Source organism: Nocardioides thalensis (assembly GCF_013410655.1).
In the GTDB taxonomy this organism is placed as follows: domain Bacteria; phylum Actinomycetota; class Actinomycetes; order Propionibacteriales; family Nocardioidaceae; genus Nocardioides; species Nocardioides thalensis.
Genome location: NZ_JACCFP010000001.1, coordinates 223,734 through 279,849, shown reverse-complemented (window position 1 = coordinate 279,849; position 56,116 = coordinate 223,734). Strand labels below are relative to the sequence as shown.

Below are 56,116 nucleotides of genomic sequence, written 5' to 3'. Positions count from 1 at the left end.
CAGCGGGAACGGCGTACCGGCCTGGCGGGCGAAGTGGTGCACGCGGAAGTAGGCACCGTCGACGCCGAGCTCTTCGGCCGCGACCGATAGGTCGATGGACTGGTGCAGGAAGTCCGAGGCCGACCGCGTCTGCGAGTGCGGCGACGGCGTCCAGTGGCCGAACGACAGGAACCCGATGCTCTTCACGGCTGGTTCAACCTTCAACCACTCCCGGGCATTCCGTCCCATTCCCCCTGGGGCTCCACGACGGCAGGATGCACCCGTGGCCAACCCCAGCGCGAGCATCGACATCGACGCCCCGATCGACCTCGTCTGGCAGGTCATGCTCGACACCGAGGCGTACGGCGAGTGGAACCCCTTCGTGGTGCGCGCGGAGACGCCGCAGCCCGCAGCCGTCGGCAACCCGATCGTGCTGCACGTGCGGTGGGCCAACGGCAAGGGAACCCGCTCCCCCGAGCGGGTCACCGCGGTCGAGCCGCCCACCACCTCCGCGGACGGTACGGCGACCGCGGTCCTCTCCTACCGCTACGAGGGATTGCCGTCCCGGCTCGGCCTGGTCCGCGGCGTGCGCCACCAGCGGCTGACCCAGCGCGCGGGCGGGCCCACGACGTACGACACGGTCGAAGAGTTCTCCGGCCCGCTGGTGAAGCTGGCCGGCCCGGGTCGCGTCGCCGACGGGTTCCGCCGGCACGCGGCGGCGCTCAAGGGGCGGGCCGAGGAGCTCGCCGCCCCCTGACCACTTGCTGACACCTTGCCAACAAGGGGTGATGCTGGGCTACGTTCCTTGCCATGCCTGATGCTCCCCAGGTCTCCGGGGTCTCCCGTCGCTCCGTCCTCGCCGGCTCCGCGGCGGCCGCAGCCGCGACCGCCGTCGCCGCTCCGGACGCGCTCGCTGCGCCGGCGCTGGTCACCGCACCGGGCCGCCGGGTCGCGGTGCTCGGTGGCGGCATGGCCGGCCTCACCGCCGCCCACGAGCTCGCCGAGCGCGGCTTCGAGGTCACCGTCTACGAGCCGAGCGCCTGGGGCGGCAAGGCCCGCAGCATCCCGGTGCCCGGCACCGGCACGGGCGGCCGCCGCGACCTCCCGGGCGAGCACGGCTTCCGGTTCTTCCCGGGCTTCTACCACCACGTGCCCGACTCGATGCGGCGGATCCCGTTCGGCAAGGGCACCGTCGGCGACCACCTCGTCGCCAACTGGGGTGCGAAGTTCCTGCGCGCGGGCGACCGCGCCGACGCGTTCGTGTTCGGCATCGGACCCGACCCCACGCAGCTGCTGACGGTCGACTACCTGCGCCGCTACCTTCTCGACACCCTCGGCGGGCACACGGTGCCGCCGCACGAGCTGGCCTACTTCGTCGAGCGACTCCTGGTCTTCCTCACCAGCTGCGACGAGCGGCGGTACGGCGAGTGGGAGCACACGAGCTGGTGGGACTTCGTGAAGGCCGACAAGTGGTCCGACGAGTACCAGCGCGTGCTCGCCTCCGGCCTGACGCGCAACCTGGTGGCCGCGAAGGAGACCATCGCCAGCACCCGCACCATCGGCAACATGGGCGAGGCGTTCGTCTACACGATGATGGGCCGCGGCGCCGACGGCGCACCCGACCGCGTGCTCGACCTGCCGACCAACGAGGCCTGGATCCAGCCGTGGATGCGGCACCTGAAGGATCTCGGCGTCAGGTTCGTCAAGGGCCAGAAGCTGGTGCGGTACGACGTCGGCGGCGGCCGCATCCGCGCCGCCTGGCTCGAGAGTGCCAGCGGCCGCCGTACCCGCGTCGAGGCGGACTGGTTCGTCTCCGCGATGCCGGTGGAGCGGGTGGTCCCGACCCTGACCCGCGACGTGCTCGACCTCGACCCGTCACTGCGTCGGATGCGCAACCTGGTGACCGACTGGATGGTCGGCATCCAGTACTTCCTGCGCGAGCCGGTCGACATCACGCACGGGCACATCTCGTTCCTCGACGGGCCGTGGGCGCTGACGGCGCTCACCCAGGGCCAGTTCTGGACATCTCGCGACATCGCCGAGGACTACGGCGACGGCCGGGTCAAGGACATCCTCTCCGTCGACATCTCCGACTGGTTCGCGCCCGGCATGCGCACCAAGAAGACCGCCAGCCGGTGCTCACCGCGCGAGGTCGCACGGGAGGTGCTGCACCAGATCCGCGAGCACCACACCGCCGGCGACAAGCTGCCCGACGGCATCGTGCACTCCTGGTTCCTCGACCCCGGTGTGAAGTGGCACCCCGAGCGGGGCCGCAACACCAACGCGACGCCGCTGCTGATCAACACCGCGGGGTCGTGGGAGGACCGGCCGAAGGCGCGCACCAAGATCCCCAACCTGCTGATGACCGGCGACTTCGTGCAGACCGACATCGACCTGGCGAGCATGGAGGGCGCCAACGAGTCCGCGCGCTACGCCGCCAACGCCATCCTCGACGAGGCCGGCTCCCCGGCGGGTCGCGCGGCGACGTACCGCCTCTACGACCCGCCGGAGTTCGCCGCCCTCAAGCTCGTCGACCAGCAGCTCTACCGGGCCGGCCTCAAGAACGCCCTCGACATCCTCTAGACCGCGACCATCGACGGCACCGTGGTGGCGCCGTCAGCGGCCGTGAGCCACACCCGCGTGCCGACGTCGATGCCGAGCGACCGCGCGTGCGTCCGGGTCAGTACGACGGACACCGGCTCGCCGGGCGAGCCCGGCTCGACCTCGGAACCGGGACGCGCCCAGCCGGCCGCTGTGGTGTCCGGCTCGACGGTGAGCCGCACCTCGAAGCCCACCCGGAGCGCCCGGGTCACCACACCGGGGAGGGCCCCCGCGTGCGCCGGGGCCACCGCGACCTCGATGTCGTGCGGACGCAGCCGGATCGGCCCGAGGTGCGTGACGTCGCCGAGGAAGCCCATGACGAAGTCGTTGGCCGGCTCGTCGTAGAGCTGGTCGGGCGTGCCGACCTGCTCCACGCGGCCACCGTTGATCACGACGATCTCGTCGGAGACCTCCATCGCCTCCTCCTGGTCGTGCGTGACGAACACCGTCGTCACGTGGACCTCGTCGTGCAGCCGGCGCAGCCAGTCGCGGAGCTCCTTGCGGACCTTCGCGTCGAGCGCGCCGAACGGCTCGTCGAGCAGCAGCACGGTCGGCTCCACCGCGAGCGCCCGGGCCAGCGCCATCCGCTGCCGCTGGCCTCCGGACAGCTGGGCCGGCAGCCGGTGCGCGAACTGCGAGAGGTGGACCAGGTCGAGGAGCTCCTCGACCCGTCGCTTCGTCTCCGGCTTGGGCGTCTTGCGGATCTCCAGGCCGAACGCGACGTTCTTGGCGACCGTCATGTGCTTGAACACGGCGTAGTGCTGGAACACGAAGCCGACGTTTCGCTTCTGGGGCGGCAGCTTGGTCGCATCCGTGCCCTCGATGGCGACCGATCCGCTGTCGGCGGTCTCGAGGCCGGCGATGATGCGGAGCAGGGTCGACTTGCCCCCACCGGAGGGGCCGAGCAGCGCCGTGAGCTGGCCGGTGGGCAACGACACGGTCACGTCGTCTAGGGCGACGAAGTCGCCGTACTTCTTGGTGACACCACTGACCTCGATGGACATCAGTGCTTCTCCTTCGGTCGGAGGATGGAAACGACGACGATGCAGAGCACGCTCACGAACGCGAGCACGAACGACACCGTGTAGGCGGACGACTGCTCGAAGCTCTGGTACTTCTCCTCGACGAGGAGGGTCGCCGTCTGGGTCTGGTTGAGGACGTTGCCGGAGACGATCTTCACCGCGCCGAACTCGCCGAGGCTGCGCGCCAGGCTGAGCACGACGCCGTAGACCACCGCCCACTTGATGCTGGGCAGCGTGATCCGCCAGAACGTCTGGCGCCAGCTCGCGCCGAGGCTGGTGGCGGCTTGCTCCTGCTCGTCGCCGATCTCCTGGAGCACCGGCACGACCTCGCGGATGACGAGCGGCAGGGCGACGAAGCAGGTCGCCATGATCATGCCGGGGCCGCTGAAGATGATCTTCAGGCCCCATTCCTCCAGGAACGTGCCGAACCAGCCGTCCCGGCCGTTGTAGACCAGCAGCAGCGAGAGACCGACGACGACCGGGGAGACGGACATCGGCAGGTCGATGAGCGCCGAGAGCACCCGCTTGCCCGGGAACTCGTAGCGGACGAGCAGGATCGAGATCGCGACGCCGAAGACCAGGTTGATGGCGACGGCCTGGAGTGCGATCTGGACGGTCAGCGCCAGTGCGCGCTGGACCTGCGGGTCGGAGAGTACGTCGCCCAGCGTGCCGGCGCCGTCCGCGAAGGCCTCGCGGATGATCGTGCTGACGGGCCAGGCGACGAGGAAGAAGACGTAGCCGATCGCGAGCACCCGCAGCAGCCACTTCACGGGGAGAGAGACCTCAACCACGGCGCGACACCCACCTCTGCAGCACGTCGAGCAGCACGATCACGACCAACGCCACGGCGAGCATCAGGCTCGCGAGGGCGGCTGCGGACGCCGTGCTCCCGTTCTCCACGAACGACAGCACGCGCACCGAGACCACCTCGGTCTCGAACGGCTTGTTGCCGCTGAGCAACACCAGCGAGCCGTACTCCGCGATGGCACGCGCGAACGACAGGGCGGCACCGGCGCAGATGGCGGGCGTGAGGCTCGGCAGGATCACCCGGCGGAAGATGGTCAGCCGCCCCGCACCCAGGGAAGCTGCCGCCTCTTCGACGTCGTGGTCGAGCTCGCCGAGCACCGGCTGCACCGTGCGCACGATGAAGGGCAGGGTGACGAACGCAAGTGCGAGCATCACCGCCCGATCGGAGTACGCCCAGTCGAGGCCCAGCGGACTGTTCGGTCCGTAGAGCCCGAGCAGGACCAGGCCGGCCACGATGGTGGGCAGGGCGAACGGGATGTCGATGATGACGTCGAGAGCCGCCTTGCCGAAGAACCGGTCGCGGACGAGCACCCAGGCGATCAGGGTGCCCATCACGACGTTGATCAGCGTGACGAGCAGGGACTGGCCGACGGTGAGCCGGACGGCAGCCATGGTCTGCGGGTTCGTGATGGTCTCGATGTAGCCGGACCACCCGCGCTCACTGGCGGTGACGACGAGCGCGCTCAACGGGATCAGCACCAAGAGGCTGAACCAGGTGATCGCGATGCCGAGACCGAGCGACGAACCCGCGGTGAGTGTCGTGCCGGAGCCCGCCCGGCGCCGAGGCGCCGGGCGGGCTGCAGCGTCAACCGTCGCGGTTGCCATGGATGCCCGTCACTCCTGGGCGTCGGCGCCGGACTCTTCGATGAGGGTCGGGATGATGCCGAGCGGCTCACCGTCCTCACCGTCAGCGAAGAACTTCTCGGCAGCCTCTCCCCAGCCGCCGAAGTCACCGTCGATGGTCCACAGCTGCCCCGGCGCGGGGAACGGCGCGGCCGGGTCGTTCGCGCCCTCCACCTCGGGGATCTCGACGCCGTCGACACCGGCGACCGGACGGAAGCCGAACCCCGCGTAGATCTCCTGCGCCTCGGGCGAGGTCTGGAACTCGAGGAAGTCCTGGGCGCCGTCCTTGGCGTCGGTGGTCACGGCGGCGGGGTTCTCGATGAGGAGCGTGTCCTCCGGGACGATGTAGTCGATCGCCTCGCCGTTCTGCTTGGCCAGGATGGCCTCGTTCTCGTAGGAGAGCAGCACGTCCTGGTCGCCCTCGACGAAGGCCGAGGTCGCCTCACGGCCGCTCGGCGGCAGTGCAGGCGTGTTGGCGAGCAGGTCGGCGACGAACTGCTGCGCCTCCTTCTCCGTGCCACCGTTGCCGATCACGTGCGCCCAGGCGGCGAGGATGTTCCACCGGGCGGCACCGGACGAGCCGGGGTTGGGCGTCACGATCTCGACGTCCTCCTGCACCAGGTCGTCCCACGAGTCGATGCCGAGGGGGTTGCCCTCGCGCACGACGAAGACCACCACGGACGACGTGGCGATGCCGTTGGTCGGGTTGTCCTTCCAGTCCTCCGCCACCAGGCCCTCGTCGACGAGACGGGTCACGTCGGTCTCGAGGGAGAAGTGGACGACGTCGGCCTCCTTGCCGTCCACGACGGCACGCGACTGGTCACCGGAGGCGCCGTACGACGGCGCGAAGCCGATGCCGTCGCCGGCGTCGGACTCCTCGAACGCCTCGAAGACCGGCTCGTTGGCGGACTCCATCACCGAGAAGGCGACCACGCTGAGCGTGCTCTCGGAATCGGCCGCGCCCGTCGAGGTGCACGCCGTCAAGGCCAGCACCCCGGTCAGCCCTGCGACCGTGGCCTTGAAGGTTCTGTTCATGGTCACTCCTTGCTCTTCGCGCCTAGGGAGCGCGTTCTGACGAATCTCGGGTAGATTACTAGTCTTTAGATAGTCACGCATGCAAGTCCACGTGTCGGGCGCGTCACGCTCGACAGCGCGCCAGGGCGGGGCGTGACGGTGCTCTCGTTCTGTGGCGAGGAGTTCGGTCGGGCGCGGCCGACGACTATCGTGAGGAGGTGTTCCCGCGGCATCGACGCGCCTGAAACTGGAACACGTTCTATTATGGGAGCCGCCCCCGGCCGGGCGCCCACCCGCGAAGGAAGTAGACGTTGTGAGTCAGACCAAAGAGGTCAAGCAGCTCGACCGCGTGATCATCCGGTTCGCCGGCGACTCCGGCGACGGCATGCAGCTGACGGGTGACCGGTTCACCCAGGAGTCAGCGGTGTTCGGCAACGACCTGGTGACGCTGCCCAACTTCCCCGCAGAGATCCGCGCACCCCAGGGCACGATCCCCGGGGTGTCGTCGTTCCAGGTCCACTTCGCCGACCACGACATCCTCACCGCGGGCGACCGGCCCGACGTGCTCGTCGCGATGAACCCCGCGGCGCTCAAGGCCAACCTCGGCGACCTGCCCAAGGGCGCGACGATCATCGTCGACACCCACGACTTCACCAAGCGCAACCTCGACAAGGCCGGCTACGACGCCAACCCCCTCGACTCCCTCGGTGACGCCGGCTCCGAGCTCGGCGACTTCCAGGTGCAGCCGGTCGACCTGACCGGCATGACCGTCGAGGCGGTCAAGGAGTTCGGCCTCTCCCGCAAGGACGCCGCCCGCGCGAAGAACATGTTCGCCCTCGGCCTGCTGTCGTGGATGTACGGACGACCCGTCGACTCCACCATCGACTTCCTCACCAAGAAGTTCGCCAAGGCCCCCGCGATCCGCGACGCCAACATCACCGCGTTCAAGGCGGGCTGGAACTTCGGCGAGACCACCGAGACCTTCGTCGTCCAGTACGAGATCAAGCCGGCCAAGCTGCCCGAGGGCACCTACCGCAACATCACCGGCAACCTGGCCCTGTCCTACGGCCTGGTGGCCGCCGGCGTCCGCTCCGGACTGCCGATCCTGCTGGGCACCTACCCGATCACCCCGGCCTCCGACATCCTCCACGAGCTCAGCCGGCACAAGTCGTTCGGGATCACCACGTTCCAGGCCGAGGACGAGATCGCCGGCATCGGCGCCGCGATCGGCGCCTCGTTCGCCGGCTCCCTCGGCGTCACCACCACCTCCGGACCGGGCATCGCGCTGAAGTCCGAGGCCATCGGCCTGGCCGTGATGACCGAGCTGCCCCTGGTCGTCATCGACGTCCAGCGTGGCGGCCCCTCGACCGGCCTGCCGACCAAGACCGAGCAGGCCGACCTGCTCCAGGCCATGTACGGCCGCAACGGCGAGGCGCCGGTCCCGATCGTCGCCCCGCAGTCGCCCGGCGACTGCTTCGCCGCCGCGGTCGAGGCCGCGCGGATCGCCATCACCTACCGCACCCCGGTGATGCTGCTCTCCGACGGCTACCTCGCCAACGGCTCCGAGCCGTGGCAGATCCCCTCGGTCAACGACCTCCCGGAGATCGACCCCGGCTTCGCCACCGGCCCCAACCACGTCAGCAAGAAGGCTGCGGCCGAAGGAAGCACCGAGGCCGACGAGTTCTGGCCCTACCTGCGCGACGACGAGACCCTCGCCCGCCCGTGGGCGATCCCCGGCACCGCCGGCCTCGAGCACCGCATCGGCGGCCTGGAGAAGGCCGACGGCCACGGCAACATCTCCTACGACCCGGCCAACCACGACCTCATGGTCCGCACCCGGCAGGCCAAGATCGAACGGATCGCCGACTCCCTGCCGCCGCTGGAGGTCGACGACCCGTCAGGCCAGGCGAAGGTGCTCGTCATCGGGTGGGGCTCGACCTACGGCCCGATCGGCGCGGCCTGCCGTCGCGTACGCCGCGCCGGCTACCACGTGGCGCAGGTCCACCTCCGTCACCTCAACCCGTTCCCGAAGGACCTCGGCGCGATCCTCAAGGGCTACGACAAGGTCCTCGTGCCCGAGATGAACCTCGGCCAGCTGAGCAAGCTGCTGCGTGCCGAGTACCTCGTCGACGCCATCGGCTACAACCACGTCCGCGGACTGCCGCTCAAGGCCGCCGAGCTCGCCGAGGCCATCGGCAACCTCGTCGGCGAGGCCGAGGGACGCGACGTCGACCTCGGCGAGCACGGCCTCAACCCCCCGTCCGACCACGAAGAGGCACCCCTGTCATGACCTCGATCGACCTGCCCGTCCCGTCGCTCCGCTCCGGCACCGAGTCGGTGCCGACGACCGACGAGAAGCAGACGGCGAAGGAGTTCTCCAGCGACCAGGAGGTCCGTTGGTGCCCCGGCTGCGGTGACTACGCCGTCCTCAAGGCCGTCCAGTCGTTCCTGCCCGACCTCGGTCTGCGCCGCGAGAACATCGTGTTCGTCTCCGGCATCGGCTGCTCGTCGCGATTCCCCTACTACCTCGACACGTTCGGCATGCACTCGATCCACGGCCGGGCGCCGTCGATCGCCACCGGCATCGCCACGGCTCGCGAGGACCTCTCGGTGTGGGTCGTCACCGGCGACGGCGACGCGCTCTCGATCGGTGGCAACCACCTGATCCACGCCCTGCGCCGCAACGTCAACATGACGATCCTGCTGTTCAACAACCGGATCTACGGCCTGACCAAGGGCCAGTACTCCCCCACCTCCGAGGTCGGCAAGGTCACCAAGTCGACCCCGGTCGGCTCGGTCGACCACCCGTTCAACCCGGTCTCCCTCGCGCTCGGCGCCGAGGGCACCTTCGTGGCCCGGACCATCGACTCCGACCGTAAGCACCTCACCTCCGTGCTCGCCGCCGCAGCCGCCCACCGGGGCACCTCGTTCGTCGAGATCTACCAGAACTGCCCGATCTTCAACGACGGCGCGTTCGACGCGATCAAGGACAACGAGACCAAGGAGCACGCGATCATCCCGCTGACCCACGGCCAGCCGATCACGTTCGGCACCCGCGACGAGGCCACCGGCCTCGGCGACAAGGGCCTGGTCCGTGCCGCGAGCGGCGGGGTCGAGGTCGTCGAGACCGCAGCTGTCGACGCCGAGCAGCTGCTGGTCCACGACGCCCACAACCCCGACCCGTCGACCGCCTTCGCGATCTCGCGACTCACCGACGCCGGCTACCTCAACCGCTCCCCGATCGGCATCTTCCGCCAGGTCGAGCGCCCGACGTACGACGACGGCGCCCGCGCGCAGGTCACCGACGCCCAGGCGGCGGTGACCGGCACCCCCGAGGAGCGCCTGACCGCGCTCATCGGCGCCGGCGACACCTGGCAGGTCGGCTGACCCGCCGGTCAGGGATCCAGGCGGTAGGTGCGCCAGACGTCGGTGTCGGCGCCGGCCACCCGGGCCTGCCAGAAGAACGCCTTGCCGACGCCGGCCTTCTCCGGCACCTCGAGCGGTACGGCGAACCCGCCATCGCGCTCCTGCTCGACCTTCCGGTAGCGCTCGAAGTCGCACTCCACCGCGCCGGTGCGGGTGATCGTGCACTCGGACGCGCGGTAGACGACGACGTCGTCCTTGCTGCCGGCGACCGTGCCGACCAGGTGTAACTCACCCTGGACGGACGAGATCTCGGCATCGATGGCCACCGTCGTCGAGGGACCGGCGGCCGCCGTACTCGTGAGCACGGAGCCGAGAGCGACCGCGCCGGCGACGGCCACGAGGCGGCGTACGGCGGGCATGGCGCAGACGATAACCTGCTAGCCGGCACGCGTCCTGCTCGGGTGGATTGAACTGGTGGCCCCGGGGGAAGTGCTGGTTCGATCCAACTTTTTCTACGAAAGGCACCGATCATGCGAATGACCCGGACCCTCGCTGCGCTCGTCGCCCTTGTCGCGAGCCTCGCGCTCACGGTCACCCTGGCGCCGGCCAACGCCAGCGCACCTTCTACTCAGGCCGGCTTCGGCACCTTCATCGCGAAGGTCAACTCCGCCGGCACCCGCGTCATCGCGAAGGGCCAGGCGAACAACTGGCGGCGCAAGACCGTGCAGATCCAGCGCGCGCCGAAGGGCACCAGGAACTGGACCACCGTCGCGCAGCCCAAGACCGACGGCCGGGGCAACTTCAGCGTCAAGCTCGTCCCCGGCGCGGACATCCCCTGCACGGGCAAGCAGTTCCTCCTCCGTGCGAAGAAAAAGGGCCGCCCCTCGGCGAAGATCTACACGAAGAAGACCTTCTACTGCTGATCGACGACGGGTTCGTCCAGCCACGTCCCTCCGCTCCTCCGGGAGCGGGGGGACGTCGGCATTTCGGGGAGTCGATGGTGCCTCGTAGGCTCCGGTCGTGAGCGCGAAGCAGGACTCGTCCGGCCTCGCGCTCGGCGCTGCCGCCTACGTCATGTGGGGCGCGTTCCCGCTCTACTTCCCGCTGCTGGAGCCGAGCGGGGCCGTCGAGATCCTGGCGCACCGCATCGTCTGGTCGGCCGTCACGATGGGCCTGCTGCTGCTCGTCCTGCGCCGCACCGCGACCCTGCGCACGATCCTCGCCGATCGGCGCACCACACTGCTGCTGGTCGGAGCGGCCGTCGTCATCACGTTCAACTGGGGCACCTACATCTACGGCGTCACCACGGGTCGCGTCGTCGAGACGTCGCTCGGCTACTTCATCAACCCGCTGGTGACCGTACTGATGGGCGTGCTGATCCTGGGCGAGCGGCTGCGCCGGCTCCAGTGGGTCGCGCTCGGCATCGGCTTCGTGGCGTGCTCGGTGCTCACCTGGGACTACGGACGGCCGCCGTACGTCGCGCTGGTGCTGGCGTTCTCGTTCGGCACCTACGGCCTGCTCAAGAAGTCGGCCGGCGCCGGCGCGGTCGAGAGCCTGGCGCTCGAGACGGCGGTCCTCGCCCCGTTCGCACTGGTCTACCTGCTGGTGCTCGGGTCCGCGGGCCACTTCGTCGACCTCGGCGCCGGGCACACCGTGCTGCTGATGACCACGGGCCTGGTCACCGCCGTGCCCCTGCTCTGCTTCGGGGCCGCGGCCACCCGGGTGACGATGACGTCGCTCGGGCTGCTGCAGTACCTCGCGCCGGTGATCCAGTTCGCGCTCGGCGTCACCGTGCTCGGCGAGCACATGCCCGCCGGCCGCTGGATCGGCTTCGGTCTGGTGTGGGTCGCGCTGAGCATCTTCACGTTCGAGGCGCTGCGCGAGCGGCGACGGCGGCAGCTGGCGCTCGTGGCGGAGGCGAGCGCGGCGTAGATCCAGGGTCAACGGGCGTAGTCGCGCGCGGCGTTCGGGCGACGGGCCTGCTGCCCTGCCTGACGTCAGGCAACCTCAGCGTTGACTGACGTCAGGCAAGGAAGGATCCGGTCTGCCGGCAGCCGACCGCAGGGCGCAACCAGCTGCGGCGCTCCCTCGTGCCCAGCCGTACGAACCTCGACAACCGCGGCGCGCGACGTCACCCGCGCAGGCTGCTACCTACGCCGTGCGCGTCGCGACGACGTCGGCGAACGCCTCGAGCGCCGTGCGGACCGACCCCTCCGGCAGCGCGACGAGGAGCGCCTTCGCCTCCTGCGCGCGGGCCACGACGTAGGCACGGGCCTCGTCCATGGCCGGGTGCTTGCGCAGGAGGTCGAGCGCCTCGGCGTGCAGGGCGTCGTCGGCCGCCAGGTCGCTCTGCTCCGGGTCGAGCAGCTCGAGGAGCCGCGCGTCGGCGGGGTCGGTGGAGGCGCGCGCCATCAGCACCGGCAGCGTCGGGACGCCCTCGCGCAGGTCGGTGCCGGGGGTCTTGCCCGACTCCTCGGAGTCGGAGGCGATGTCGAGGATGTCGTCGGAAAGCTGGAAGGCGGTGCCGACGAGCTCGCCGTACTCGGTGAGCGCGGAGACGACCTCCGGCGACGCGCCGCCGAACATCGCGCCGTAGCGCGCGGACGTGGCGATGAGCGAGCCGGTCTTGCCCGCGACCACCTCGAGGTGGTGCGCGAGCGGGTCGTCGCCCGGCCCGGGCGGCACCGTCTCGAGGATCTGGCCCTCGACGAGGCGGCCGAACGTCTCGGCCTGGATCAGCACGGCCTCCGGGCCGAGTGCGGCGGTGAGCTCCGAGGACTTCGCGAAGAGCCAGTCGCCGGTGAGGATCGCGACCAGGTTGTCCCAGCGCGAGTTGGCGGAGTCGGCGCCGCGGCGCAGCGCGGCCTCGTCCATGACGTCGTCGTGGTAGAGCGAGCCAACGTGGGTGATCTCGACGACGCACGCCGCCTGGATGACCTCGTCGGCGTCGGGCCGGTCGCCGGTCTCGGCGGCGAGCAGCACCAGCAGCGGCCGGAACCGCTTGCCGCCGGCGCTGAGCAGGTGGCGGGCCGCCTCGGTGACGAACGGCGCGCGGCTCTGGGCGTGCTCGAACAGCGCTGTCTCGACCTTCGCCAGCCGGGCCCGCAACCGCTCCGCCAGCGCGGCGTCGTCGATGGGCAGCGCCAGGTCGCTCGCGGATGCAGCAGGTGGTCTCACCTGATGAAGTCTCCCGTACGGGTCACCAGGTCGAGCACCGGCCCCGGTACGACGCCCAGCACGACCGTGGCCGCGAGGCAGATCGCGACCGTGGCGGTCGTCAGGACCGACGGGTTGCTGACCGCTCCCACCTCGCCCGGCTCCGGGTCGGAGAAGAACATCAGCCGGATGTGCCGGACGTAGAAGAACACGGCCATGATGCTCGCCGCGATCGCCACCAGGACCACCGGCCAGGCTCCGGCGGACATCGCCGAGGTGAAGACCGCCCACTTGCCGATGAAGCCCGCGGTGAGCGGGATCCCGGCCATGGACAGCAGGAAGAACGCGAACGCCCCGGCGACCAGCGGCGAGCGCTTGCCGAGGCCCGCCCAGCGGGTGTAGCCCGTGGCCTCGCCGCCGGCGTCGCGCACGACGCTGACGATCGCGAACGCGCCGACCGTGGCGAACCCGTAGGTCGTCAGGTAGAAGAGCACGCCCTCCAGGGAGGTGTACTGCCCCTCGGCGAGGTCGCCGGCGCTCTGCACGCCCAGCACGCCGGTGAGCAGGAAACCGGTGTGGGCGACCGAGGAGTAGGCCAGCATCCGCTTGACGTCGGTCTGCACGACGGCCAGCACGGCGCCGACGATCATCGTCGCGATCGCGACCACCCACAGCATCGGCTGCCAGCTCCACCGCTCGGCCCCGAACGCGACGTACAGCAGCCGCAGAAGGGCACCGAACGCGGCGACCTTGGTGGCGGCGGACATGAACGCGGTCACCGCCGTGGGGGCGCCCTGGTAGACGTCCGGCGTCCACGACTGGAACGGGACCGCGCCGACCTTGAACAGCAGGCCGACCGAGAGCAGCGCGATGCCGGCGAGCAGCAGCGTGCGGTCGCCGGCGCTGTTGCGCACGGCCTCGTTGATGCCTGCGAAGGTGACCGAGCCGGCGTAGCCGTAGACCAGCGCGGCGCCGTACAGGAAGAAGCCGGAGGAGAAGGCGCCGACCAGGAAGTACTTGAGCGCGGACTCCTGGCTGAGGAGCCGGCGACGGCGCGCCAGCCCGCAGAGCAGGTAGAGCGGCAGCGAGAGCACCTCGAGCGCGACGAACATCATCAGCAGGTCGCCGGAGGCCGGGAAGAGCAGCATGCCGCTGACGGCGAAGAGCAGCAGCGGGTAGATCTCGGTGTGCTCGAGGCCCTGGGCCGACGACTCCCGCTCCGCCTCGGAGCCGGGCAGCGCGGCGGCCTGGCCCGCGAACGCGGAGACCCCGTGCTCGAGGCGGCGCTCCGCGAAGAGCGCGGTGCCGGCGAGCGCGAAGACGAGGATCAGGCCCCACAGGTAGAGGCTCGGGCCGTCGACGATGATGCTGCCCTCGGCGCCGACCAGGCCGCGGGCGGCGCCGTCCGCGCGCTCCTCGAGGTCGGTGGCGAGCCAGATGGTCGAACCGAGCGCTGCGCCGATGGTGACCAGGGTCAGCGCGACCTGCGGCAGCCAACGCTTCCCGCGGGGCAGGAACGCCTCGAGGATGATGCCGAGGCAGGCGCCGCCGAGGACGATCAGCAGCGGCAGCAGCTCGACGTACTCGATGGTGGGCTTGGTGAACTCGAGCATCAGTGGCCCTCCTCCGCGGGAACGGCTTCTTCGGCCGGGACCGTCGGCCCGTCGTCCTCGACCCCGACGTGGGCCAACAGCTCGTCGACCATCGGGTTGGCGGCGTCGAGCAGCGGCGCCGGGTAGAACCCGAACACCACCAGCGCCAGCACGAGCGGTGCGACCGCGCCGATCTCACGCCAGCCGAGGTCGGGGGTGGCCTCCACCTCGGGCGGTGTCGGACCGGTCATCGTGCGCTGGTAGAGCCAGAGCACGTAGATCGCGGCCAGCACGATGCCGGTGACGGCGATCGCGCCGACGTACCAGGCGTAGTCGAACGCCGAGGCCAGCACGAGGAACTCGGAGACGAACGGGCTGAGGCCCGGCAGGCCGAGCGTCGCCAAGCCGGCGACAAGGAACAGTCCGGCGAGCACCGGGGTGACCTTCTCGATGCCGCCCATCTCGCTGATCAACGTGGTGCCGCGCCGCTGGAGCAGGTAGCCGGCGACGAGGAACAGCACGGCCGTGCCGAGGCCGTGGTTGACCATGTAGAGCACCGCGCCCGAGCCGCCCTGCGGGGTCATCACGAAGATGCCGAGGGTGATGAAGCCGAAGTGGCTGAGCGAGGTGAGGCCGATCAGGCGGAGCACGTCGTCCTGCCCGATCGCCACGAACGCGCCGTAGACGATCGAGATCAGCGCCAGGGTGACGACGAGCGGGGTCGCCCACTCCGAGGCCTCGGGGAAGATGCCGAGGCAGAAGCGCAGCATGCCGAACGTGCCGATCTTGTCGAGCACGCAGACCAGCAGCACCGAGGTGCCGGGGGTCGCCTTCTCGGTGGTGTCGGCCAGCCAGGTGTGCAGCGGGAACAGCGGTGCCTTCACCGCGAACGCGAACAGGAAACCGGCGAACAGCCAGCGGCCGGCGGTCGTGTCGATGTCGAGCGCCATCAGGTCCGACAGGAGGTACGACGGCTCGCCGGACTCCGCGGAGACGACGTACAGGCCGATCACCGAGGCGAGGAGCACCAACCCACCGGCGAGCTGGAACATCAGGAACTTCACGGCCGCGGCCCCACGCCCCTCGCGGCCGAAGCCGCCGACGAGGAAGTAGGCCGGGATCAGCGTCGCCTCGAACACGACGTAGAAGAGGAAGACGTCGGTGGCGCAGAACACCGCGAGCGACAGGCCCTCGAGGGCGAGGGTCCAGGCGACGAACGCCCGCGCTCCGCCACCCGCGGCGTCGTCTGCCTTGGTCCACTCCGCCGCAAGCACCAGCGGGACGAGGACGACGGTGAGCAGCACCATCAGCAGGCCCAGCCCGTCGAGGCCGAGGGCGTAGTGCACCCCGAACGCCTCGATCCACGGCTGCTCCTCCTCGAGCTGCATGCCGCCGCCGACGTCGAAGCGGAAGGCCGCCACGACCGCGAGCACCAGCGTCGCCGCCGAGACCGCGAGGCCGAGCAGCTTGCTCAGGTGCCGCGGCAGGAACGCGACGGCGATCGCGCCGACCAGCGGCAGCAGGATCAGGACCGAGAGCATCAGAGGTTCACCGCCACGAGGGTCACGACCAGCAGCAGGGCGCCGCCGAGCACGGAGAGGGCATAGGAGCGGACGTAGCCGGTCTGCAGGCGCCGCACGCCCTGGCCGACGCCGCTCACGACGGTGCCGCCGCCCATGAAGGCGCCGTCGACGACCGCGCGGTCGCCCGCGACGAGGGCGCGGGTGAGGCCGGCGCCGGGGCGCACGACGAGAGTGTCGTTGATCGCGTCGCCGTAGAGGTCGGCGCGGGCGGCGCGGGTCGCGAACGACACGTCGGTGGGAGCCTCGCGCGGCACCTCGTTGCGCCCGACCAGGAACCAGGCCAGGGCCGCACCGCACGCGACCACCACCACGATGATCGCGGTGACCGCGAGCGCCGGGATCGGCGGGTCGTGGTGGGCGGCGTGGCCGACCACCGGCGTCAGCCACTCGGTGATCCAGTCACCGAGCAGCAGGAAGCCGCCGAGGACCGACAGCGCGGCGAGCACGATCAGCGGGATCGTCATCACCTTCGGCGACTCGTGCGGGTGCACGCCGTCCGCCCACCGCTTCTCGGTGAAGAAGGTCATCAGCATCATCCGGGTCATGTAGAAGCCGGTGATGCCGGCGCCGAGGATCGCGCAGACGCCGACCACCCAGTTCTCGACGAGGGCCGTCTCGATGATCTTGTCCTTGGACCAGAAGCCGGAGAAGCCCGGGAAGCCGATGATCGCGAGATAGCCCATCGCGAACGTCAGGAACGTGACGGGCAGCAGCTTCTGGAGGCCGCCGTAGTGGCGCATGTCGACGTCGTCGTCCATCGCGTGCATGACCGAGCCGGCGCCCAGGAACATGTTGGCCTTGAAGAACCCGTGGGTGAGCAGGTGGAAGATCGCAAACGCGTAGCCGGCGACACCGAGGCCGGCGCCGAGCATCATGTAGCCGATCTGGCTCATGGTCGACCCGGCGAGGCCCTTCTTGATGTCGTCCTTGGCGCACCCGATGATCGCACCCCACAGCAGCGTCACGGTGGCCACGACCACGACGGCGGTCTGCGCGTCGGGGGCGAGCTCGAAGACGAAGTTGGACCGGACGATCAGGTAGACGCCGGCCGTCACCATCGTGGCCGCGTGGATCAGCGCGGAGACGGGGGTCGGGCCCTCCATGGCGTCGAGGAGCCAGGACTGGAGCGGGACCTGCGCCGACTTGCCGCACGCGCCGATGAGGAGCAGCACCCCGAGCCAGGTCAGCGTGGCCTCGGACGCGCCGTGCACCTGGGCGCTGATGACCGTGAAGCTGGTCGAGCCGAACGTCGCGATGAACAGGAAGATCGCGAGCGACATGCCCATGTCGCCGACCCGGTTGATCACGAACGCCTTCTTGGCGGCAGCGGCCGCCGACGGCTTGTGCTGCCAGAAGCCGATCAGGAGGTACGACGCGAGGCCCACGCCCTCCCAGCCGAGGAACAGCCCCACGTAGTTCTCGGCGAGGACCAGCATCAGCATCGCCGCGACGAACAGGTTGAGGTAGGCGAAGAACCGCGGCCGACGCGGGTCGTGAGCCATGTAGCCCACGGAGTAGAGGTGGATCAGCGAGCCGACGCCGGTGATCAGCAGCAGGAAGAGCGCCGACAGCGGGTCGTAGAGCAGGTCCATCCCGATGTCGAGGCCACCGGTCTCGATCCAGGTCCAGAGGTGCTGGCCGACCTGGCGCTCGTGCTCGTCACGCCCGAGCAGCGTGAAGAACATGACCAGGCTCAGCACGAACGACCCTGAGATCGTCGCCAGGCCGAGCCAGTGGCCGAAGGCCTGGCTGCGCCGGTTGCCGACGAGCAGCAGGACCGCGGCGCCGAACGCCGGCAGCGCGATGATCAGCCACAGCAGCGAGAACACGCCGTCGGCGTCGACAGGGTGGACCACGGGAACCTCGTGCATTGCTACCTCAGAACTTCAGGAGGCTGGCGTCGTCGACCGAGGCCGAGCGACGGGTCCGGAAGATGGTCATGATGATCGCGAGCCCGACGACGACCTCGGCCGCGGCCACCACCATCACGAAGAAGGCGGCGATCTGGCCGTCGAGGTTGCCGTGCTGCTTGGCGAACGCGACGAACGCGAGGTTGCAGGCGTTGAGCATCAGCTCCACGCACATGAACACCACGATCGCGTTGCGGCGCGTGAGCACGCCGATGCTGCCGATGGTGAAGAGGATCGCGCTCAGGACGACGTACTCAGTCATCGGTCACTTCACATCCTCTTCGCTCGACGCCGTGGCGGAGTCCTTGCCACTGGTCTCGGGCATCCGGCTCGGGTCCTGCCCGAGCTCGCCGGTGACCTCGTCGATGTCGTCGGCGTAGCCCGCGGGGGCACGCATGTCGCCGCGCGCGGCCAGGACCCGCGAGACGGAGGCCGCTGCCGGCGTACCGTCGGGGAGCAGGGCGGGGGTGTCGACCGCGTTGTGGCGGGCGTAGACGCCCGGCGGCGGCAGCGGGCCGAGGTGGGCGCCCTTCTCGCTGAAGTCACGCACCCGGCGCGCCGCGATGTCGGCCTGCGACTCCTTGGGCGCGAGGCGCTCGCGGTGGGCGAGCACCATCGCCCCGACGGCCGCGGTGATCAGCAGGGCGCTGGTGACCTCGAACGCGAAGACGTAGCGGGAGAAGAGCACGTCGGCGAGCGCCTGCACGTTGCCGCCCGCGTTGACCTCCTCGAGCCCGGCCGAGCTGCCGAGGGTGATCTGGGTGAGCCCGACCAGGAGCACGACGGCGAACAGCACACCCGAGATCCAGGCCATCAGCCGCTGGCCGCGCAGCGTCTCGACGAGCGAGTCGGACGCGTCGACGCCGACCAGCATGAGCACGAAGAGGAACAGCATGAGGATCGCGCCGGTGTAGACGATGATCTGGACCGCGAACAGGAACGGCGCCTCGAGGACGGCGTAGAGCACGGCGAGGCTGATCATCACGACCGCCAGCAGCAGCGCGGCGTGCACGGCCTTGCGGACGAACAGGATGCCGAGCGCCGCGACCACCATCAGCGGGGCGAGGATCCAGAACGCGATCATGCGGTCTCCTCCTGGGAGGGCGCCTGGGCCGCGACGGAGGCCGCCGGTCGGTCGCCGGCGTCGACCGGGGTCGCCGCGTTCTCGCCCCGGTAGTAGGCCGTCTCGTCGCCCAGCCGCTGCGGGTGCGGCGGCTGCTCCATGCCGGGCAGCAGCGGCGCCAGCAGGTCGGACTTCTCGTAGATCAGGTCGGCGCGGTTGTCGTCGGCCAGCTCGTACTCGTTGGTCATCGTCAGCGCGCGGGTGGGGCACGCCTCGATGCAGAGCCCGCACAGGATGCAGCGAAGGTAGTTGATCTGGTAGACGCGGCCGTAGCGCTCGCCGGCGCTGTAGCGCTGGCTGTTGCCGTCGGCGTCGGGGGTGTCGTCGTTCTGCGCGCCCTCGACGTAGATCGCGTCGGCCGGGCAGGCCCAGGCGCAGAGCTCGCACCCGACGCACTTCTCGAGGCCGTCGGGCCACCGGTTGAGCTGGTGGCGGCCGTGGAACCGCGGCGCCGTCGGGAACTTCTCCTTGGGGTACTGCTCCGTGACGACCTTGCGGAACATCGTGCGGAACGTGACGCCGAAGCCGGCGACGGGGTCCCAGAACTGCTCCTTGAGGGACGGGCCCTTCTGCGACTGCTCAGCCATGCGTTGACTCCTCGGGCTCCCTCACGTCGGTCACCTTGGTCACGTTGCTCTCGAACACCAGCGGCTGCGCCGCGCCACGGACCGCGCCGCCGGCGGGCATCGGCGGCACGGGGAAGCCGCCCGTGCGGGCGGGGCCGTCCGTCGTCGCCGCGGCCTCGGCCTTGGCGCCCTTCTCCGGCAGCAGGAAGGTCGCCAGCAGCAGCACGACCATGGCACCCACGAGGATCGCGAGCGTGCGCGGCTCCTGCAGCGTGTCCTGGTCGAGCCAGCCCTCGTTGCGGGCGAGCCGCATGAACGCCACGGCCACGGTCCACACCAGCGCAAGCGGGATGAGGCGCTTCCAGCCGAACGCCATGAACTGGTCGTAGCGCAGCCGGGGCAGCGAGCCGCGGAGCCAGATGAAGATGAAGATGAAGAACATCACCTTGCCGAAGAACCACAGCACCGGCCAGTAGCCGGAGTTGGCGCCGGCCCAGACCTCGTCGATCCAGAACGGCGCGTGCCAGCCGCCCAGGAACAGAGTGGTCGCGAGCGCCGACACCGTCGCCATGTTGATGTACTCGGCGAGGAAGAACAGGGCGAACTTCAGCGAGGAGTACTCGGTGTGGAAGCCGCCGACCAGCTCGCCCTCGGCCTCGGGCAGGTCGAACGGCGCGCGGTTGGTCTCGCCGACCATCGCGATCGTGTAGATCACGAACGACGGCAGCAGGATCAGCCCGAACCACAGGTCGTCCTGGGCGGCGACGATCTCGCTGGTCGACATCGAGCCGGCGTAGAGGAACACCGAGACGAGCGCCAGGCCCATAGCGACTTCGTAGGAGATCATCTGCGCGCTGGAGCGTAGGCCGCCGAGGAGGGAGTACGTCGACCCGCTCGACCAGCCGGCGAGCACGATGCCGTAGATGCCGATCGACGCGATCGCCATCACGAACAGCACGGCGACCGGCATGTCGGTCAGCTGGAGCGGCGTGTGCTCGCCGAAGAAGTTCACCTCGGGCCCGAACGGGATGACCGCGAACGTCACGAAGGCAGGCACGGTGGCGATGACCGGCGCGAGGATGAAGACCACCTTGTCGGCGGCCTTCGGCGTCAGGTCCTCCTTGAGCGCCAGCTTCACGCCGTCGGCCAGCGACTGCAGCAGGCCGAACGGGCCGTGCACGTTGGGCCCGATGCGGTGCTGCATCCGGGCGACGACGCGGCGCTCCCACCAGATGTTGAAGAGCGTCAGCAGCACGAGGACGACGAAGATCAACAGCGTCTTGAGGCCGACGACCCACCAGGGGTCGTTGCCGAACGCGTCGAGGCTCATGCCTCACCTCCACTGATCGTGACGGTCGAGCCCGGCGAGGCCAAGTCGGCCAGCACGCCGTTGCCGAACGAGTTGGCGGGCACCCAGACGACGCCGTCGACCAGGTCGTCGGCGACCTCTGCGGGCAGCGTCACCGACCCGCGGTCGCCGGTCAGCGTGACGGTCGCGCCGTGCTGGTCGAACGTCGCCGTCGACACCAGCGCGACCGGCGGGCGAGCGGTGGCCTTGAGGTACTTGTCGCCGTCCTGCATCACGCCGTTGTCGACCGACTGCTTCCAGCTCGCCAGCCGCAACGCCTCGCCCAGGTTGGTCGAGTAGTCCGAGCCGCTAGGCGAGGGCGTATCGAGACCCGGTCGCTCGCCGTCCCACGGCCCGAGGCTCTCCATCTCCGCCCGCACCTCCTCGACGGTGCGGAACCCCAGCGGGGCACCCATCTCGGCGGCGATGCCGGAGAGCGAGCGCAGGTCGGGCAGCGAGGCCGGGTTGGCGAGCGCCTGCGCGAACGCACGCGGGCGGCCCTCCCAGGTCACGAACGTGCCGGCCTTGTCGGTCACCGGCGCGACGGGCAGGACGACGTCAGCGGCCTGCGTGACCTCGGTGGACCGGAGGTCGAGCGCGACGACGAAGCCCGCGGCCTCGATCGCGGCCCGGGTCGCGGCCGGGTCGGCCGTGTCGCGCGGGTCGACCCCGGCGACCACCAGGCCGCCGAGCTCGCCGGCAACCAGGGCGGCGACGATCGCGTCGCCGTCGCGACCCTCGGCCTCGGGCAGGTGGTCGACGCCCCACGCGGTCGCGACGTCGACCCGGGCACCGGCGTCGGCGACCGGGCGGCCGCCGGGCAGCAGGTTCGGCAGGCAGCCGGCCTCGACGGCACCGCGGTCGCCGGCGCGACGCGGCACCCACGCGAGCCGGGCGCCGGACTTGGCGGCCAGCTCGGCGGCCGCGGCGAGGGCGCCGGGCACGGTGGCGAGACGCTCGCCGACGAGAACCACGGCGGACGCGTCGACGCCGTACTCGCTCTGCTCGAGGAGCGACCGGATCGCGCCAGCCTCGTCGCCGGGCGCGGTGGGCACCACGCGGGCACCGAGCTTGCGCAGGCCGCGCGTGGTGTACGGCGCGAGCGCCACGACCTGCGTGCGGCGGGCACGCGTCGCCTTGCGCAGCCGCAGCCAGATCGCGCCGGCCTCGTCCTCGGGCTCCAGCCCGACGAGCACCACCCGCGACGCCGACTCGAGGTCGCCGTACGTGACCGCCGTCGACAGCGCGACGTGGCTGGCGAGGAACGCCGCCTCCTCGGCGGAGTGCGGGCGCGCGCGGAAGTCGATGTCGTTGGTGCCGAGCGCGACGCGGGCGAACTTGTTGTAGGCGTAGGCGTCCTCGGCGGTCAGCCGGCCACCGGTGAGGACGCCGACCCCGCCGGCCTCCTTCGCGGCGGCCAGGCCGCGCGCCGCGACCGCGAACGCCTCGGGCCACGACGCGGGACGGAGCGAACCGTCCTCGTCACGCACCTGGGGGTAGGTGATCCGGTCGTCGCCGTGCGCGTAGGCGAACGCGTAGCGGTCCTTGTCGGTGATCCACTCCTCGTTGACCTCTGGGTCGTTGCCCGCGAGGCGGCGCATCACCTTGCCGCGGCGGTGGTCGACGCGGATCGCGGATCCGCACGCGTCGTGCTCGGCGACACCCGGCGTGGAGACGAGGTCGAAGGGGCGGGAGCGGAAGCGGTACTCCTCCGAGGTCAGCGCGCCGACCGGGCAGATCTGGATGACGTTGCCGGAGAAGTAGGAGAGGAACGGGGCGTCCTCGGCAATGCCGATCTGCTGCTGCGCCCCGCGCTCGACGAGCGCGATGAACGGGTCGCCGGCGATCTCGTCGGCGAAGCGCGTGCAGCGCTGGCAGACGATGCACCGCTCGCGGTCGAGCAGCACGTTGGGCGAGAGGTTGATCGGCTTCGGGAAGGTGCGCTTGGTGTTGTGGGCGCCGCCCGGGCTGTCGCCGCCGGAGAACCGGGACTCGCCGCGACCGTTGGACATCGCCTGGTTCTGCAGCGGGCACTCGCCGCCCTTGTCGCAGACGGGGCAGTCGAGCGGGTGGTTGATCAGCAGGAACTCCATGACGCCCTGCTGCGCCTTGTCGGCGACCGGGCTGGTCACCTGCGTATTGACCACCATGCCCTCCGCGACCGGAAGGGTGCAGGAGGCCTGCGGCTTCGGGAAGCCGCGGCCGTTGCCGGCGTCGGGCACGTCGACCAGGCACTGGCGGCAGGCGCCGACGGGCGCCAGCAGCGGGTGGTCGCAGAAGCGCGGCACCTGCACGCCGATCTGCTCGGCGGCGCGGATCACCAGGGTGTCCTTCGGGACGGCGACCTGGATGCCGTCGATCGTGACGTTGACCAGGTCGGTCGCCTGCTCCGGGGCCGTGGTCATGCGTGCACCTCCTGGCCTGCCCATGCGGTGGACCGCGCCGGGTCGAACGGGCACCCGCCCTGCGTCAGGTGGGCGAGGTACTCGTCGCGGAAGTAGTTGATCGAGCTCGAGATCGGGCTGGTCGCGCCGTCGCCGAGAGCGCAGAACGACCGGCCGAGGATGTTGTCGCACTGGTCGAGCAGCAGGTCGAGGTCGGCCTCGCTGCCCTCGCCCTTCTCGAGCCGGGCCAGCGTCTGCACCAGCCACCAGGTGCCCTCGCGGCACGGCGTGCACTTGCCGCAGGACTCGTGCTTGTAGAACTCCGTCCATCGCAGGACCGCGCGCACGACGCACACGGTCTCGTCGAAGATCTGGAGCGCGCGGGTGCCGAGCATCGAGCCGGCCGCGCCGACGCCCTCGAAGTCGAGCGGTACGTCGAGGTGCTCGGCGTTCAGCAGCGGGGTGCTGGACCCGCCGGGGGTCCAGAACTTCAGGTCGTGGCCGGCGCGCATGCCGCCAGCGAGGTCGAGCAGCTCGCGCAGGGTGATGCCGAGGGGCGCTTCGTACTGACCCGGCTGCTTCACGTGGCCGGACAGCGAGAAGATGCCGTAGCCCTTGGACTTCTCGGTGCCCATGGACGCGAACCAGTCAGCACCGTTGGCGATGATGCTCGGCACCGAGCTGATCGACTCGACGTTGTTGATGACCGTCGGGCTGGCGTAGAGGCCGGCGACGGCGGGGAACGGCGGCCGGAGCCGCGGCTGACCACGCCGACCCTCGAGGCCCTCGAGGAGCGCGGTCTCCTCGCCGCAGATGTAGGCGCCGGCGCCCGCGTGCACGACGACGTCGAGGTCGTAGCCGGAGCCGTGGATGTTCTTGCCGAGGTGGCCTGCGTCGTAGGCCTCCTGCACGGCGGCCTGCACCCGGCGGATCACGTGGAGGACCTCGCCCCGGATGTAGATGAACGCCTTGTTGGCGCGGATCGCGTAGGAGCTGATGATCACGCCCTCGACGAGCACGTGCGGGTTGCCCATCATCAGCGGGATGTCCTTGCAGGTGCCCGGCTCGGACTCGTCGGCGTTGACGACGAGGTACTTGGGCTTGGGGTTGTCCTGCGGGATGAACGACCACTTCATGCCGGTCGGGAAGCCCGCGCCGCCGCGACCGCGGAGGCCGGAGTCCTTGACGGCGGTGATGACGTCGTCGGGCGACATCGCGAACGCCTTGTCGAGCGCGCCGTAGCCGCCCTTCTCCTCGTACGCCGCCCGCGTCCACCCGCGGTCGACGTCCCACATGTCCGTGAGCACCGGAGTCAGCACGTCGGTCACTGCGCCTCCTTCTTCTCGGCCCCGGACTCGGTGGAGCTCGCCTTCTCGTCGACCGTCTCGGACTCGGCGCGACTCGTGTCGGCCTCGGCGACCGCGCCCTGCTTGCTCTCGGGAGCCGCGACGGCGGCCGCGGTCGCCGTACCCTCCGGAGCCTTCCAGCCGCGCTCGCGCGCGATGCGGAGCCCGGCGAGGCTCGCCTCGCCGGCGGTGGGGCCCTCGTCGACCCGGCCGTCGGGGAATCCGGCGAGCACGCGCTCGGCCTCACGCCAGGTGCACAGCTTGGGACCGCGCGTGGAGTGGACGTCGTTGCCGGTGCGCAGCGACTCGACCATGGTGACCGCCGACTCGGGGGTCTGGTTGTCCATGAACTCCCAGTTGACCATCACGACCGGGGCGTAGTCGCAGGCGGCGTTGCACTCGACGTGCTCGAGGCTGACGGAGTACTGGTCGCCCTGGCGCTTCTCGGCGACCTCGTCGTTGCCGACGCCGAGGTGCTCCTTGAGGCGCGAGAAGATCGCGTCGCCGCCCATGACCGCGCACAGCGTGTTGGTGCAGACGCCGACGTGGAAGTCGCCGACGCCGTGCCGCTTGTACATCGTGTAGAAGGTCGCGACGCCGCTCACCTCGGCCGCCGAGATGTCGAGGATGTCGGCGCAGGCCTCGATGGCCTCGGGAGTGATGCGACCCTCGACCGACTGCGCCAGGTGGAGCATCGGCAGCAGGCCGGAGCGCTTCTCCGGGTAGCGGTCCGCGATCTCGCGAAGCTCGCTGATCGTCTTGTCGTCGAGCGCCATTACCTGTCGACGCCTCCCATCACGGGGTCGATGCTGGCGATCGCGACGATCACGTCGGCGATCATGCTGCCCTCGCTCATCACGCCCATGGCCTGGAGGTTGTTGAACGAGGGGTCACGGAAGTGCGCGCGGAACGGGCGGGTCCCGCCGTCGGAGACGACGTGGGCGCCGAGCTCGCCTCGGGGGGACTCGATCGGCACGTAGGCCTGGCCAGCCGGGACCCGGAAACCCTCGGTGACCAGCTTGAAGTGGTGGATCAGGCCCTCCATCGACTCCGCCATGATGTGGCGGATGTGGTCGAGGCTGTTGCCCATGCCGTCGCTGCCGATCGCGAGCTGCGCGGGCCACGCGATCTTCTTGTCGGCGACCATGACCGGCGCGCCCTCGAGCTTGGCGAGGCGGTCGGCGGCCTGCTCGATGATGCGCAGCGACTCGTGCATCTCGTTGAGGCGCACCCGGAACCGGCCGTAGGAGTCGGCGGTGTCCCAGGTCTGCACGTCGAAGTCGTAGGTCTCGTAGCCGGAGTAGGGCTGGGTCTTGCGGAGGTCCCACGGGTAGCCGGTGCTGCGCAGCACCGGGCCGGTGAGGCCGAGAGCGAGGCAGCCCTCGAGGTCGAGGTGGCCCACGCCCTCGAGGCGCGCCTTGAAGATCGGGTTGGCGTTGCACAGCGCGGCGTACTCGGGGAGCCGCTTCTTCATCAGCTCCACGAAGCCGCGGATCTCGTCGAGGGCACCGGGAGGGAGGTCCTGCGCGACGCCGCCGGGCCGGATGAACGCGTGGTTCATGCGCAGCCCGGTGATCAGCTCGAAGAGGTCGAGCACCAGCTCGCGCTCGCGGAAGCCGATCGTCATCACGGTCAGCGCGCCGATCTCCATGCCGCCGGTCGCGATGCAGACCAGGTGGGAGGAGATGCGGTTGAGCTCCATGAGCAGGACCCGCATGACCTGGGCCTTCTCGGGGATGTCGTCCTCGATGTCGAGGAGCTTCTCCACGCCCAGGACGTAGGTCATCTCGTTGAAGAACGGGGAGAGGTAGTCCATCCGGGTGCAGAACGTGACGCCCTGCGTCCAGGAGCGGTACTCCATGTTCTTCTCGATGCCGGTGTGCAGGTAGCCGATGCCGCACCGGGCCTCGGTGACCGTCTCGCCCTCCAGCTCGAGGATCAGGCGGAGCACGCCGTGCGTCGACGGGTGCTGCGGGCCCATGTTGACGACGACCCGCTCCTGGGCGTCGCCGCCCTCGGCCGCGAGGCCGGACGCGATCTCGTCCCAGTCCTGCCCGCTGACCGTGAAGACCTTGCCCTCGCTGGTCTCGGACGTGCCTGCGTAGAGATCCTGATCTGTGGTCACGAGTAGCTCCTCCGCTGGTCCGGCGGCGGGATGGACGCGCCCTTGTACTCGACGGGGATGCCGCCGAGCGGGTAGTCCTTCCGCTGGGGGTGGCCCGGCCAGTCGTCGGGCATGAGGATCCGGGTCAGGGCCGGGTGGCCGTCGAAGACGAGCCCGAACATGTCGAACGTCTCGCGCTCGTGCCAGTCGACGGCGGGGTAGACGCCGCACAGCGACGGCAGGTGCGGGTCGGCGTCGGGGACGCTGACCTCCACCCGGATCCGCCGGTTGTGGGTCATCGACGTGAAGTGGTAGACGGCGTGCAGCTCGCGGCCCGTGTCGCCCGGGTAGTGCACGCCGCTGACGCCCGAGCACAGCTCGAAGCGCAGTGCCGGGTCGTCGCGCAGCAGCTTGGCCGCCGCGAGCAGATTGTCGCGCGAGATGTGGAACGTGATCTCGCCCCGGTGGATCACGACCTGGTCGATGAGCGGGTCCAGCCCGTCGGCCACGACGTCGAACCAGCCGCCGTACGGCCGCTGCGCCGCGCCGGGCAGCACGACCGCCGACACCAGGCCGCCGAACCCGCTGGTGTCACCGGTGCCGCTGGTGCCGAACATGCCGCGGCGCTCGCCGACCTGGCGGATCTCGTCGCGGGGGGCGGGGACGTTCTCCGGCGATTGGTCGACGGCGGGCTGCTCGACGGCCTCGGCCGGCTGGTCGGCCTTCTTGTCCGCGTCGGTCACCGGAGCATGCCCCTCATGTCGCTCGTCGGCAGGGCGACGAGACCCTCGGCCTCCAGCTCGCGGATCTGCGCCTCGCGGTTGGCGCCCAGCTTGGTGTGCTGGACCTTGTCGTGGAGCTTGAGGATCGCGTCGATGAGCATCTCGGGCCGCGGCGGGCACCCGGGGAGGTACATGTCGACGGGGACGACGTGGTCGACGCCCTGCACGATCGCGTAGTTGTTGAACATGCCGCCGCTGCTCGCGCACACGCCCATCGCGAGCACCCACTTGGGCTCGGCCATCTGGTCGTAGATCTGGCGCAGGACCGGAGCCATCTTCTGGCTCACGCGGCCGGCGACGATCATCAGGTCGGCCTGCCGCGGGCTGGCGCGGAAGACCTCCATGCCGAAGCGGGCGAGGTCGTACTTCGGCCCGCCGGACGTCATCATCTCGATCGCGCAGCAGGCCAGGCCGAACGTCGCCGGCCAGAAGCTGGCCTTGCGCATGTAGCCGGCCACACCCTCGACCGTGGTGAGCAGGACTCCGCTCGGGAGCTTCTCTTCAAGACCCATGAGTGCAGCTACCTCAGTCCCAATCGAGCCCGCCGCGGCGCCATACGTAGGCGTACGCGACGAAGACAGTGGCGATGAAGACGACCATCTCGAGCAGACCGAACAGACCCATGGAGTCGAAGTAGACGGCCCACGGGTAGAGGAAGATGATCTCGATGTCGAAGACGATGAAGAGCATCGCGGTGATGTAGTACTTCACCGGGAAGCGGCCGCCGATGGCCTGCGGCGTCGGCTCGATGCCGCACTCGTAGGAGTCCATCTTGGCGCGGTTGTAGCGCGACGGCCCGACGAAGGCGCTCATGACCACCGAGCCCACGGCGAACAGAGCGGCCAGTGCGGCAAGCACCAGCACCGGTGTGTAGAGCTCCATCGGCGTCCCTCCCCGGGTGTGATGTCCGGTCCGGTTCGTGATCTTGTGAACAGAATCACGAGTGGCGTGAGACACATACTGCCACCCCCCGGAGGCGCCTGCGCAAGGGGGTCGGCGGAGCGCAAATCACGCCCTGGCCAGGGGATTTACCGCACGTCCGCCTGCCCTAAATCAGGGCGTCCCTGGGTCAGGCGGTGGCCCGGTGCAGCGCGACGATGCCGCCGGAGAGGTTGCGCCACTCCGGCGCCTGCCAGCCGGCCTCGCGGATCATGGCCGCCAGGCCGGCCTGGTCGGGCCAGGCGCGGATCGACTCGGCGAGGTAGACGTAGGCGTCCGGGGCCGACGAGACGGTGCGGGCGATCGGCGGCAGCGCCTTCATCAGGTACTCGAGGTAGACCTGCCGCCACGGGCCCCACGTCGGGTGGCTGAACTCGCAGACCACGAGGCGCCCGCCGGGGCGGGTGACCCGGCGCATCTCGGCGAGGCCCTTGACCGGGTCGACGATGTTGCGCAGCCCGAAGGAGATCGTCACCGCGTCGAACGTGTCGTCGCGGAACGGCAGCCGCGTGCCGTCGCCCGCGGTGAAGGGCAGGTGCGGCAGCGACTGCTTGCCGACGGTCAGCATCCCGAGCGAGAAGTCGCACGGCACGACGGTGGCGCCTGCGTCGGCGAACGGCTGGCTCGAGGTGCCGGTGCCCGCCGCGAGGTCGAGGACGCGGTCGCCGTACTGCGGGTCGACGGCGTCGAGCACGACCTTGCGCCAGCGGCGGTCCTGGCCGAACGACAGCACGTCGTTGGTGAGGTCGTAGCGCCGCGCGACGGTGTCGAACATGCGACGGACGTCGGCGGGCTTCTTGTCGAGCGCTGCGCGGGCCACGTCCGCACCCTACGTCGTGCGATGCGCGCCACTTCCGGCAGATCGGTGCAACCAAGAAGCCGGGCACCGCGTCATGGAGGTACCAACACCACCGGATCTACCGAAGGAACCGCCATGTCCGTCCTGCGCCGCCTCACCCTGGTCGCGTTCGTCGCCGCGCTCTGCGCCTCGATCGCGTACGGCGCCGGCGCGCTCGTGCGCGACGGACAGCTCCCGTGGGCGGAGGCCGCCGAGGGCCCCACGCTCGCCGCGGAGGAGCCGAACCCCGACGACCCGGCCGGCGGCGCGGCCGACCCGGACGCCGTACCTCCGGCCGACACGCCGGACCCGACGCCCGAGCCCGAGCCCACCCCGAAGCCGGAGCCGGAGCTGAAGCCCGGGCCGGCGCTGCTCTCCCCCGGCGACGAGGGTGACGACGTCCGCGACCTGCAGGCGCGGCTCGCGCAGATCGACTGGTTCGACGCCGACGTGACCGGCTACTACGGCGACGTGACCGAGGAGGCCGTGCGCGGCTTCCAGGCCAAGCGCGAGATCCCGGTGACCGGCGAGGTCGACCGGCGCACGCTCGACCGGCTGCACGGGATGACCACCGAGCCGACCGAGGCCGAGCTCAGCGGCACCGCGTCGGGCAACGTGCCCGGCCCGCTCGACCCGCGCTGCGAGACCGGACGCGCGCTGTGCGTCGACAAGTCCACCAACACCCTGCGCTGGGTCGTCGACGGTGAGGTCCTGAAGCTGGTCGACGTGCGGTTCGGCGGCGAGCTCACGCCGACCCGGGAGGGCGCGTTCTCGGTCACCTACAAGAGCCGCGACCACGTGTCGAGCCTCTACGACACCCCGATGCCGTTCGCGATGTTCTTCTCTGACGGGCAGGCGGTGCACTACTCGGCCGACTTCGCGGCGGTCGGCTACGCCGGCGCCTCGCACGGCTGCGTCAACGTGCGCGACTACGACGCCGTGGCGTGGCTGTTCGACCAGGTCGCCGTGGGCGACAAGGTCATCGTCTACTGGAGCTGACTACTCGTTCTCGTCCGCGGAGGCCGCCTCGGCCTGGGCGATCGCGTCGTTGAGCGCGTCGACGGACTGCTCGGCGGTGAGCCCGTTGGCGTACACGTTGAACGTCAGGCCGAGCGCCTCCGCCTGGCACTGCACCTGGAACGGCACACTCTCGGCGGGGTCGGTGCCGTCCTGGGTGGCCTGGAACATCTGGCCGCAGACGGCGTCGCCGATCCGCACCAGGTCCTGCGAGAAGCCCTGGGCGGCCAGGGTCAGCTCGGCCGGGGCGGGCGGGCCGTTCTGCAGGAAGAACGCCGAGTCCGCCTCGGTGATGGTCAGGCTCATCTGGGTCTGGACGTCGGCGTCGGCGTAGCGCGCCACCGCGGTCTCGGCCTCGAAGGCCTCGGTGAGCGTCTCCGAGCTGTAGTCGTCCGCCTCCTTGACCTGCTCAGCGGCATCGGGCCGGACCTCGCCGATCCGGACCAGGCCGCGGTCGAGCAGCTCGTCGGGGAGCAGCTCCTCCAGCGGCGGGTGCGTCGGCTCGGCCGACGCCTCGGTCGAGTCGCCGACCACCTCCGGGAGCCCGACCACGAAGCCGACGAAGCCGACGAGCACCAGGACTCCGGCAAGGATTCCGACGATGGAGGAGCGCGCGATAGGCATTCCGACATGATGCCTGCCGTCCGCCGCCGGCCCGGTACCCGGGTCGCCCGGCGGACGCGTGGAGACCGCGAGGAGGGGGCTACAGGTCGGCGCCGTCCTCCAGCCGGACGTAGTCGAGTCCGGCGGCGCCGAGGATCCGGCCGAAGTGGCCGTCGGCGATCCCGAGGCCGGCGTCGGAGTAGACCCGGTCGTGGATCGCGACGTTGCGCGCCGCCCCGATCGTGCGGGCGAAGTCGATGCCCTCGGAGATCTTCATCCACGGCGCACTGACCGGCGCGAGGAGCACGTCGACGGGCACGCCCGGTCCGGTGAGGGCGTCTCCGGGATGGAAGACCGTGGTGCCGGCGCTGTCGTCGGGACCGTCGGAGAGCGTCATCAGGTAGCCGCTGTTGTGGAACCGCGGCAGGTCGGGGTGGATCACCGCGTGCAGCTCGCCGACCGCCTCGACGCCGAAGCCGCCGACGGCCCACGCCTCCTCGGGCTGCACGACGGTCACCCGCTCGGCCACGTCGGGCGCCTCCTCGCGGATCCGCGCCGCCACCGCGCCGATCGTGAACACCGGAGCGTCCGTACGGCGCAGCCGCTCCGGGTCGTAGTGGTCGGGGTGCTCGTGCGTGATCAGGATCGCGTCGGCCCCCTCCGCCGCGTCCTCCTGGGTGAACACCCCCGGGTCCAGCACCAGCGTCGTACCGCCGTGCTCGACCCGTACGCATGCGTGTCCGAGCTTCGTCAGTCGCATGCCCTCCACGTTACTGACGAACCGGCACGGTTGGCGGGCCGACCGGCACGGTTGGCGTGCCGAGCCGTCACCCCGTGGCGTGGTGCACGAAGCACCAGCGCCAGTCCTCGCCCGGCTCGACGGATCGCATGACCGGGTGGGTCTCCTCGCGGAAGTGAGCCGTGGCGTGGCGCAGCGGGGAGGAGTCGCAGCAGCCGATCTTGCCGCAGTCGAGGCACATCCGGAGCGACACCCACTGCACGCCGGCGTCGATGCAGTCCTGGCAGACCAGGGCGCCGTCCGGGTCGCGCAGCGGCGTGCTCTCGAGGTGCTCGCACGACGCGCCCGCGGGCCGGGACCTCCGGCTGGTCTCGACGTTGGCCCGCTCCTCGTCCGCCGACTCGAGCATCGACTCCTCGATGTCGAGCATCGCGAGCACGTCGCTGACGATGTCGGACGGGACAGACCCGGTGGACCGGATCTCGAGCACCCGGGCCCGCTCCGCCTGGATCATCTCCTCGCGAACACGGGAGTAGAGCGCGCTGGGGCTCTCGACGTCGGCGGCCGTGCCGAGCCGCTCCCACGCGGCGAAGTTGCGCTGCTCGACCCGCTGCTCGATCAGCGCTCGTACGTCGTGCGGGTCGTCGAACTCCAGCTCCTTCAGCCGCTTGTTGCCGGCCTTCGACGCCTGCTGCAGAAGCGTCGCCCGGGCGAGCGCGTCGTCGGTCGGGTCCGGCGACGGCACCCGCATCCGCCGGGCGACCCAGCCGAGCGTCATGCCCTGCCCCAGCAGCGTGCCGGCGACGACGGTGAACGCGATCATCAGCAGCACCTCGCGGTGCTCGAACGACTCCGGGATGACGAACGCGGCCGCCAGCGTCACCACGCCGCGCATGCCGGCCCAGCCGATGAGGAACGTGTACTGCCACGGCGGCGGCTTGCCCGTGTCGGGGTCCGGGCCTGGCCGGATCAGCAGGTAGCGGGCCGGGAACACCCACGCCATCCGCAGTACGACGACCGCGACGAGCGTCGCGAGGCACACCGCGACGATCGTGCTCGTCGGGAGCGGGCTCTCGCGCACGTCGTCGATCAGCACCCGGGCCTGGAGCCCGATCAGCAGGAAGACCGTGTTCTCGAGGACGAACGCGATCGTGCGCCAGTTCATGCGCTCGGAGATCCGCGCCTGCGCGCTCTGGAGGATCGGCGCCTTGTGCCCGAGCAGCAGCCCGGTCACGACCACAGAGATGACGCCCGACGCATGGATCTCCTCGGCCGCCAGGTAGGCGCCGAACGGCACCACGAGCGACAGGGCGGTGTCGACCAGCGGGTCCTCCAGCCGCTTCCGCACCGCCGCGACGACGATGAACACGGCCAGACCGACGGCCACGCCACCGAGCGCCGCTACGACGAACTCGCTGCCCACCTCCCACGCGGTGATCCCCGTCCCGGCGGCCGCGATCGCCGTACGCAGACCCACCAGGGCGGTCGCGTCGTTGAGCAGCGACTCGCCCTCGAGGATCGTCACGATCCGCCGGGGCAGCCCGATCCGGCGGCCGATGGCGGTCGCCGCGACCGCGTCGGGCGGAGCCACCACGGCACCGATCGCGAAGGCTCCCGGCCAGCCGACCTCCGGAACGATCGCGTGCACGACGAGTCCGACGCCCACCGTCGTGAACGCCACCAGCCCGACCGACAGCAGCAGGATCGGCCGCCGGTTGGCGTTGAAGTCCACGAGCGACGTCGACATCGCCGCGGCGTACAGCAGCGGCGGCAGCAGCCCGAGCAGCACGACCTCGGCCTCGAGGTGGATCTCCGGCACGCCCGGCACGTACGACGCCGCCCACCCGACGATGATCAGCGGGATCGGCGCCGCCAGCCCGTAGCGCTCGGCGACGGCGGTGACGGCCAGCACGGTGACCGCGACGGCCACGAGCAGCATCGCGATCTCCATGGCCACATTCTCACCTGTGGGCGAGCGCGCGGATCCGCTCGTCCAGCCCACGCCGGTCGGCACGGGAGACGACGGCCTCGATGACCTCGATGCCGCCGTTGGGCGAGGCGAGGGCCTGCTCGAGCTCGGGCAGCGAGGTGACCTTGAGGTACGGCGTGCGGGTCGCGCCGCAGAGGGCACCGAGGTCCACGCCGTGCGGGGTGCCGAAGAGCCGCTCGAACGCGGGCGCCAGGGGCGCGGCCCCTTGCTCGAGCATCGCGAAGATCGAGCCGCCGTCGTCGTTGGGCACCACGATCGTCAGGTCCGGCCGCTGCTCCTGCGGCCCGAGCACCAGGGACGACTGATCGTGCAGGAACGTCACGTCGCCCATCAGCGCGAGCGCCCGCGTCGAGTCCGGCCGCCCGAGCGCGGCGCCGATCGCGGTGCTGATGGTGCCGTCGATCCCCGCGAGCCCGCGGTTCGCGATGATCTTGCGCCTCTCGCCCACGGTCGCCGGCCGGTGCATCAGGTCGAGGTCGCGGATCGGGCTCGACGCCCCCACCACGAGGAGGCCGCCGGCCGGCAGTGCCCGCGACACCGCCCCCGCAACGGCGTACGGCGTCAACGGCTCCTGCGCGAGCAGCGCGTCGAGCCGTCGCCCGACCTCCCGGTCGGCCTCGCGCCAGCGGTCCAGCCAGTCGGAGTCGTCGGCGCTCTCGGCCTCCGGCCGTCCGTCGAGCACGGTCGCGCCGGGCGGTCGCACCGGCCACACGCCACGCCCCGGCACGACGAGCACCTCGACGTCGCTGCGCTCGAGCAGCGCGGTCACCGGCCGGGAGAGTGTCGGGCGCCCGAACACCACGACCCGCTCGATCTCGGCGCCCAGCGGCCCGGCGAGTAGTGGGCGGTAGCAGCGCATCGCGTTGTCGCCCGTGCGTGCGCCGCTCGACGGCTCGGCCAGCAGCGGCCATCCTGCTCGCTCGGCCAGGACTCGCGAGGGTGGGCCCGCGTCGTCGCCCGCCACGACCACGGTCCGCGGGCCTCCACGCAGGCGGACAACGCCAGCCACCGCGGCGGCGCCCGCGACGCCGGCGGAGCCGGTGGATCCGGCGGAGCCGGAGGGCCCGGCGGGAGCATCGTCGATGACGCGCCGGCCGGAGCCACCGGATTGCGCGACCACAGAGCCGCGCGCGGCAAGACGCTCTGCGACCGGAGGGCCCTCCGGCGCAGCCGGAGGAGCCGGTGCAGCCGGCGTCGCGGGTGCCGCCACCTCGAGCTCTCCGGGCACCAAGGGCACATCGAGCTGCACGTTGACGTGGGTCGGCCCGTCCTCCGCCCACGGAACGTCGGCGAGGTCGTCGATGGTCGCGAGATCGTGGGTCCGCACGAGCGGCCCGAAGATCCCCACCTGGTCGGTCGTCTGGTTGGCGCCGGTCTCCCGCATCCGCGCGGGCCGGTCGGCGGTGACGACAACGACTGCGATCCCGGCGTGCGCCGCCTCGAGCACGGCGGGGTGCAGGTTGGCGACGGCCGTCCCCGACGTACACACCACGGCGGCGCGAGCACCGACCTTCGAGAGACCCAGCCCGAGGAAGCCCGCGGAGCGTTCGTCGATACGGGTGTGCAGCCGCAGCCGACCGGCCTCCGCTGCGGCCCAGGCAGCGAACCCCAGCGGCGCGTTGCGCGAACCGGGCGCCAGCACGATCTCGGTCACCCCGGCGGCCAGCAGCCGGTCGACCACGGCGGCTCCGAGCTCGACCCCGGCCACGCGCTCGCTCACCGTCGCAGGCTCTCACGCAGGGCGCGTACGGCGGCGAGGCGGGCCTCCCAGTGCTCGACCCGGTCGGGCGCGGCGGCCAGCGCCTCCGCAGCAGCCGGGTCGACCGCCGGCTGCCGGACCGGGAGAGCACCGTCGACCGGCAGCAGCGGCTCCACCGCCACGTCGTCCTCGAGCAGCGAGACGGTCGCGAGCCCGCAGGCGTAGGGCAGCTCCGGCAGCGCGGCCGCGAGCGCGACACCCGCCGCGATTCCCACCGAGGTCTCCAAGGCCGACGACACCACGACCGGCAGACCGATGTCCTCGGCGATCCGCAGGCAGGCCCGCACCCCGCCGAGCGGCTGGACCTTCAGCACCGCGACGTCGGCGGCGGCGAGGTCGCGCACCCGGTAGGGGTCCGCGGCCCGGCGGATCGACTCGTCGGCGGCGATCGGCACGTCCACGCGGCGTCGAACGGCGGCCAGTTCCTCCACCGTCGCGCACGGCTGCTCGGCGTACTCAAGACCGCTGGCGGCGCGGTCCAGCGCGACGATCGCAGCGACGGCGTCGTCGACCGACCAGGCGCCGTTGGCGTCGATGCGCACCTTCCCGCCGGCGCCGAGTGCGTCGCGGACGGCCTCGAGCCGGGCCTCGTCGTCGGCGTGCGTCTGGCCGGGCTCGGCCACCTTGACCTTGGCGGTGCGGCAGCCCGAGCCGCTGACGATCGCGTGGGCCTGCTCGGGGCCGACGGCGGGCACGGTCGCGTTGACCGGCACCCGGTCGCGCAGCGGCGCCGGCCAGTCGCCGGCCGCGGCCTCCTCCGCGCAGCGCAGCCACGGCTCGGCGACCTCGGGCGGGTACTCCAGGAAGGGGCTCCACTCGCCCCACCCGGCCACACCGTCGAGCAGCGCGACCTCGCGGACGGTGATGCCCCGGAATCGGGTCCGCATCGGGATCGAGAGCACCTTCATCGCACGAGCTCCCGCAGGGCGAGGCGGTCGGGCTTGCCGTTGGGCAGCAGCGGGATCTCGTCGAGCACGACGAGCTGGCGCGGTGCCCAGGGGCGCGGGTGGGCGTCGGCGACCCAGTCGCGGAGGTCGTCGAGGCCCGCGCTGCCGACCACGAAGGCGACCACCCGGCTCCCCCACTCCTCGTCGGGCACGCCCAGCACCTCCGCCTCCCGCACGGCCGGGTGCTGCCGCAGGCGGGCGGCCACGGCCGGGCCGGGCACGTTGAGCCCGCCGCTGACGATCACGTCGTCGACCCGCCCCAGCACCCGCAGCCGGCCGTCGTCGTCGAACCGGCCGGCGTCGGACGTCACGTACCACCCGTCGACCAGCGTCTCGCGCGTCAGCTCCGGCTGGTCGAGGTACTCGTCGAACAGTGTCGGCCCGGTGATCCGGATCCGGCCGGCCTCGCCGAGCGCCACCGCGACGCCGTCGAGCGGCACCCCGTCGTAGACGCAGCCGCCCGCGGTCTCCGCGGCGCCGTACGTCGCCACCGTGCGTACGCCGGCCGCGGCCGCCCGCTCGCGCAGGGCCGGGTCGATCGGGCCGCCGCCGAGGAGGACTGTGTGCGCGCGCCGCAGGGCGTCGGTGTCCTGGGGCGACGCGAGCATCCGTGCGAGCTGGGTCGGCACGAGCGAGACGAACCACCCCTCGTCGTCCGGCCAGCCGTCGCGCTCCAGCCAGACCGGGTCGTGCCCGGCGACCAGGGAGCGGGTGATCACCTGCACGCCGGCGACGTACGTCGGCGGCAGCGCGAGCACCCACCGGCCGGTGGCGCCGAGCCGGCGGGCGGAGAGCTCGACCGAGGCGAGCACCGCCGTGCGCCCGAGTGCGACCTCCTTCGGCGCCCCGGTCGACCCGGACGTGGCGACCACGAGCCGGACCCCGGACGGCCCGTCGAGCCAGGCCCGCACCTGGTCGACGACCTCGGGTGCGGCGTCCTGCGGGGTCCAGAAGCTCACAGGCTGAACCTACCGAGAGAAGACCTTCGTGCTCTCGGTCACCGTTGCCTGAAATCCGGTCGCGGATGTCGGCGGTCTCGGGAAGGATTCTGCGCGATGAGCACGACGACCTCGGGCGACCAGCGGGGCTTCCTCCGCCGGCTGATCCCGCCCACGCCGATGTCCAAGCGGTTGGCGACCAACTCGCTGCTGTTCTCGACCGGCGAGGGCACCTGGATGACCGGCAGCGCGGTCTTCCTGACCCAGGTCGTCGGGATGTCGGTGCCCAAGGTCGGCCTCGCTCTCACCGTGGTCGGGATCGCCGAGTTCCTGCTCGCCTACCCGGCAGGCCGACTGGTCGACCGGCTCGGCCCCAAGCGGGTCTGGGCGGTCACGACCCTGGGGCGGGCCGGTTGCTTCGTCGTGCTGCCGTTCGTCGAGGGCTTCGGCCAGTACGTCGCCGTCGGCCTGGCGTTCGCCGTCTTCGGGTCGGCCGGCTTCTCGGCCTACCAGGCCTACGTCCTCGACGTGCTCCCCCGGAAGGAGCGGGTCGAGACCCAGGCCTACATGTACTCGGCGCTCAACGTCGGCTTCACCCTCGGGGCGCTCATCGGCGGCATCGCCCTGGCCTTCGACAGCCTCACCGTCATCCGGTGGACGCCGGGGTTCGCGGCCGGGCTGGTGCTGGTCAACGCGTGGTGGATCTCGCTGCTGCCCAAGGCCCCGCACGACCTCCGGGTCGCCAGCGGCGAGGCGCGGGTCAGGCCGTCCGGCCCGGGCCCGATCCGCAACGTCGGCTGGATCCTGGTCTCCTTCTTCGGCGGCACGCTGTGGACCAACCAGGTGCTGCTCAACGTGGTGATCCCGCTGTGGCTGGTCGACTACACCGACGCACCCTGGGGCCTGCTCGCCTGGCTGTTCGGCACCAACACCGTGTTGTGCATCTTCCTGCCGGCCTACACCTCGAAGGGCGTCCGCAACGTGCGCGACGCGATGCGCTACGTCTGGATCTCGACCGCGTTCTTCGTCGGCTCCTGCCTGATCACGGCGGTGACCCACTCGACGGAAGGCCTGCTGACGATCGCCCTGGTCTGGCTCGGGCACGTGACGGTGACCGGCGCGGAGCTCGCGATCTCCGGCGCCAGCTGGGCGTTCGAGGCCGAGCTCATGGACCCGCGCCGCCGCGGTGAGTACCAGGGTGTCCAGGAGGTCAGCAAGCAGCTCGGCTCGATCTGGGCCCCGGCCCTGTTCACGCTCCTCGTGGTGTCGTGGGGAGGCGAGGGCTGGCTGGTCATCGCCGGCATCATCCTCGTGGCCACGGTCGCGATGGGCCCGTCGGTCGCACTGGCCGAGCGATTCCGCGACCAGCACTTCGCCGACCAGATGGACGACGGCGTACCCGAGCCGACCCCGGAGGAGGGCTACACGCCGCCGGTGCCGGTCGACCCGCTCGAGCCGGCGTGACCGGGCGGCGGAAGGATTCTCCACGATGAGCACGACGACCTCGGGTGACCAGCGGGGCTTCCTTCGCCGGCTGATCCCACCCACCGGGCTGTCCCGCCGCCTCGCGACGCAGTCGGCGCTGTTCGCGACCGGCGAGAGCACGTTCATGACGGGCAGCGCGGTCTTCCTGACCCAGGTGGTCGGGATGTCGCCCGGCAAGGTCGGGATCGCGCTCACGATCATGGGCGTGGCGGAGTTCCTGTTCGCCTATCCCGCCGGCCGGGTCGTCGACCGCTTCGGCCCACGCCGGATGTGGGCGCTGTCGACCGTCGGGCGGGCGGCGGCGTTCCTGGCCCTGCCGTTCGTCGAGGGCTTCGGCGCCTACGTCGGCGTCGCCATCGTCTTCGCGATCTTCGGCTCGATCGGCGAGTCCAGCCATCAGGCCTACGTCTACGACGTCCTTCCCCGCGGCGAGCGGGTCGAGACGCAGGCCTACATGTACTCCTCGCTCAACGTCGGCCACACCCTCGGCGCGGGGATCGGCGGCCTCGCGCTCGCCACGGGGAGCCTCGACGTCATCCAGTGGACCCCGGTCTTCGCCGCCGCGATGATGCTGGCCAACGCCTTCTGGATCAGCCGGCTCCCCGCCGCCCCCCACGACCTGCGCGCGGCCAGCGGTGAGCGGCGGACGCGTCCGACCGGCCCCGGGCCGCTCCGCAACCCGGGCTGGATCCTGACCACGTTCTTCATGGGCGTGCTCTGGACCAACCAGACCCTGCTCCAGGTCGTGATCCCGCTGTGGCTCGTGGTGGCGACCGACGCGCCCGACGTGCTGCTGGCGTGGCTCTTCGGCACCAACACCGTGCTGTGCATCTTCCTGCCGGCGTACACCTCGAGTGGCGTGCGCACGATCAACGACGCCCTGCGCTACACCTACGTCTCCTCGGCGTTCTTCATCGTCTCGTGCGTGATCACGATGATCACCCACTCGACGGTCGGCCTGATCACGGTCCTGCTGGTGTGGCTCGGCCACGTGACGGTGACCGGCGCGGAGCTGGCGATCTCCGGCGCAAGCTGGTCGTTCGAGGCCGAGCTGTCCGACCCCGACCGCCGTGGTGAGTACCAGGGTGTGCAGCAGGTGAGCGGCGCGCTCGGCTTCCAGTGGGCTCCGGCGCTGTACACGTTCCTCGCCTTCAGCTGGCACGGCGGCGAGGGCTGGCTGGTGATCGCCGCGATCATCGTCGCAGCGACGATCGGCATCCGCCCGTCGGTGCGCCTGGCCGAGCGGTTCCGCGACCAGCACTTCCCGGAGGCGGCGGACGAGACCCCGACCGAGCCGCGCGTGGTCATGCCCACGCCCGACCAGGCCGGCCCGACGCCCGACCCGCTCGAACCCGCATGACCGGGCGGCTCCTGCGCCTCCTCGGCCCCACGCCCCTCGTCCGGCGGCTCTCGGAGCAGTCGATCCTGTCGGCGTTCGGCGACGGCGTCTTCCTCACGGGCAGCGCGGTGTTCTTCACCCAGATCGTGGGGTTGTCCGCGGCCCAGGTCGGACTGGGCCTGACGATCGCGGGCGTCGCCACCTTCCTCGTCGCGGTGCCGCTCGGCAAGCTCAGCGACAGGTACGGCGCCAAGCGCGTCTGGGTCGTCTCGTCGGCGCTCGAGGCGCTGCTGTACGTCGCCTGGCTCGCGGTCGGCGGGATGCTCACGTTCGTCGCGATGCTGATCGTCCTCGAGGTCGTGATCTCCAGCAGCCGCTCGGCGCGCAACGCCTACCGGTTCGACATCTTCCCGCGGGAGGAGCGGGTCTCCTCCAACGCCTACTTCCGCGCCGCCCGCAACGTCGGCTACACGCTCGGCGCACTGCTCGCGGGTGTCGCGCTGGCGTTCGACAACGACGCCCTCATCCGGCTCGTCCCGGTGGTGACTGCGGTCCTGCTCCTGCTCAACGCGCTGCTCATCTCCCGCCTGCCGACCGTCGCCCACCACGTGGAGGAGCAGCCGCTCGCCGAGGCGCTCGAGGAGGCCGGGTCGCGGCGCAGCGCGCTGCGCAACCGGGGCTACCTCGCCACCGCGATCCTCGGCGGTGTGCTCGGCACCCACCAGGTGCTCCTCAACGTCGTGATCCCGCTGTGGCTGGTCGACGAGACCGACGCGCCACGGGTGCTGATCGCCTGGCTCTTCGGCACCAACACACTCATGGCGGTCTTCCTGCAGGTCGCCGCGGCACGGGGCATCGTCACCGTGGCCGACTCGCTGCGAGCGCAGCGGCGGGGTGCCTACTTCTTCCTGCTGTCCTGCGGGATCGTCGCGGTCACCCACGACACCGTCGGCTGGGTCACCATCGCGCTCGTCTGGATCGGCCACGTCACCGTGACCGGCGCCGAGCTGTTCCAGTCCGCCGGCGAGTGGGGCCTCCAGGCCGAGCTCTCCGACCCCGATCGACGCGGCGAGTACCAAGGGGTCTCCCAGCTCGGCTACACCGTCGGCACGGTGTGGGCGCCCGCGGCCTACACCTTCCTCGCGATGGAGTGGGGCACCGAGGGCTGGATCGTCATCGCCGCGATCATCGTGCTCGCCACCGTCCTCATCCATCCGGCAGCGAGAGCCGCCGAGCGGCACCTGGAGCGCGAGGGCATCACGCAGCCTGCTTAGATCGCTGCACCATGGCAACACCCGCACACTGGCTCGCCGGAGCCCGCCCCCGCACCCTGCCCGCGGCCGTCGCGCCCGTGCTCGCCGGCACCGGCGTCGCCGTCCACGTCGACGAGGCGGTCTGGTGGAAGGCGCTGTTGGCGCTCGTCGTGAGCCTCGCGCTCCAGGTCGGCGTCAACTACGCCAACGACTACTCCGACGGCATCCGCGGCACCGACGCCGACCGCGTCGGCCCACTCCGGCTGGTCGGCTCGGGGCTCGCCTCGCCCGCCGCGGTGAAGCGGGCCGCGTTCCTGGCCTTCGGGGTCGCGGGCGTGGCCGGGCTGGTGCTCGCGGCCACCACCGCGTGGTGGCTGCTCGCGGTCGGCGCCGTCAGCGTGGTTGCCGCCTGGTTCTACACCGGGGGCTCGAAGCCCTACGGCTACCTCGGCCTCGGCGAGGTCATGGTGTTCGTGTTCTTCGGGCTCGTCGCGGTGGTCGGCACGACGTACGTCCAGACCGAGGAGTGGTCCGACGGCGGTGTCCCCGCCCTGCTCGCGGGAGTCGGCGTGGGGTCGATCGCGTGCGCCATCCTCGTCGCCAACAACCTGCGCGACATCCCCACCGACCGCGTCGCCGGCAAGATGACGCTCGCGGTCCGGCTCGGCGACCGGCTCACGCGCTGGTGGTACGCCGCGCTGCTGGTCCTCGCCGTCGCCGCGCTGGTGGCCCTCGCCTGCTGCACGACGTGGTGGGCGCTCCTCGGCCTGGTGCTCGCGCTGCCGGCCGTGCCGGCCGCGCGCATCGTGCTCGGCGGGGCCGGCGGCCCGGGCCTGATCCCGGTCCTCCAGAAGACCGGCGTGGCCGAGCTCTTGTGGGCGGCCGGCGCCGCGGCCGGACTGGTCATCGGCCGCTGACCGACGGTCAGTCGGTGTCCTCCTTGGACCGGCTCTCCTCGAGCTTGTCCGCCACCTTGCCTGCCCGTCCCTCGACCTTCACTGCGAACGCCTCGCGCTGCCGCTCGAGCAGGAAGTACGACGCGATCCCGCTGATCACGAACGCGATGACGATCACCCACAGCAGGGTGACCGAGTCGGCAACGAGGAACCAGATGCCGAACACGATCGCGAACGAACCGACGAACAGACCGAGCCGCAGCAAGGTGTAGATCCAGAACTCCTTCACCTCGCCAGGGTAGGCGAGCGAGCGAGCCGGCGGCGAAGCCGCCAGGTGTTCCCGGCAGGTGTTCCCGATTCGTGACCCCGGATCGGTCCGCGGGCTTTCCGGGCGACCTACATTGGAGGGGTGCTGAAGTTCTTCATCGTGATCGCGGTGTTCGCCGCCGTCACCTACCTGGTGACGCGGATGCTTCAGGAGCGCGGCGAGGGCGGCGGCCCCGCCGTACGGCGCCGCCCGCAGCGACCCTCGCAGCCGCCGCGCCCGATCGCGCCCGACGACGACATGGACTTCCTGCGCGACCTCGACCGCAAGCGCCGGCACCCGACGGATCCCGACGAAAGCTGATCGGTCTCGATACGTCCTCGCCTAGCGGCTCGGACTACTCGACCACCGATGGTCGACGACGGGGCGCTCGACGGCGTAGGAGTGCTGGCTGGAGTTGCCGGCGAAGAAGTTCACGCCGATGAAGTTGAACCACAGGGTCGCCAGGCCCACCAGGGCGAGGATCGCGGCGTTGCGGCCCTTCCACCCGGCGGTCGCTCGCGCGTGGAGGTAGCCGGCGTAGACCACCCAGGTGATGAACGCCCACACCTCCTTCGGGTCCCAGTTCCAGTAGCGCGACCAGGCCTCGTGGGCCCAGATCGGGCCGGTGATCAGCACCGCGAACGTCCACACCGGGAACGCGAACGCGTGCACCCGGTAGGCGAGCTTGTCGAGCGCGTCGAGCGTCGGCACCCGGCCGAGCCAGCCGGCCAGCTCCTCGCCCTCGCCGAGGCGGCTCTCGGCGCGCTTCTTCACCAGGTAGACGACCGAGGCGATGCCGCCGATCGTGAACGCGCCGGTGGCGATGATGGCGGAGACGACGTGGATGACGAGCCAGTAGGACTGGAGCGAGTCCATCAGCGGCGCGACCGGCTTGTAGAGCCAGATCACCGCGACCATCAGCGTGGTCAGGACGAAGCCGACGACGAGGGGCGCCATCCAGTGGAGCCGGAACCGCTTGTAGAGCACGAGGTACATCAGGGACACGACGAACGTGCCCGAGATCGTGAACTCGTACATGTTGCCCCAGGGCACCCGGTTGGGCGACGCGGCCATCCCGCGGCCCACGAGGGCGATCAGGTGGGCACCCGCGGCGATCACCGTCAGCAGCAGGCCCACCCGGCCGAGGAACTCGGCACGCTCGGAGTCGGTACGGCGACCGCCCTCGCCGTCGGTGGTTGAGGTGCGAGGCGCCCCAGCGCCGAGCCTCGAAACCTCCGACGTGTCGGCGCCGACCAGCGCCTCCTCCGGGAGGGCCACCGCCTTCGGCTTCCGCAGCGAGGCCCACTCCGCCAGGTGGACCAGCAGCGCGAGGAAGTACACGATCCCCGCAGCGCCGATCGCCTGGTTGCTCAGCGTCTCCCACGCCTCGTTGCTCATGCCTGGCTCACCTGTTCCTCCTGCAAACGCCTCACGATGTCCGCGACGACCTCGCCGACCTCGTCGTTGCCCGAGCGGTCCAGGACCGCCACCTCGACGAGCGTCCGCCCCATGGTGGCACCCTCGTCCGCACTGCCCTCGCCCGCGGGCCCCGACGGCACGGTGCGCGCCCGCACCCACACCCGGCGCGGCCGGATGAACAGCGACCCGCACAGCCCGATCAGCGCCAGCACGACGCCGACGAGAGCGACCTCCTTGCCGGGGGTCTGGCTGATCTGGACCCGTACCCACGGCTGGACGCTCTCGAACTCCACGCTGCCCAGGCCCGGGATCTTCTTCCGCTCCCCCAGCCGGAGGTCGAGCCGCACCGGCTTGCCGTCGTCGTCGGTGACCTGGGTGGCGCTGTCCTTGTCGAGCACGTAGACCGACTGCGCCGCTCCGTCGTCCAGCCCGAGGTCGCCGCTGTAGACGAGCATCGAGACCAGGGGGAAGAGGTCGTCGGGGAAGACCGAGACCGGGTTGCCGTCGACCATCTCGAACGTCGGGTAGAGCAGGCCGTCGAGGCCGATCTGCTCGGGCTGCGCCGCCGGGGCCTTGATCACGCCGTACGACACGAAGCTGGCGTCCTGCGGCAGGAAGACCGTCGGCCCGCTGTAGGCGACGTTGCCCTCCCCGTCGCGCACCGTGATCACCGGTGCGTAGCCGTGGCCGATGAGGAAGACGTCGGTGTCGCCGATCGACAGCGGGTGGTTGACCCGGAGGTCGTACTGCTTCTCCTCGCCGTCCTTGCCCTGGTGATAGCTCACGTCGGCCGAGAACCCCTGCGCGGTGCCGGCGTTGGGCCCTTCCCGCAGCCAGGTGGCGTCGAAGTCCTCGACGGTGAACCCGAACTCGTCGAGCTGGTCGGGGGTGAACAGGCCGCCGGGGTCGAAGTCGTCGTACTGCGTGAGCGTGTTGCTGAAGACGCCGCACTTCGCGCAGTCGTCGTTCGCCTGCACGATGATCACGCCGCCCTGGTAGCCGAACAGGCCGCCGATCGCGAAGCCGGCCAGCACGACCAGCACGGACAGGTGGAACACCAGGTTGCCGACCTCGCGGAGCCGGCCGCGCTCGCCGCCCACGAAGTCGTCGCCGGCGGCCGTACGGCGGAGCCGGTGCCTGCGTCCGAGCACCTCCCTCGCCCGCTCCAGCACGATCTCGGGCGCGAGGTCGGTCTCGTAGGACGTCGCGTCCGGCATCCGCTGCAGGTTGCGCGGCGCCGCGGGCGGCTCGGCACGGAACGCCTTCAGGTAGACGAGGGTGCGCGGGATGATGCAGCCCACCAGCGACACCACGAGCAGCAAATAGATCGCGGAGAACCACACCGAGTCGTAGACCGAGAACAGGTCGAGCTTCTCGTAGATCGGCGTGAGGTCGGGGTGCTCGTCCTTCCACCGCGAGACCGCGAGCGAGTCGACGCCGCTCTGCGGGATGACCGAGCCGGGCACCGCAGCGAGCGCGAGCAGGAGGAGCAGCACCAGCGCAGTGCGCATCGAGGTGACCTGGCGCCAGGTCCAGCGCAGCAGCTCGCGGGCGGTCAGCTCCCCCGGCTTCCGACCGGTGGTTGAGGTGCGAGGCGCCCTAGCGCCGAGCCTCGAAACCTCCGGCTCGTCGGACTTGCTCACACCGACACCTCGAAGGTGGAGACGAGGTGCCGCTGCACCCACTGCACCAGGTGGTCCCAGGAGCCGGTGAGCATAAGGACGCCGACGATCACGAGCATCGCGCCGCCGATCCGCATCACCCACACCTGGTGCTTGCGCACCCACTTCAGCGCGCCGAGGGTGCGCTCGTAGGCGACCGCCGCGACCACGAACGGCAGCCCGAGGCCGATGGCGTAGCAGAGGGCGAGCAGGCCACCCCGCGCCGCCGTGCCGCCGTCGGCGTAGGTCAGGTTGATGATGACGCCGAACGTCGGGCCGATGCAGGGAGTCCAGCCGATCGCGAACAGCGCGCCGAGCAGCGGCGCGGCCGCGACCCCCACGGCCGGCACCTTGTGCACCCGCCACTCGCGCTGCAGCCACGGCACGACGCCGGCGAAGACGAGCCCGAGCACGACCAGGCCCGCCCCGAGGACGATCGTCAGGGTGTCCTGCCACTGCTGTAGCTCGCCGGCGAGCCCGCCGAACGCCGTACCGGCGAACACGAAGACGACCGCGAAGCCGAGCACGAACAGCAGCGACCCGGCCAGCATCCGGCCGCGCTTTCGAGCGGCCACACCCGAGGCGAGGTCCGCGCCCGAGAGCCCGGTGGCATAGGAGAGGTAGCCCGGCAGCAGCGGGATCACGCAGGGGGAGAAGAAGGACACCAGACCGGCGACGACGGCGACCGGGATCGCGAGCGCGAGCGAGCCGGCGGCCGCCTGGGTCTCGAACCACTCACCCATCAGCGCTCTCTTCGGCGACCAGTTCCTCGACGAGCGCGGTGAGGGTCGTCTTCGACGGCACCGGGCCGTTGATCAGCGCGGCGACCCGGCCCTCGCGGTCGAGCACCAGCGTCGCCGGCGGGGAGTAGGGCTCGTAGGACCCGAAGCGCGCGAGGGTCTCGCTGCCGGGGTCGTAGATCGACGGGTAGTCGACGCCGCGGCTGCGCTCGAACGCCTCCGCGGTCGCGGTCGACAGGTCCCGGATGTTGATGCCGACGAACTCGGTGTCCTTCTGCGGCAGCTCGCTCTCGGCCTCGACGAGCATCGGCATCTCCTTGATGCACGGCCCGCAGTTGGACCACCACATGTTGACGACGACGACCTGCCCGCGCAGGTCGGCGAGGTCGAGGTGGTCGCCCTGCACCGTCTCGCCGCTGATCTCCACCGGGTCCTCGCGGTCGGCCGCGTCCACCTCGATCACCCGGCCGTCGCCCGGCACGTAGTCGAGGTCGCCGGTGCCCGAGACGTCGGAGCAGCCGGTCAGGGCCCCGAGCAGCAGGGCGCCGACCAGCACGCGGAGACGAGCGGAGGAGCTCAGTTTCGCTTCCCCTCGGGCTTGACCTCTTCGGGGGCGTCGCCCGCCGAGAACGGCGCGCCCCGGTCGCCCTTCGGCACCAGGTCGATCGCGGGCTCGGAGTAGGACACCTGCGCGACCCGGTCACCCACGAAGTGGAGCGAGGTCACCGAGCACAGCGTGCACTGCCGCTTGCGCGGGTCGTGGAGGAACGACCGGCCCTCGACGTGAAGCCGCGTGGTCCAGATCGGGAGCTGGTGGCTCACGAGCACGCCCTCGTGGCCCGCCGCGGCGCGGCGTACGTCGTGGACGGCGGCCATCATCCGCGCCACGATCTCCTTGTAGGGCTCGCCCCACGACGGCTTGAACGGGTTGTAGAGGTGGCGCCACAGCAGCGGGTTGCGCAGCGCGTTGCGGCCCTTGCCGAACTGGTGGCCCTCGAAGACGTTGGTCGACTCGAGCACCCGCTCCTCGAGGTCGACGGTGAGGCCGAGCTTGTCGGCGAGCGGCGCGGCGGTCTCCTGCGCGCGCTCGAGCGGCGAGGAGCGCAGCACCGTGACGTCACGCTGCGAGAGCGCCTCGGCGGCCTTGAGCGCCATCTGCTTGCCGAGGTCGGAGAGGTGGAACCCGTCGCGGCGGCCGTAGAGCACACCTTCAGGGTTGTGGACCTCGCCGTGGCGGACCAGGTGGACGACGGTGTCGGGTGTGGCCATCAGTTGCCTCCAGCGGCGGCTGCCGCGCGCGCGGCGTCGGGCAGGGCGTCGAGCACGGCCTGCACCGCGCGGTCGTCGTGGGCGGCGGAGAGGAACCACGCCTCGTAGGCCGACGGGGGCAGGTGCACGCCGCGGTCGAGCATGGCGTGGAAGAACGCGCCGTAGGCGGCCGAGTCGGTGCGCTGCGCCTCGGCGTAGTCGGTGACCGGCCGGTCGGTGAGGAACACGGAGAACATCGAGCCGGTGGACTGGATGACGTGGGGTACGCCGGCCGCGGCGAACGCGTCGGCGACCGCGGGCCGCAGGGTGTCGGCGACGGCCCCGAGGTGGGCGTAGACCTCGTCGGTCGCGAGCCGCAGCGTGGCCAGGCCGGCCGCGGTGGCGATCGGGTTCCCGGAGAGGGTGCCGGCCTGGTAGACGGGACCCTCGGGCGCGAGGTGGTGCATCACGTCGGCGCGGCCGCCGAACGCTGCCGCCGGGAGGCCGCCGCCCATCACCTTGCCGAACGTCATGAGGTCGGGCGTCCAGCCCTCGACCGCGCCGTCGGTGCCCCACTGGCCGCTGCGCGACACCCGGAAGCCGGTCATCACCTCGTCGCTGATGAAGAGCGCACCGTGGGCGCGGCAGGTCTCCGCCAGGAACTGGTTGAACCCAGGAGCCGGCGGGACGACGCCCATGTTGCCCGGCGCCGCCTCCGTGATCAGGCAGGCGATCCGGTCGCCGTGCTCGGCGAACGCGGCCGCGACCGCCTCGCGGTCGTTGTAGGGCAGCACCAGCGTCAGCTCCGTCGACGAGGCGGGGACGCCGGGCGTGCCGGGGATCGAGAACGTGGTCAGCCCGGAGCCCGCGGCCGCGAGCAAGGAGTCGACGTGGCCGTGGTAGCAACCGGCGAACTTCACGACCACGTCGCGGCCGGTGAAGCCGCGGGCGAGCCGGATCGCCGACATCGTCGCCTCGGTGCCCGACGAGACCAGCCGGAGCCGCTCGACCGGCGTCCGGGCAACGATCTCCTCGACCAGCGTGACCTCGCCCTCGGTGGGCGTGCCGTACGACGTGCCGCGGGCCACCGCCGCCTGGACGGCCGCCACCACCTCCGGGTGGGCGTGACCCAGGAGCATCGGCCCCCACGAGCACACCAGGTCGACGTACTCGTTGCCGTCGACGTCGGTCAGCCAGGCCCCGTGCGCCGAGGTGATGAAGCGCGGGGTGCCGCCCACCGCGTTGAACGCGCGGACCGGCGAGTTGACCCCGCCCGGCGTCACCGCGCGCGCCCGGTCGAACAGGGCGTCCGAGGCGGTCGTGCTGCGGGCGGTCGGAGCGGTCGTCACCGACTCATTGTCGCCGATGGGCCCGAGGAACCCACATCCGGGCCGGGGTCGTCGATAGGGCATCGTCGGGTCGCGGCGCTGGAGGCGCGCCGTGAGCGGGCCCACAGACATGTGACACCCGTAACTCCCCTGTGCCACCATTCGTTGTAGGCGAGTCTGGTCGCGCGGGAGGCGTGGCGGCCGGCGACGAGCGGGCCTCGAGGGATGGCCTGCGCAAAGAGTTCGGCCCGGCCAGGCCAGGGGGAGAGAGACACACCATGTCGACAAAGCGTCTTGGGAAGGTTCAGCGCGCAGCGACCATCGTGCCGCTGGCGCTGCTTTCCATCGCCTGGACCGCCAGCGTCTACGGCATCGGCGGCGTCACGGCGCCCATCTCCGCGGCCGAGGAGCCGGTCGACGACACGATCAGCGTGCCGACCGACGAGATGGACGAGCCCGCGAGCGTCACGAACCCCAACCCCGGCTCGGTCCGGGGTGGCGAGATCGTCAACGCGGCGTCCACCAACGACATCCCCTCCTCCGCGCTCGCCGCCTACCAGCGCGCCGAGACGGTGATCAACGCCGCCGACAAGTCGTGCAACGTGACCTGGCAGCTGATCGCCGCGATCGGCCGCGTGGAGTCCAACCACGGTCGCTCCGGCGGCAACGTCCTCGACGACGACGGCGTCGCGCGCCCGGGCCTCTACGGCAACCCGCTCAACGGCACCAAGGGCACCACGGCGATCTCCGACACCGACGCCGGCCAGCTCGACGAGGACACCCGTTGGGACCGCGCGGTCGGCCCGATGCAGTTCATCCCCTCGACCTGGCAGGTCGTGGGCGTCGACGCCGACAACGACTCCGAGCGCAACCCGCAGGACATCGACGACGCGGCCCTCGCCAGCGCCGTCTACCTCTGCTCGGGTGACGACGACCTGTCGACCCTGACCGGCCAGCGCTCCGCGGTCTACCGCTACAACCACAGCCAGACCTACGTCGACCTCGTGCTCTCCATCATGGAGGCCTACCTCGAGGGCGACTTCCAGACGATCCCCGACAACACGATGGCCGGGGACTACATCTACCCCGACCTCCCCGACTACGGCGACTACTACGGCGGCGGCGGGGGCGGGTCCTCCGACGACAACAACGAGGAGTTCGAGGGCGAGGGCGACAACGGCGGCGGCGACGGCATCGACCCGGACGGCGACTCCGATGGCGAGAACCCCGACGGCGAGAACCCCGACGGGGAGAACCCCGACGGCGAGGACCCCGACGGCGACAACGGCGGTGGCGGCGGCGGCCTGCTCGACCCGGACAACAACAACGCGCCCGACACCGGCACCGACCTCGACGAGCCGATCGAGAACCTCGTCGACGGCCTGCTCGGCCCGCTCGACGCCACCCTGGTCAACGTCTCGTGCACACTGGCCTACCCGCTGAACGCCGAGATGCGACAGAAGTGCATCGCGTCCTACCAGTGATGCCCACCAGCTGAGCGAGCTCTCCGCTCGACACGCTCGACCCCGGACCCACCCCCCTAGGTTCCGGGGTCGAGACCTTTTTCGGGGTCGGGCGGAGGACCGAGGTGGCGGCGCTCAGCGCAGCAAGCGGGCCGCCTCGACGGCCCAGTAGGTGAGGATCACGTCGGCGCCGGCGCGACGGATCGCGGTGAGGGTCTCGAGGATCGCGGGCTCGCGGTCGATCCAGCCGTTCGCGGCGGCGGCCTCGACCATGGCGTACTCCCCCGAGACGTTGTAGGCGGCGACGGGCACGTCGACCGCGTCGCGGACCTGCCGGATCACGTCGAGATAGGCGAGCGCCGGCTTCACCATCACGATGTCGGCGCCCTGCTCGACCTCGAGCAGCGACTCACGCACGCCCTCGACCGCGTTGGCGTAGTCCTGCTGGTAGGTACGACGGTCGCCCTGGAGGCTGGAGTCGACGGCCTCGCGGAACGGCCCGAAGAAGGCCGAGGCGTACTTCGCGCCGTACGCCAGGATCCCGGTGTCGGTGTGCCCGGTCGCGTCCAGCGCGTCGCGGATCACCGCGACCTGGCCGTCCATCATGCCGCTGGGGCCGACCATGTCGACACCCGCCGCGGCCTGCACGACGGCCATGGCGGCGTACCGCTCCAGCGTCGCGTCGTTGTCGACCTCGCCGTCCTCGCGGAGTACCCCGCAGTGGCCGTGGTCGGTGAACTCGTCGAGGCACAGGTCGCTCATGACGACGACCGCGTCGCCGACCTCGGCCTTCACGTCGGCGATCGCGACGTTGAGGATGCCCTCGGGGTCGGTGCCCGCGGAGCCGATCGAGTCCTTGGTCTCCGGGATGCCGAAGAGCATCACGCCCTTGACCCCGGCCTCGGCGGCCTCGACGACCGCCTTGCGCAGCGTGTCGCGGGTGTGCTGCACGACGCCCGGCATCGACCCGATCGGCAGTGGCGCGTCGATGCCCTCCCTCACGAACGCGGGAAGCACCAGCTGCTCGGGCCGCAGCGCCGTCTCGGACACCATCGCCCGGATCGCCGGCGTACGGCGCAGCCTCCGCGGTCGGATCACGGGCCGCTCGAACTCGCTCATGCGCCGATTCTCCCCCACCGCCGAATCACCCTCCATGGTTGGCCGAATCGCCCTCCATGGTTCGCCGAGTTGCCCCTCATGGTCCTTCGAATCACCCGTCATGGTTCGTCGAAGCGGGCCTCGTGGTTCGCCGTGTGGTCATCGCTGATGGCGCGCGTCCTGCGGTCGGCGTACCCCAAGCCACGGCATGACCATCAGGGTCGATTCGGCGAACCATCGCGGCTGATTCGACCGACCACGACGGCCGATTCGGCTCACTCGGCCTTGCGGCGGCGCCCCGACGGCTTGCGGTCCGACGGCTTGGTGACCGGCTCGCCGGCCTCCAACAGGGCGGCGCGGCGGGCGGCGCCGAAGCCGGCGAGGGCGTCGGCGAGGACCTCGACGTCGGGCTTGTCGGCCATGACGTCGACCCGCAGGCCGTGCTCCTCGGCGGTCTTGGCCGTGGCGGGGCCGATCACCGCGATGACCGTCGACGGGTGCGGCTTGCCGGCGATGCCGACGAGGTTGCGCACGGTCGAGGAGGAGGTGAAGACGACCGCGTCGAACTTGCCCGTCTTGATCGCGTCGCGGGTCGGCGCCGGCGGCGGCGCGGCCCGGACGGTGCGGTAGGCGGTGACGTCGTCGCACTCCCAGCCGAGGTCGATCAGGCCCGCGACCAGGTTCTCGGTCGCGATGTCGGCACGGGGCAGGAAGACCCGGTTGATGGGGTCGAGGACGTCGTCGTACTCGGGCCAGACCTCGAGCAGGCCGGCGGCGGACTGCGACTCGGCGGGCGGCACCAGGTCGGGCCGCAGGCCCCACTCGAGCAGCGACGCGGCGGTCTTGTCGCCGACGGCGGCGATCTTGAGGCCGGAGAACGCGCGGGCGTCGAGGCCGTACTCCTCGAACTTCTCGCGTACGGCGCGGACCGCGTTGACCGACGTGAACGCGATCCACTCGTAGCGGCCCTCGACGAGGCCGCGCACGGCCTTGTCCATCTGCTGCGGGTTGCGCGGCGGCTCGACCGAGATGGTCGGGACCTCCTCCGGCACGCCGCCGAAGTGGCGCAGCCGGTTGGAGAGCGAGGCCGACTGCTCCTTGGTGCGGGGCACCAGGACCCGCCAGCCGAAGAGCGGCTTGGTCTCGAACCACGACAGCGTCTCGCGCAGGTCGACGACCTTGCCGATCACGGTCACGGCCGGCGGCGACACGCGCTGGGCGCGCGCGTCGGCGGCGATGTTCTCCAGGGTGGAGGTGACCGTGCGCTGCTCGGTGGTCGTGCCGACCTGGGTCATCGCGACCGGCGTCTGCGGCGAGCGGCCGGTCTCGATCAGCTGCTGGGCGATCTCGCCGATCTGGCCGACCGCGGAGAGCAGGACCAGGGTCGGGGTGTCGCAGTAGCGGCTCCAGTCGACCTTCTCGCCGCAGGTCACGACGGCGACCTCGCGGTGGTCCTTGGTGGTGAGCGGGATGCCGGCGTACGCCGGGACCGCGCCGACCGAGGAGACGCCGGGGACGACCTCGAAGGAGATGCCGGCCTTGGCGACGGCCTGCGCCTCCTCGGGCCCGGAGGCGTAGAGGAACGGGTCGCCGGCGAGCAGCCGCACGACGCGGGCGTGCTTCTTCGCGTAGCGGACCACCACCTTCGCGCGGGCGGCGTGGGTGAGCGGCTGGCCGTCCTCGCCGAAGCCGCCGTCGACGACCTCGAAGCCGGCCTCGGCGCTCGCCTCGTCACCGGTGGTGCCGCGCACCACCCGGATCAGGTCGGCGTGCTCGGGCGCCTCGGTGATGATCACCGAGGCCTCCTCGATGAGGCGCAGGGCCCGCACGGTGAGCAGGTCGGGGTCGCCGGGGCCGGTGCCGACGAACGCCACACCCCCGGCGGTGGTCGAGGGAGCGGTGTTGGGGGCAGCCTGGGCTGTCTTGCGCGTCATGCGTTGTGCACCTCTGCAGATCCTGCTTCGTGGGCGGGGTCAGGGGAAGGGTTCGGGGGCGTGGCCGGGTCGTGCGGGTCGGTCTCGTCGAGGCGTCCGGCACCCTCGGCGAGCATCTCCTCGGCGAGCGAGGCGCCGAGGGCGACCGCAGCGTCCTCCCAGCGCTGCGGGTCGTCGGTGGCGAGCGGCGCCGACGCGGAGCGTCGGACGGACAGGGAGCCGTCGGTGGAGAGGACCACGACGCGGAGCCACAGCTCCGGTCCCTCCTCCCCCTCGGCGATGTCGGCGAGGGCGCCGATCGGCGCGGAGCAGCCGCCCTCCAGGGTCGCGAGCGCGGAGCGCTCGGCGGCCACGGCCGCGCGGGTCGGTACGTCGTCGACGGCCGCGAGCGCCTCGACGAGCGCGTCGTCGGCGCGGCACTCGACCGCGAGCGCGCCCTGGCCGGGCGCGGGCAGCATCTGGAGCGGGTCGAGGACCTCGGTGACCACGTCGAGACGGTCGATGCGGGCGAGACCGGCGCGCGCGAGCACGACCGCGTCGAGCTCGCCGGAGGTCACCTTGCCGAGACGGGTGTCGACGTTGCCGCGCACCCCGACCACGTCGACGCCGAGCCCGAGCGCGTGCAGCTGCGCCGCACGACGCGGCGAGCCGGTGCCGACCGTGCTGCCGGCCGGGAGCTCGCCGAGGGTGAGGCCGTCGCGGGCCACGACGACGTCGCGCGGGTCCTCGCGCGGAGGTACGGCGGCCAGCGCGATGCCCTCGGCCGGGAGGGTGGGCAGGTCCTTGAGCGAGTGGACGGCGACGTCCACGTCACCGGCGAGCAGGGCGTCGCGGAGGGCGTTGACGAAGACCCCGGTGCTGGAGCCCACGAGCGAGGTGCCGGCCTGCTGGGACCGGTCGCCCTCGGTGGTGATCTCGACCAGCTCGGTCGCGACGCCCAGCCGGTCGCGCAGCAGCGCCGCAACGTGCTCGGACTGGGTGGTCGCGAGCAGGCTCCGCCTCGTCGCGATCCGGATGGTGCGGGTGGCGGTCGTCATGACCCACCGTCCTCGGGCACGCCGATCGGCCGGGTGACGGCGTCGACGGCCTCGGGGTCGAGCGCGAACAGCTCCGCGAGCGCTGCGGCGTAGGAGACGGCGCCCTGCTCGTTGGCGAGCTCCTTCACCCGGACGGTGGGCTCGTGCAGGAGCTTGTCGGCGACGCGGCGCACGGTCTGCCGGATCTCGGCCAGCTCGGGGCCGTCGAGGTCGGGCAGGCGGGTCTCGAGGCGGGTCATCTCGGCGTCGACGACGGCGGTCGCCATCGACCGCAGGGCGACGACCGTCGGGGTCACGTTGGCCTGCCGGCGGGCGGCGAGGAAGGCGGTGACCTCCTCCCCGAGGATCCGGCGCACCTCCAGCACCTCGGCGCCGGTCTCGCTGTCGTGCAGCGCCTCGGCCAGCTCGGCGAGGCCGACGAGGGTGACGCCCGGCAGCTCGGCGACCGTGGGGTCGACGTCGTGGGGCAGTGCCAGGTCGATGACGGTGAGCGGGCGATCGGTCTCGCGCGCCGACGCCACCAGCTCGCGGCCGATGAGGGTGCCGGCGGAGCCGGTGCAGCTGATGAGGACGTCGGCTCCGCCGATTTCGGCGGCGAGCTGCTCGAGCGCGACGGCGCGGCCGCCGTACTGCGCGGCCAGTCGCTCGGCACGCTCGGTCGAGCGGTTGACCACCGCGATGTCGGCGGCGCCGAGCTTGCTGACCGTCGCGGTGGCGAGGCCGGCCATCGCGCCGGCGCCGACGACGACCACGCACTTGCCGGCCAGGTCGCGGGTGCCGCTCTGCGTCAGGGCCGCGGTGACGAGCGTCGGCGCGACCTGGTCGATCCCCGTCTCGGCGCGGGTCCGCTTGCCGACGCGCAGGGCCTGCTGGAAGAGCACGTTGAGGGCGGAGCCGACCGTGCCGAGCTCCTGGCCGCGGCGCAGCGCCTCCCGGGTCTGGCCGAGGATCTGGCCCTCGCCGACCGCCATCGAGTCCATGCCGGCCGCGACCTGGAACAGGTGCGAGATGGCGCCGTCGTCGTAGTGCACGTAGAGGTGCGGCAGCATCGCCTCGGTCTGCGCGCCTGCGCGCTCGACGAGCAGCCGCGAGATCGCCTCCACGCTGCCGTGGAAGCGGTCGACCTCGGTGTAGATCTCGAGCCGGTTGCAGGTCGAGATCACGGTCGCCTCGGAGACGTGCTCGGACGCGGCGGCGTCGGCGATGAGCTTCTGCACGCCGTCGTCGTCGAGCGCGACCCGCTCGAGCAGGGAGACCGGGGCGGAGTTGTGGGAGATGCCGACCACGAGGACGCTCACAGGGCCGCCTCCGTCACTTCGGGAACGCCGTCGGCCACGCCGTCGGGCAACGAGCCCTGGGCGCCGTGGGCCTTGCGCTGCTCGTGGTAGGCCAGGATCTGCAGCTCGATCGACAGGTCGACCTTCCGCACGTCGACGCCCTCGGGCACCGTGAGCACCGCGGGCGCAAAGTTGAGGATGCTGGAGATGCCGGCGGCGACCATCCGGTCGGCGACGTTCTGCGCGGCGAGCGCGGGCGTGGCGATGACGCCGATCGCGACACCGTGCTCCTCGACGATCGACTCCAGGTCGTCGAACGGCTGTACGGCGACGCC

53 protein-coding genes (2 of these 53 only partly in view) are annotated in these 56,116 nt (G+C 71.2%); 13 read left to right on the top strand and 40 right to left on the bottom strand.

All coding sequences use genetic code 11. The annotated features are described in order from the left end of the window. Positions 1–186: the 5' end (the start) of an LLM class flavin-dependent oxidoreductase gene (locus HNR19_RS01360; RefSeq protein WP_179666202.1), read on the bottom strand. Its footprint begins 837 nt before the window's first position; 186 of the gene's 1,023 nt are visible here — the first part of the coding sequence; it begins with the start codon at positions 184–186; the stop codon falls past the left edge of the window. 76 nt (positions 187–262) lie between these two features. On the opposite strand from HNR19_RS01360, the gene HNR19_RS01355 reads away from it, so the two are divergent. Beyond that, positions 263–736, top strand: a complete 474-nt coding sequence (locus HNR19_RS01355) for an SRPBCC family protein (protein ID WP_179666201.1) — start codon at positions 263–265, stop codon at positions 734–736. A gap of 53 nt (positions 737–789) precedes the next feature. Continuing rightward, a complete protein-coding gene (locus HNR19_RS01350; RefSeq protein ID WP_179666200.1) occupies positions 790–2,562 on the top strand; it encodes a hydroxysqualene dehydroxylase in 1,773 nt (590 codons plus the stop codon). Here HNR19_RS01350 and HNR19_RS01345 read toward each other — a convergent pair. The 4 genes from HNR19_RS01345 to HNR19_RS01330 are packed head-to-tail and all read right to left on the bottom strand — an operon-like array spanning position 2,559 to position 6,287. After that, positions 2,559–3,584 carry a sulfate/molybdate ABC transporter ATP-binding protein gene (locus HNR19_RS01345; protein ID WP_179666199.1) on the bottom strand — a complete coding sequence of 342 codons (1,026 nt, stop codon included), beginning with the start codon at positions 3,582–3,584 and terminating at the stop codon, positions 2,559–2,561. The genes HNR19_RS01350 and HNR19_RS01345 overlap by 4 nt on opposite strands. Then, complete coding sequence (locus HNR19_RS01340; protein WP_179666198.1) at positions 3,584–4,393, bottom strand: sulfate ABC transporter permease subunit; 810 nt, start codon at positions 4,391–4,393, stop codon at positions 3,584–3,586. The genes HNR19_RS01345 and HNR19_RS01340 overlap by 1 nt, the downstream gene beginning before the upstream one ends. Beyond that, positions 4,386–5,234 carry a sulfate ABC transporter permease subunit CysT gene (gene cysT / locus HNR19_RS01335; RefSeq protein ID WP_179666197.1) on the bottom strand — a complete coding sequence of 283 codons (849 nt, stop codon included), beginning with the start codon at positions 5,232–5,234 and terminating at the stop codon, positions 4,386–4,388. Before cysT ends, HNR19_RS01340 begins: the two co-directional genes overlap by 8 nt. Positions 5,235–5,243: 9 nt before the next feature. Beyond that, positions 5,244–6,287, bottom strand: coding sequence for a sulfate ABC transporter substrate-binding protein (locus HNR19_RS01330; RefSeq protein ID WP_179666196.1), 1,044 nt, complete (start codon positions 6,285–6,287; stop codon positions 5,244–5,246). Positions 6,288–6,579: 292 nt separating this feature from the next. Here HNR19_RS01330 and HNR19_RS01325 point away from each other — a divergent pair, with 292 nt between their 5' ends. Beyond that, entirely contained in the window at positions 6,580–8,556 is a 1,977-nt protein-coding gene (locus HNR19_RS01325) for a 2-oxoacid:acceptor oxidoreductase subunit alpha (protein WP_179666195.1), read from the top strand. Next, positions 8,553–9,653: a 2-oxoacid:ferredoxin oxidoreductase subunit beta gene (locus HNR19_RS01320; RefSeq protein WP_179666194.1), complete on the top strand. Its 1,101-nt coding sequence runs from the start codon at positions 8,553–8,555 to the stop codon at positions 9,651–9,653. Before HNR19_RS01325 ends, HNR19_RS01320 begins: the two co-directional genes overlap by 4 nt. 8 nt (positions 9,654–9,661) lie before the next feature. On the opposite strand, the gene HNR19_RS01315 is transcribed toward HNR19_RS01320, so the two are convergent. Next, on the bottom strand, positions 9,662–10,051 hold the full coding sequence (locus HNR19_RS01315; protein WP_179666193.1) for a hypothetical protein: 390 nt from the start codon (positions 10,049–10,051) through the stop codon (positions 9,662–9,664). Between the two features lie 111 nt (positions 10,052–10,162). On the opposite strand from HNR19_RS01315, the gene HNR19_RS01310 reads away from it, so the two are divergent. Both HNR19_RS01310 and rarD read left to right on the top strand, forming a co-directional pair. After that, on the top strand, positions 10,163–10,555 hold the full coding sequence (locus HNR19_RS01310) for a hypothetical protein (RefSeq protein ID WP_179666192.1): 393 nt from the start codon (positions 10,163–10,165) through the stop codon (positions 10,553–10,555). 97 nt (positions 10,556–10,652) lie between these two features. After that, complete coding sequence (gene rarD / locus HNR19_RS01305; protein ID WP_343047000.1) at positions 10,653–11,564, top strand: EamA family transporter RarD; 912 nt, start codon at positions 10,653–10,655, stop codon at positions 11,562–11,564. A 219-nt stretch (positions 11,565–11,783) separates the two neighbouring features. On the opposite strand, the gene HNR19_RS01300 is transcribed toward rarD, so the two are convergent. The 16 genes from HNR19_RS01300 to HNR19_RS01225 form a co-directional block, all read right to left on the bottom strand. Beyond that, a complete protein-coding gene (locus HNR19_RS01300) occupies positions 11,784–12,809 on the bottom strand; it encodes a polyprenyl synthetase family protein (RefSeq protein ID WP_179666191.1) in 1,026 nt (341 codons plus the stop codon). Then, a complete protein-coding gene (nuoN, locus tag HNR19_RS01295; RefSeq protein ID WP_179666190.1) occupies positions 12,806–14,401 on the bottom strand; it encodes an NADH-quinone oxidoreductase subunit NuoN in 1,596 nt (531 codons plus the stop codon). Before nuoN ends, HNR19_RS01300 begins: the two co-directional genes overlap by 4 nt. Then, on the bottom strand, positions 14,401–15,921 hold the full coding sequence (locus HNR19_RS01290) for an NADH-quinone oxidoreductase subunit M (RefSeq protein WP_179666189.1): 1,521 nt from the start codon (positions 15,919–15,921) through the stop codon (positions 14,401–14,403). The genes nuoN and HNR19_RS01290 overlap by 1 nt, the downstream gene beginning before the upstream one ends. Continuing rightward, positions 15,921–17,834 (bottom strand): NADH-quinone oxidoreductase subunit L, encoded by a 1,914-nt coding sequence (gene nuoL / locus HNR19_RS01285; protein ID WP_179666188.1) that lies wholly within the window; start codon positions 17,832–17,834, stop codon positions 15,921–15,923. The genes HNR19_RS01290 and nuoL overlap by 1 nt, the downstream gene beginning before the upstream one ends. A gap of 7 nt (positions 17,835–17,841) precedes the next feature. Next, positions 17,842–18,135 carry an NADH-quinone oxidoreductase subunit NuoK gene (gene nuoK / locus HNR19_RS01280; protein WP_179666187.1) on the bottom strand — a complete coding sequence of 98 codons (294 nt, stop codon included), beginning with the start codon at positions 18,133–18,135 and terminating at the stop codon, positions 17,842–17,844. A 3-nt stretch (positions 18,136–18,138) separates the two neighbouring features. Continuing rightward, complete coding sequence (locus HNR19_RS01275; RefSeq protein WP_179666186.1) at positions 18,139–18,957, bottom strand: NADH-quinone oxidoreductase subunit J; 819 nt, start codon at positions 18,955–18,957, stop codon at positions 18,139–18,141. Beyond that, positions 18,954–19,583, bottom strand: a complete 630-nt coding sequence (nuoI, locus tag HNR19_RS01270) for an NADH-quinone oxidoreductase subunit NuoI (RefSeq protein ID WP_179666185.1) — start codon at positions 19,581–19,583, stop codon at positions 18,954–18,956. The genes HNR19_RS01275 and nuoI overlap by 4 nt, the downstream gene beginning before the upstream one ends. Further along, complete coding sequence (gene nuoH, locus HNR19_RS01265) at positions 19,576–20,892, bottom strand: NADH-quinone oxidoreductase subunit NuoH (protein ID WP_179666184.1); 1,317 nt, start codon at positions 20,890–20,892, stop codon at positions 19,576–19,578. The genes nuoI and nuoH overlap by 8 nt, the downstream gene beginning before the upstream one ends. Further along, positions 20,889–23,315, bottom strand: a complete 2,427-nt coding sequence (locus tag HNR19_RS01260; RefSeq protein WP_179666183.1) for an NADH-quinone oxidoreductase subunit G — start codon at positions 23,313–23,315, stop codon at positions 20,889–20,891. The genes nuoH and HNR19_RS01260 overlap by 4 nt, the downstream gene beginning before the upstream one ends. Further along, on the bottom strand, positions 23,312–24,622 hold the full coding sequence (gene nuoF / locus HNR19_RS01255; RefSeq protein WP_343046999.1) for an NADH-quinone oxidoreductase subunit NuoF: 1,311 nt from the start codon (positions 24,620–24,622) through the stop codon (positions 23,312–23,314). The genes HNR19_RS01260 and nuoF overlap by 4 nt, the downstream gene beginning before the upstream one ends. Then, positions 24,619–25,416, bottom strand: coding sequence for an NADH-quinone oxidoreductase subunit NuoE (gene nuoE / locus HNR19_RS01250; protein ID WP_179666182.1), 798 nt, complete (start codon positions 25,414–25,416; stop codon positions 24,619–24,621). Before nuoE ends, nuoF begins: the two co-directional genes overlap by 4 nt. Next, a complete protein-coding gene (locus HNR19_RS01245) occupies positions 25,416–26,765 on the bottom strand; it encodes an NADH-quinone oxidoreductase subunit D (protein WP_179666181.1) in 1,350 nt (449 codons plus the stop codon). Before HNR19_RS01245 ends, nuoE begins: the two co-directional genes overlap by 1 nt. Beyond that, positions 26,762–27,487 carry an NADH-quinone oxidoreductase subunit C gene (locus tag HNR19_RS01240; protein WP_179666180.1) on the bottom strand — a complete coding sequence of 242 codons (726 nt, stop codon included), beginning with the start codon at positions 27,485–27,487 and terminating at the stop codon, positions 26,762–26,764. Before HNR19_RS01240 ends, HNR19_RS01245 begins: the two co-directional genes overlap by 4 nt. Beyond that, complete coding sequence (locus HNR19_RS01235) at positions 27,484–28,038, bottom strand: NuoB/complex I 20 kDa subunit family protein (RefSeq protein WP_179666179.1); 555 nt, start codon at positions 28,036–28,038, stop codon at positions 27,484–27,486. Before HNR19_RS01235 ends, HNR19_RS01240 begins: the two co-directional genes overlap by 4 nt. A gap of 13 nt (positions 28,039–28,051) precedes the next feature. Then, positions 28,052–28,408 carry an NADH-quinone oxidoreductase subunit A gene (locus HNR19_RS01230; RefSeq protein WP_179666178.1) on the bottom strand — a complete coding sequence of 119 codons (357 nt, stop codon included), beginning with the start codon at positions 28,406–28,408 and terminating at the stop codon, positions 28,052–28,054. Positions 28,409–28,595: 187 nt separating this feature from the next. Then, positions 28,596–29,285: a demethylmenaquinone methyltransferase gene (locus HNR19_RS01225; protein ID WP_179666177.1), complete on the bottom strand. Its 690-nt coding sequence runs from the start codon at positions 29,283–29,285 to the stop codon at positions 28,596–28,598. A 114-nt stretch (positions 29,286–29,399) separates the two neighbouring features. On the opposite strand from HNR19_RS01225, the gene HNR19_RS01220 reads away from it, so the two are divergent. Further along, positions 29,400–30,302, top strand: a complete 903-nt coding sequence (locus tag HNR19_RS01220; protein ID WP_179666176.1) for a L,D-transpeptidase family protein — start codon at positions 29,400–29,402, stop codon at positions 30,300–30,302. On the opposite strand, the gene HNR19_RS01215 is transcribed toward HNR19_RS01220, so the two are convergent. The 6 genes from HNR19_RS01215 to HNR19_RS23360 form a co-directional block, all read right to left on the bottom strand. Continuing rightward, positions 30,303–30,944, bottom strand: a complete 642-nt coding sequence (locus HNR19_RS01215) for a hypothetical protein (RefSeq protein ID WP_179666175.1) — start codon at positions 30,942–30,944, stop codon at positions 30,303–30,305. A 79-nt stretch (positions 30,945–31,023) separates the two neighbouring features. Then, the gene (locus tag HNR19_RS01210; RefSeq protein WP_179666174.1) at positions 31,024–31,683 is read right to left on the bottom strand and encodes an MBL fold metallo-hydrolase; all 660 of its coding nucleotides are present in this window, start codon (positions 31,681–31,683) and stop codon (positions 31,024–31,026) included. Between the two features lie 67 nt (positions 31,684–31,750). Continuing rightward, a complete protein-coding gene (locus HNR19_RS01205) occupies positions 31,751–33,613 on the bottom strand; it encodes a Na+/H+ antiporter (protein ID WP_179666173.1) in 1,863 nt (620 codons plus the stop codon). Between the two features lie 10 nt (positions 33,614–33,623). Next, a complete protein-coding gene (gene menD, locus HNR19_RS01200) occupies positions 33,624–35,372 on the bottom strand; it encodes a 2-succinyl-5-enolpyruvyl-6-hydroxy-3-cyclohexene-1-carboxylate synthase (protein WP_343046998.1) in 1,749 nt (582 codons plus the stop codon). Next, positions 35,369–36,319, bottom strand: coding sequence for an o-succinylbenzoate synthase (locus tag HNR19_RS01195; RefSeq protein ID WP_179666172.1), 951 nt, complete (start codon positions 36,317–36,319; stop codon positions 35,369–35,371). Before HNR19_RS01195 ends, menD begins: the two co-directional genes overlap by 4 nt. Beyond that, the gene (locus tag HNR19_RS23360) at positions 36,316–37,317 is read right to left on the bottom strand and encodes an AMP-binding protein (protein WP_343046997.1); all 1,002 of its coding nucleotides are present in this window, start codon (positions 37,315–37,317) and stop codon (positions 36,316–36,318) included. Before HNR19_RS23360 ends, HNR19_RS01195 begins: the two co-directional genes overlap by 4 nt. Before the next feature lie 96 nt (positions 37,318–37,413). Between HNR19_RS23360 and HNR19_RS01185 the strand changes: the two genes are divergently transcribed. Genes HNR19_RS01185 through HNR19_RS01170 form a run of 4 tightly spaced genes read left to right on the top strand, consistent with a single transcriptional unit; the run spans position 37,414 to position 42,290 of the window. Further along, positions 37,414–38,760, top strand: a complete 1,347-nt coding sequence (locus HNR19_RS01185) for an MFS transporter (protein WP_179666171.1) — start codon at positions 37,414–37,416, stop codon at positions 38,758–38,760. 25 nt (positions 38,761–38,785) lie between these two features. Then, positions 38,786–40,141 (top strand): MFS transporter, encoded by a 1,356-nt coding sequence (locus tag HNR19_RS01180; protein WP_179666170.1) that lies wholly within the window; start codon positions 38,786–38,788, stop codon positions 40,139–40,141. Continuing rightward, positions 40,138–41,394 carry an MFS transporter gene (locus tag HNR19_RS01175; RefSeq protein WP_179666169.1) on the top strand — a complete coding sequence of 419 codons (1,257 nt, stop codon included), beginning with the start codon at positions 40,138–40,140 and terminating at the stop codon, positions 41,392–41,394. The genes HNR19_RS01180 and HNR19_RS01175 overlap by 4 nt, the downstream gene beginning before the upstream one ends. Positions 41,395–41,405: 11 nt before the next feature. After that, positions 41,406–42,290, top strand: coding sequence for a 1,4-dihydroxy-2-naphthoate polyprenyltransferase (locus tag HNR19_RS01170; protein ID WP_179666168.1), 885 nt, complete (start codon positions 41,406–41,408; stop codon positions 42,288–42,290). A gap of 7 nt (positions 42,291–42,297) precedes the next feature. Here the strand turns inward: HNR19_RS01170 and HNR19_RS01165 are convergent, their stop codons facing one another. Continuing rightward, positions 42,298–42,558 (bottom strand): DUF4229 domain-containing protein, encoded by a 261-nt coding sequence (locus HNR19_RS01165; RefSeq protein WP_179666167.1) that lies wholly within the window; start codon positions 42,556–42,558, stop codon positions 42,298–42,300. Positions 42,559–42,678: 120 nt separating this feature from the next. Between HNR19_RS01165 and HNR19_RS01160 the strand changes: the two genes are divergently transcribed. Next, positions 42,679–42,897 (top strand): hypothetical protein, encoded by a 219-nt coding sequence (locus HNR19_RS01160; RefSeq protein WP_179665963.1) that lies wholly within the window; start codon positions 42,679–42,681, stop codon positions 42,895–42,897. 21 nt (positions 42,898–42,918) lie between these two features. On the opposite strand, the gene ccsB is transcribed toward HNR19_RS01160, so the two are convergent. From ccsB to hemL, 6 genes are read right to left on the bottom strand one after another with little or no spacing between them, the layout of a single operon-like run. After that, positions 42,919–43,974 (bottom strand): c-type cytochrome biogenesis protein CcsB, encoded by a 1,056-nt coding sequence (ccsB, locus tag HNR19_RS01155; protein WP_179666166.1) that lies wholly within the window; start codon positions 43,972–43,974, stop codon positions 42,919–42,921. Further along, positions 43,971–45,638, bottom strand: coding sequence for a cytochrome c biogenesis protein ResB (resB, locus tag HNR19_RS01150; protein ID WP_343046995.1), 1,668 nt, complete (start codon positions 45,636–45,638; stop codon positions 43,971–43,973). Before resB ends, ccsB begins: the two co-directional genes overlap by 4 nt. Beyond that, positions 45,635–46,399 carry a cytochrome c biogenesis CcdA family protein gene (locus HNR19_RS01145; RefSeq protein WP_179666165.1) on the bottom strand — a complete coding sequence of 255 codons (765 nt, stop codon included), beginning with the start codon at positions 46,397–46,399 and terminating at the stop codon, positions 45,635–45,637. The genes resB and HNR19_RS01145 overlap by 4 nt, the downstream gene beginning before the upstream one ends. Further along, the gene (locus tag HNR19_RS01140) at positions 46,392–46,952 is read right to left on the bottom strand and encodes a TlpA disulfide reductase family protein (protein ID WP_343046994.1); all 561 of its coding nucleotides are present in this window, start codon (positions 46,950–46,952) and stop codon (positions 46,392–46,394) included. Before HNR19_RS01140 ends, HNR19_RS01145 begins: the two co-directional genes overlap by 8 nt. 20 nt (positions 46,953–46,972) lie before the next feature. Then, positions 46,973–47,665 carry a histidine phosphatase family protein gene (locus HNR19_RS01135; protein ID WP_179666164.1) on the bottom strand — a complete coding sequence of 231 codons (693 nt, stop codon included), beginning with the start codon at positions 47,663–47,665 and terminating at the stop codon, positions 46,973–46,975. Beyond that, positions 47,665–48,993, bottom strand: a complete 1,329-nt coding sequence (gene hemL, locus HNR19_RS01130) for a glutamate-1-semialdehyde 2,1-aminomutase (RefSeq protein WP_343046993.1) — start codon at positions 48,991–48,993, stop codon at positions 47,665–47,667. The genes HNR19_RS01135 and hemL overlap by 1 nt, the downstream gene beginning before the upstream one ends. 257 nt (positions 48,994–49,250) lie before the next feature. Here hemL and HNR19_RS01125 point away from each other — a divergent pair, with 257 nt between their 5' ends. Then, positions 49,251–50,456, top strand: coding sequence for a lytic transglycosylase domain-containing protein (locus HNR19_RS01125; RefSeq protein WP_179666163.1), 1,206 nt, complete (start codon positions 49,251–49,253; stop codon positions 50,454–50,456). A gap of 114 nt (positions 50,457–50,570) precedes the next feature. Here the strand turns inward: HNR19_RS01125 and hemB are convergent, their stop codons facing one another. The 5 genes from hemB to HNR19_RS01100 all read right to left on the bottom strand — a co-directional run. Beyond that, positions 50,571–51,554, bottom strand: coding sequence for a porphobilinogen synthase (gene hemB / locus HNR19_RS01120; protein ID WP_179666162.1), 984 nt, complete (start codon positions 51,552–51,554; stop codon positions 50,571–50,573). A gap of 254 nt (positions 51,555–51,808) precedes the next feature. Beyond that, positions 51,809–53,467 carry a bifunctional uroporphyrinogen-III C-methyltransferase/uroporphyrinogen-III synthase gene (locus HNR19_RS01115; protein WP_179666161.1) on the bottom strand — a complete coding sequence of 553 codons (1,659 nt, stop codon included), beginning with the start codon at positions 53,465–53,467 and terminating at the stop codon, positions 51,809–51,811. Further along, the gene (gene hemC / locus HNR19_RS01110; protein WP_179666160.1) at positions 53,464–54,504 is read right to left on the bottom strand and encodes a hydroxymethylbilane synthase; all 1,041 of its coding nucleotides are present in this window, start codon (positions 54,502–54,504) and stop codon (positions 53,464–53,466) included. Before hemC ends, HNR19_RS01115 begins: the two co-directional genes overlap by 4 nt. Beyond that, complete coding sequence (locus tag HNR19_RS01105; RefSeq protein WP_179666159.1) at positions 54,501–55,802, bottom strand: glutamyl-tRNA reductase; 1,302 nt, start codon at positions 55,800–55,802, stop codon at positions 54,501–54,503. Before HNR19_RS01105 ends, hemC begins: the two co-directional genes overlap by 4 nt. Next, on the bottom strand, positions 55,799–56,116 hold the 3' portion of the coding sequence (locus tag HNR19_RS01100) for a redox-sensing transcriptional repressor Rex (protein WP_179666158.1). 402 nt of this gene lie beyond the right edge of the window; only the last 318 of its 720 coding nucleotides appear in the window; its start codon lies beyond the right edge, outside the window — the gene reads right to left on this strand; its stop codon occupies positions 55,799–55,801. Before HNR19_RS01100 ends, HNR19_RS01105 begins: the two co-directional genes overlap by 4 nt.

What these genes read in the sequence shown, in the direction of transcription:
- HNR19_RS01290 (WP_179666189.1), bottom strand. Translation starts at nt 15,921, where the DNA reads ATGCTCTCGGTCCTGATCCTGCTGCCGCTGGTCGGCGCGATCGCCGTC.
- nuoK (WP_179666187.1), bottom strand. Translation starts at nt 18,135, where the DNA reads ATGACTGAGTACGTCGTCCTGAGCGCGATCCTCTTCACCATCGGCAGC.
- HNR19_RS01145 (WP_179666165.1), bottom strand. Translation starts at nt 46,399, where the DNA reads ATGGGTGAGTGGTTCGAGACCCAGGCGGCCGCCGGCTCGCTCGCGCTC.
- nuoN (WP_179666190.1), bottom strand. Translation starts at nt 14,401, where the DNA reads ATGCTCGAGTTCACCAAGCCCACCATCGAGTACGTCGAGCTGCTGCCG.
- HNR19_RS01235 (WP_179666179.1), bottom strand. Translation starts at nt 28,038, where the DNA reads ATGGGTCTTGAAGAGAAGCTCCCGAGCGGAGTCCTGCTCACCACGGTC.
- HNR19_RS01210 (WP_179666174.1), bottom strand. Translation starts at nt 31,683, where the DNA reads ATGCGACTGACGAAGCTCGGACACGCATGCGTACGGGTCGAGCACGGC.
- HNR19_RS01135 (WP_179666164.1), bottom strand. Translation starts at nt 47,665, where the DNA reads ATGGCCACACCCGACACCGTCGTCCACCTGGTCCGCCACGGCGAGGTC.
- HNR19_RS01315 (WP_179666193.1), bottom strand. Translation starts at nt 10,051, where the DNA reads ATGCCCGCCGTACGCCGCCTCGTGGCCGTCGCCGGCGCGGTCGCTCTC.
- nuoH (WP_179666184.1), bottom strand. Translation starts at nt 20,892, where the DNA reads ATGAGCCTCGACGCGTTCGGCAACGACCCCTGGTGGGTCGTCGGCCTC.
- HNR19_RS01260 (WP_179666183.1), bottom strand. Translation starts at nt 23,315, where the DNA reads ATGACCACGGCCCCGGAGCAGGCGACCGACCTGGTCAACGTCACGATC.
- nuoL (WP_179666188.1), bottom strand. Translation starts at nt 17,834, where the DNA reads ATGCACGAGGTTCCCGTGGTCCACCCTGTCGACGCCGACGGCGTGTTC.
- HNR19_RS01205 (WP_179666173.1), bottom strand. Translation starts at nt 33,613, where the DNA reads ATGGAGATCGCGATGCTGCTCGTGGCCGTCGCGGTCACCGTGCTGGCC.
- HNR19_RS01215 (WP_179666175.1), bottom strand. Translation starts at nt 30,944, where the DNA reads ATGCCTATCGCGCGCTCCTCCATCGTCGGAATCCTTGCCGGAGTCCTG.
- HNR19_RS01185 (WP_179666171.1), top strand. Translation starts at nt 37,414, where the DNA reads ATGAGCACGACGACCTCGGGCGACCAGCGGGGCTTCCTCCGCCGGCTG.
- HNR19_RS01170 (WP_179666168.1), top strand. Translation starts at nt 41,406, where the DNA reads ATGGCAACACCCGCACACTGGCTCGCCGGAGCCCGCCCCCGCACCCTG.
- HNR19_RS01195 (WP_179666172.1), bottom strand. Translation starts at nt 36,319, where the DNA reads ATGAAGGTGCTCTCGATCCCGATGCGGACCCGATTCCGGGGCATCACC.
- HNR19_RS01320 (WP_179666194.1), top strand. Translation starts at nt 8,553, where the DNA reads ATGACCTCGATCGACCTGCCCGTCCCGTCGCTCCGCTCCGGCACCGAG.
- HNR19_RS01175 (WP_179666169.1), top strand. Translation starts at nt 40,138, where the DNA reads ATGACCGGGCGGCTCCTGCGCCTCCTCGGCCCCACGCCCCTCGTCCGG.
- hemB (WP_179666162.1), bottom strand. Translation starts at nt 51,554, where the DNA reads ATGAGCGAGTTCGAGCGGCCCGTGATCCGACCGCGGAGGCTGCGCCGT.
- HNR19_RS01350 (WP_179666200.1), top strand. Translation starts at nt 790, where the DNA reads ATGCCTGATGCTCCCCAGGTCTCCGGGGTCTCCCGTCGCTCCGTCCTC.
- hemC (WP_179666160.1), bottom strand. Translation starts at nt 54,504, where the DNA reads ATGACGACCGCCACCCGCACCATCCGGATCGCGACGAGGCGGAGCCTG.
- HNR19_RS01275 (WP_179666186.1), bottom strand. Translation starts at nt 18,957, where the DNA reads ATGATCGCGTTCTGGATCCTCGCCCCGCTGATGGTGGTCGCGGCGCTC.
- nuoE (WP_179666182.1), bottom strand. Translation starts at nt 25,416, where the DNA reads ATGGCGCTCGACGACAAGACGATCAGCGAGCTTCGCGAGATCGCGGAC.
- nuoI (WP_179666185.1), bottom strand. Translation starts at nt 19,583, where the DNA reads ATGGCTGAGCAGTCGCAGAAGGGCCCGTCCCTCAAGGAGCAGTTCTGG.
- HNR19_RS01125 (WP_179666163.1), top strand. Translation starts at nt 49,251, where the DNA reads ATGTCGACAAAGCGTCTTGGGAAGGTTCAGCGCGCAGCGACCATCGTG.
- HNR19_RS01345 (WP_179666199.1), bottom strand. Translation starts at nt 3,584, where the DNA reads ATGTCCATCGAGGTCAGTGGTGTCACCAAGAAGTACGGCGACTTCGTC.
- HNR19_RS01330 (WP_179666196.1), bottom strand. Translation starts at nt 6,287, where the DNA reads ATGAACAGAACCTTCAAGGCCACGGTCGCAGGGCTGACCGGGGTGCTG.
- HNR19_RS01115 (WP_179666161.1), bottom strand. Translation starts at nt 53,467, where the DNA reads ATGACGCGCAAGACAGCCCAGGCTGCCCCCAACACCGCTCCCTCGACC.
- cysT (WP_179666197.1), bottom strand. Translation starts at nt 5,234, where the DNA reads ATGGCAACCGCGACGGTTGACGCTGCAGCCCGCCCGGCGCCTCGGCGC.
- HNR19_RS01310 (WP_179666192.1), top strand. Translation starts at nt 10,163, where the DNA reads ATGCGAATGACCCGGACCCTCGCTGCGCTCGTCGCCCTTGTCGCGAGC.
- HNR19_RS01230 (WP_179666178.1), bottom strand. Translation starts at nt 28,408, where the DNA reads ATGGAGCTCTACACACCGGTGCTGGTGCTTGCCGCACTGGCCGCTCTG.
- HNR19_RS01220 (WP_179666176.1), top strand. Translation starts at nt 29,400, where the DNA reads ATGTCCGTCCTGCGCCGCCTCACCCTGGTCGCGTTCGTCGCCGCGCTC.
- ccsB (WP_179666166.1), bottom strand. Translation starts at nt 43,974, where the DNA reads ATGAGCAACGAGGCGTGGGAGACGCTGAGCAACCAGGCGATCGGCGCT.
- HNR19_RS01180 (WP_179666170.1), top strand. Translation starts at nt 38,786, where the DNA reads ATGAGCACGACGACCTCGGGTGACCAGCGGGGCTTCCTTCGCCGGCTG.